Genomic DNA, 53293 nt, shown 5'->3' with positions numbered 1-53293 from the left:
CGCTTCCTGATGTTGACGAGCTCGTGTGCGGCCCGGTCCATGGGGGTTCGCAGGGTCTGGTTCGGGCCGAGCGAACGGTTGTCCCGCTGGACCATTTCCCGGCCTGCCGGCCCAGGATTTCTGGCCCGGATCTTTGCGCCCCGCCTGCGCATGACAGGTGTGAGAACCCTCTCGTAGAGGGGGCGTTTGATGATGTTGTTAACCTGGGCAGTGAGGTCGACGAGGGCCAGGTCGATCTTGAAAAACATGGCTCCGAGCACGGGCCAGAGAAGGAGCTCCCACTCCTTGTACCATCCATCCTTGATTCCGAATTTATCGGAAGTTACCTGGTCGACATATTTCTTGGTGGCAAGCTCGTCCTTGTTTTTGAAGCCCAACGCCTCCGGTCGGGCATCGGAGATATGTAGAACTGAAATGAGGGACGAGGTTTCGGCCTTTCCCTCCAGTGCTTGCCGGATTTCGTGGATCTGTTGGTCCACGGATTTTCTGTTGTCTGCCATGACTGCTCCCGTGGGTCAGCCGAAGAACCGCGCCAGCTCGGCGGGGCCGGGCGGCGTCGTGGAGGCGGTCGGTGGTGGGGGCGCCCCCGGAGCCGAGGAGCCCCCGGAGCCCTCGACCGGATCCGGGGGAGGCTGCGGCCTGGGCACCGGTTCCGGTTGCGCGGGCGGGTCCTCGGAGTTGACGCAGACGTACATCCAGTTGGCCGCCGCCAGATGATCGACCACTGCGGCCAGCAGATAGTCCGTCACGGACCACTCCGCCACCTCGCCGTTGATCTCCCGGCTCACCGCGCTGTCGGCAGGCAGATGTTTGACCAGTGCCGTCAGCCTGCGCGAGGAGAGTTCACCGCGGTGCCAGTCGAGCAGGTCGAGGTGGTAGTACCGCAGCAGATCGGCTTCGAGCGCCTCGGCGTGTTCGTCGACGAACTCGACGAGGCTCAGTCTTCCCCCAGGCCGAGCCCGGTCTCCTTGCCGTACGCGTTCAGGACCGCGGCGATGTCCTGCATCGTCACGTCGTGCCGCGCGAACCGCTCGAACTGCTCCTTGCCCATCAGCAGCGACAGCAGCCCGTCGACGTCGTTGTCGTCCAGCTTCTGCATCGCCTTGGCGGTGGTCCGGGTCAGCTCGGTCGGCAGGTCGAAGGTGTCGCCGTCGATGCCGAAGGACCAGATACGGCCTGCGGCCTCCTGGCGCTGGGCGCGGGCCGCGTTGACGTCGAAGTTGGCCATGGGGGTTCCTCCTGAAAGGGAAAGCGGATGGGGGTTGTGCCGGGCGGGGCCGGTCCCTCCGACGGGCCGGCCCCGCCCGGGGCAGAGGTGTTACGGAGTGACGGGCGTCGCCGCGTACGCCGGGTCCTTCATGTAGAAGGTGGCCAGCGGGGCGGTCGCGCCCTGGGACAGCGCGGTGAAGGTGACCCCGAGCGACGCCGCCGACTTGCGGGCGAGCTTCACGTCGTCGGCGGCCGTCACCTGGCCGCGGGGGATGACGAACCGGTAGGTGATGTCCTTGCCGTCGGTGAACTCCAGACCGAGGGCCCGCTCGTCGAAGGTCGGGCCGTCCGGGATGTCCAGGCTGAAGACCCCGGTGTTGGTGCCGACCGGCTTGACGTCGCCCTTCGAGCCGCCGATGAAGAACGGCAGGGTGTTCTCGTTGAACTGGAGCATTGCGAACTTCAGGGTGAGGTCGCGGTCCGAGTAGACGAAACGGGCCGGGCTGATCGCCTGCCAGGTCTCCACCGGGTCCAGCTTGTCCTTCTTGGCGAAGGTGACACCGTCGGTCGTGGTGTAGCCGAGGTCCGTCCAGGCGTTGCTCCAGTCGCCCGCGGGGTTGGCGGAGAAGGTGGTCGGCGCGGCCGCGCCGACCGCGCCGACGAGGACGCGGCCGGTGCCTGCGACGCGGATCTCGGACGAGTTGTTCGACATGAACACTCCTTGTGTGTGATGGGTGCCCGGGGCCGTGGACGGTCCGGGCGGGGTGCCGCGGATACGGCACAGGCCCCGCCCGGAGGGGGCGAGGCCTGGTCTGTGGGTGGGGGGAGAGGGGGTGGGTCAGCTGGTGCGTACGGTCATCCGCAGGACGCACTGGTAGCGGTTGGCCCCCGCGTACACGAAGTCCGGCTGCCACCGCGGCCCGTCGGCCTCGCTGACATCGGTGATGACCGAGGTGCCGAGGGCCAGTCCGCGGGAGCGGAGCAGTACGGCGCGTGCCGCGTTGGTCAGGACGTGCGCGGACGTCTTGTCCGGCCCGTAGACCTCCAGTTCGATCAGCGGCTGGTCGACATGGAGGTCCTCGACCCAGGCGCCGCCCCGGCGGGAGACGATGACGGCCCGCTGGGTGCCGTTGAATCCGGCGGGCGGGCTCTCGTCGACGACCGCGCCGCCCAGCTCGGGCCGGTTGCGCAGCAGGTCGACGACGATGGCCTCGATATCGGGGAAGGTGCTCGGGACGGGTGTGCTCATGGCGGTTTCACTCCTGTTCGTACGAGCGGGTGCGGTGCGCACGGTGCGCGGGCGGGGTGGGCACCACCGCGTGCCCTGCGAGCTGCGGGCGGGGTCTGCGCCACCGTGCGGGTACGGCGTACGGATGGGCGCCACCGCCTGCGTTCGGCGTGTGTACGGCCGTTCCGGCGGCCCGTCCCGGCGGGAACCGGCGGAGAACGGCGGCGGAGCCGGGCCCGGGAGGGAGATCCGGAGGGATACGGGCACAGCTCCGCCGCTGCACCTATCGTGATCGACTGCGCGCGAGAGCGCAACTAATTCGTGCGGGCGCGCACAGAAAAGAGGCGGCCACCCCGTGCTGGGGTGGCCGCCTCTTTCCCTTCGGGGTGGGCAGGGCCGGATGCGGGCGTACGGTTCGGCGCGGGCGCCGGATGCGGGGGCTGCGAGCGGCCGGGGCCGCGCGAGGCGGACGTACCCGGGGCGGGGCCGGGGGGCCGCCCCGGTCCGCCGGGGCCGCCCGCGGGCGCGGCCGTATGCCGCGGACGGGCACCTGGCCGTGGGTCTCCCGGGGGCTCCGGGGGCGCGCCCCGGGCGGCCGATGGTCACGGCGCCCATCGGCGGGGCCGGGCGCCGGGCGGGCCGGGGTCGCCCGGAGCCGTACCCCTCGGACGACGCGCGGGCGCGGACCGTCAGCGGCGTCTGGTGGCGCGTTCCGCCGCGAAGACGTCCTCCAGGCGGTAGAGCCCGGCGCGGCCCCGGCGGCCCGCCGGGGCCAGCTGCCCCAGCTGGACCCACTTGCGGATGGTCGCCGGAACGACCCCGGCCTCCGCCGCGGCCAGCGCGCCGGTGATCAGCGGCCCCGCGGCCGGAGCGGACCGCTCCGCCGGGCCCGGGGCCCGTACCGCCGCGGTCATCGGCGGACGCCTTCCGCCGCCGCGTCCATCGCCGCGGAGACCGTCCGCCAGTCCGTGCCGGGCGGGGTTCCGGGCGGCGGGCCGCCGGCCGACTCGTGCCAGGTGTGGCGGTACGCCGGATCCGTACCGCAGAGGCACTCCGCCGTCCCGCAGCGGCAGCCCGGGTTCACACAGAGCACCGCGCGGCGGTCCGGGAAGGCCCGCAGCGATACCGAATCGCACCAGGGGCAGCGTCCGCCGACCCGGACCACCGGCTCCGGATCCCCGAGCGCCCGGCCGCACCGGCCGGTCATCCGCCGGGCCTCGTCGCGTACGTGCTCCGCGAGATCGGGGTGGGCGTCGACCTCGTCCAGCAGGGCGGCGATCCGGGCCAGCCGCTGCGGCACCCGGGCATGCCGGGGGCGTCCGAGCCGGAGCCGGTCGTGCACCGCCTCGTCGAGTTCGACGACGCCGTCGGTGATATCGCGTACGGCGTCCGAGACGTGCAGCCGCAGCGGGGCGGACGGCCCGCCGGACGGGCGGCGTCCGGCCCCCGGCACGGACGGCGAGCGCCTGCCGGGCGCCAGCTCCGTCAGCAGTTCGGGGAACCGGCGGTGGAGCGTTTCGATGTAGACGGCTGCGTCCTGGGTGGCCGTGTTCAAGGGTGCCTCCTGCTGGTGGACCTCGTGTGCCTCGTGGACTCCGACGGGCGTCCGGGGCCGGGTGGGGTGCCTACCGCACGGCCCGTAGCGGACACCGGGGATGCGTTGGCTTCGGGTACGTCCGGGTAAGGGGAAGTGAATGCGCGGGTCACGCCGGTCGCGCCGGCCCGTCGGCGGGGCTGCCCTCCGAGGCAACGTGCGATGGCGCAACATAATGGCCGCGTAGCCGCACCAGTCGTCCGTTACGCCAGAGGCGCCCGGCGCTGACACCGTCGAAGTAGCTTTCGGCCGGGGCGACCGACTCCTCGCAGCGGCGGGCTACCGGACAGCGTCGGCACGCTTCCAGTGCAGGTCGGGCCTCTGCCTCTCGGCGGGCGAAGACGATCTGCGGCGGCAGTCCGGCACAGGCGGCCGCGGTGCGCCACCGCGGCGAGGCAGGCGATTCGGGCACGGGCATACGGCGCCTCCAGGCGTACGGCAAGACTGTTGCGACTCCGCACGGTGGCATGTTGCGAGTGCGCCCGCAACTAACTTGGATACCGGTCCGCCCGTGGGGCCCGAAGTGTCAGGGTGTGGGAGTGCGCAATCACGTAATTCCTTGCGCGCAAGCGCGATAGTCTGAGGGTCGCTTCGGAGGGAGGCGACCCGAATATGACAGCCAGTGGCCTGGAACCGTTCGCCACCTGGATCGAAGACCTCATCCGCCGCCGTGGATACGACATCGACAGCCCGCGCGGCGGAGGCAAATCGCGGCTGGCCGACGAAGCCGGAGTGCACCGCGCCGCGATCACCCGGCTGCTCCAGCGGCAGTCCATGCCGGACCTGGAGACGACCCGGCGCCTCGCCCAGGTGCTCGATGTGCCCGTACGGGACATGCTCATCCGCTCGGGCCGGCTCACCGAGGACGATCTCCCGCTCCCGCAGACCCCGGAGGCGGGGGCCGCGGCGGTGCCGGGGGAGCGCCGGCTGACGCTGGAGGAGGCCGCCGCGGGGTTGGGCGTGCCGGCCGACCAGCGGGAGATGTTCATCCGGGTGGCGGGCCAGTTCCTGCCCCCCGAACCGGCGAGACGGCGCGCGCCGATCGCCAAGGACTGAGGCGGGCCCGGGTCGCGGGGTGCCGGGGTGGCCGCCCGCCGGGACGGAGGGCCGGGGAGCCCACCCCTCGCCCGGCCCGGTGCCGAGTCCTGCCGTACGGCACCTGAGCGGGCCCGGCGCGTACGGTTGCCGGCTCCGGCGGCCTTCCGGCGCGGCCCTTCCGGAAGCCGACCGGCCCGGCGCGCCCCGGCCCCGGGGCGCCCCGGGGCCGCGGCCGCAAGCAGCGCCGTCCCGCCCGCAGAGCCGGGGCCCTCGGTCCCCGCTGCGGGCCATCGCCGGTCGACGCGGCTCCCCCCGGCGCCGGTCGGTCCGGCGCGCCCCGCGGCGCAAGGCCCGGCCCGGAGCGTCCGGAGCGCGCGGTACCGGCTTCTCCGGGCGCCCGGTCCGTGGCGCGGGGCCCCAGTGCCCCCGTAGGCCCCACTCGCCCGCGTAGGCCCGCCCACCCCGCCGGGCGAGTGCGTCCCCACCGCCCCCGCCCGCCCCCACCGCCCCCGCCCGCCCCCACCGGCCAGTGCGTCTCCGCCGGGCCGGTGCGTCGCGTCCCCGCCCGTCCAGTGCGCCCCGCCGGGCCCGCCCGCTGTCGTCCCGGCGGCCGGGTCGCCCACACCGCGCGGAGAGCCGGGCTCCGGGGCTTCCCCGTCCGGCCGAAACCGGCTGTCAGTAAGCTGTCACCACCTGTTCCCCCGCATTTACGCAGGCCGGACACCCGTACGACGCGGGACCGGGCACACGGGCGTCCCCCGGGGCGTTCTCGTCGTACGGCACACGGGCAGGCGGTCAGTGGACGACGGGGGTGAGGCGGGCATGTCCGAGCGCGAGCGTTCGGCGGGGCGGGCGGCGGCGGCCGCGGCGGCTGCGGCGTCCGCACCGTCCGCCTCCCGGCTCCCCGGCACCCCGCCCGACGAGGACATGGCCGGACTGCTCGCCCTGGTCGGGCGCCTGCTGGAAGCCCACTCCCCGGACCGGATAGCCGTGCTGCTGTGCGAGGAACTCGACCGCAGGGAGGTCGAGGCGTACGCCATGGGCTGGCGGGACGCCGCCGCCGAGTACGCCCCCGCTCTGGAGGAGGCGCTCGCCGCGGCCGCCGGCCGCCCGCTCCGGCTCGTCGACCGCACCCCGGGACAGGCCGCCGTCATCCCCTTTCCGCAGGGCTTCCAGGGCCCGTCGGGGCCCGGCGCCGGCCACGGGGACACGGGGGAGGGCCGGACCGCGGAACGGGAGCCCGCCAGGGGGCGGCCGAACCGGGGCCGCCGCCCCCGTACCGGAGTACCCGACCGGGGCGGCGAGCAGCCCGGGGACGCCGAGGAAGCCAAGGGTGCCAAGGGCGCGGAGGGCCCGGCGCCGGAACGGTCCGGCGGTTCCCTGCCCGAGGCGGACGGGACCGCGCAGCCCCGCCCCCAGCCCGCCTTCGCCGCGAAGCGCCGCACCTCGAAGGTGCCGACGATCCCCCCGCTCGGGACGGTCCGCCGCCCGCCGCGCGAACCGGAGCCACCCGCCGGAACGCCCCCCGGGGACACCCCGGCCGGGGATCCGGACCGCCCCGGGCCGTAAGGGCCGCCAGCCCGGTACGGCGACGGGCCCGGCCCCCTCCGGGAGCCCCCGGCCCGGCCCGGCCCCGTACCGCTCCGTGATCGGCCCCAAGGGGGAGTTCCGCGGCATCCCGCGAGGTCCGGACCGCGTGGGCATTTGTTTTGACCCAGGTCCGTGCGATAGGTACGCTCAGACCTTGTGCCTGGGGTGTGCCTGGGCTCCTGTGCGTGTCCTCAACCGCATATGAGCCCCTCGAACGGCCACCGCAATCTGCGCCCTCTCCGCTCTGCGGAGGAGCCCCGCAGCTTCGACACACCCGACCGCGTGGGTCGGTGACGTTTCAGGTTAGTTTCACGATCGGCACACAGAAACCGGAGAAGTAGTGCCTACGATCCAGCAGTTGGTCCGCAAGGGCCGGCAGGACAAGGTCGAGAAGAACAAGACGCCCGCACTGGAGGGTTCGCCCCAGCGCCGCGGCGTCTGCACGCGTGTGTTCACGACCACCCCGAAGAAGCCGAACTCGGCGCTCCGTAAGGTCGCGCGTGTGCGTCTGACCTCTGGCATCGAGGTCACGGCCTACATCCCGGGTGAGGGACACAACCTGCAGGAGCACTCCATCGTGCTCGTGCGTGGTGGCCGTGTGAAGGACCTGCCGGGTGTTCGTTACAAGATCATCCGCGGTTCGCTCGACACCCAGGGTGTCAAGAACCGCAAGCAGGCCCGCAGCCGCTACGGCGCCAAGAAGGAGAAGTAAGAATGCCTCGTAAGGGCCCCGCCCCGAAGCGCCCGGTCATCATCGACCCGGTCTACGGCTCTCCTCTGGTGACGTCGCTCATCAACAAGATCCTGCTGAACGGCAAGCGCTCCACCGCCGAGCGGATCGTCTACGGCGCCATGGAGGGTCTTCGCGAGAAGACCGGCGCCGACCCGGTCATCACGCTGAAGCGTGCGCTGGAGAACGTCAAGCCGTCCCTCGAGGTCAAGTCCCGCCGTGTCGGTGGTGCGACCTACCAGGTGCCGATTGAGGTCAAGCCCGGCCGCGCCTCCACCCTCGCGCTGCGCTGGGTCGTGGGTTACTCCCGCGCCCGCCGCGAGAAGACCATGACCGAGCGCCTCATGAACGAGCTGCTGGACGCCTCGAACGGCCTCGGCGCTTCGGTCAAGAAGCGTGAGGACACGCACAAGATGGCCGAGTCCAACAAGGCCTTCGCGCACTACCGCTGGTAGTCGCTACCCCCATCGAGACCGAGAGAAGACTGAGCCATATGGCCACCACTTCGCTTGACCTGGCCAAGGTCCGCAACATTGGGATCATGGCCCACATCGACGCGGGCAAGACGACGACCACCGAGCGCATCCTGTTTTACACCGGTGTGAGCTACAAGATCGGTGAGGTCCACGACGGCGCTGCCACGATGGACTGGATGGAGCAGGAGCAGGAGCGCGGCATCACCATCACGTCCGCCGCGACGACCTGCCACTGGCCGCTCGAGGACGTCGATCACACGATCAACATCATCGACACCCCGGGCCACGTCGACTTCACCGTCGAGGTGGAGCGTTCGCTCCGCGTCCTCGACGGCGCCGTGACCGTCTTCGACGGTGTCGCCGGTGTCGAGCCGCAGTCCGAGACCGTCTGGCGTCAGGCGGACCGCTACGGCGTGCCGCGTATCTGCTTCGTCAACAAGCTCGACCGCACCGGTGCCGAGTTCCACCGCTGCGTCGACATGATCAGCGACCGCCTGGGCGCGACGCCGATCGTGATGCAGCTCCCGATCGGTGCCGAGGCCGACTTCAAGGGCGTCGTCGACCTGGTCACCATGAAGGCGTTCGTCTGGTCCGCCGAGGCGACCAAGGGCGAGATGTACGACATCGTCGACATCCCGGCCACCCACACCGAGGCTGCCGAGGAGTACCGCGGCAAGCTTCTGGAGACCGTGGCCGAGAACGACGACGAGCTGATGGAGCTGTACCTGAACGGCGAAGAGCCGTCGGTGGAGCAGCTCTACGCGGCGATCCGTCGTATCACCATCGCCTCCGGCAAGTCCAAGGACACCACGGTCACCCCGGTGTTCTGCGGTACCGCGTTCAAGAACAAGGGCGTCCAGCCCCTGCTCGACGCGGTTGTGCGCTACCTCCCCTCCCCCCTGGACGTCGAGGCCATCGAGGGCCACGACGTGAAGGACGCGGAGCTGGTCGTCAAGCGCAAGCCGTCCGACGACGAGCCGCTGTCGGCGCTGGCGTTCAAGATCATGAGCGACCCGCACCTCGGCAAGCTCACGTTCGTGCGCGTCTACTCCGGCCGTCTGGAGTCCGGCACGGCGGTGCTGAACTCCGTGAAGGGCCGCAAGGAGCGCATCGGCAAGATCTACCGTATGCACGCCAACAAGCGTGAGGAGATCGAGTCGGTGGGCGCCGGCGACATCGTCGCCGTCATGGGCCTGAAGCAGACCACCACCGGTGAGACGCTCGCGGACGAGAAGAACCCGGTGATCCTGGAGTCCATGGACTTCCCGGCGCCGGTCATCGAGGTCGCGATCGAGCCCAAGTCCAAGGGCGACCAGGAGAAGCTGGGTGTCGCCATCCAGCGTCTCGCGGAGGAGGACCCCTCCTTCCAGGTTCACACCAACGAGGAGACCGGCCAGACCGTCATCGGCGGTATGGGCGAGCTTCACCTCGAGGTGCTGGTCGACCGCATGCGCCGCGAGTTCAAGGTCGAGGCCAACGTCGGCAAGCCGCAGGTCGCGTACCGCGAGACGATCCGCAAGGCCGTCGAGCGCGTGGACTACACCCACAAGAAGCAGACCGGTGGTACCGGTCAGTTCGCCAAGGTGCAGATCGCGATCGAGCCGATCGAGAGCGGCGACGCCTCGTACGAGTTCGTGAACAAGGTCACCGGTGGCCGCATCCCCAAGGAGTACATCCCCTCGGTGGACGCGGGTGCGCAGGAGGCCATGCAGTTCGGCATCCTGGCGGGCTACGAGATGACGGGTGTTCGCATCACGCTCATCGACGGTGCCTACCACGAGGTCGACTCCTCCGAGCTGGCCTTCAAGATCGCCGGTTCGCAGGCCTTCAAGGAGGCCGCGCGCAAGGCAAGCCCCGTGCTTCTTGAGCCGATGATGGCCGTCGAGGTCACCACGCCCGAGGACTACATGGGCGATGTCATCGGTGACATCAACTCCCGCCGTGGCCAGATCCAGGCCATGGAGGAGCGGGCCGGTGCCCGGGTCGTCAAGGGCCTGGTGCCGCTCTCGGAGATGTTCGGCTACGTCGGCGACCTCCGCAGCAAGACGTCGGGTCGCGCGAGCTACTCGATGCAGTTCGACTCCTACGCCGAGGTTCCCCGGAACGTCGCCGAGGAGATCATCGCGAAGGCCAAGGGCGAGTAACTCACCCGAGTTCACGCTTTAGGCTTGTTCCCGGAGCTCTTGGGGCATTTCCTGCCGGACCGGCGGGAAGTGCCCCGGGCCCCGGTATCCCAGCAAAGATCACCTGGCGCCGATGAGTAAGGCGTACAGAACCACTCCACAGGAGGACCCCAGTGGCGAAGGCGAAGTTCGAGCGGACTAAGCCGCACGTCAACATCGGCACCATCGGTCACATCGACCACGGTAAGACGACCCTTACGGCCGCCATTACCAAGGTGCTGCACGACAAGTACCCGGACCTGAACGAGGCCTCGGCCTTCGACCAGATCGACAAGGCGCCCGAAGAGCGTCAGCGCGGTATCACCATCTCCATCGCGCACGTCGAGTACCAGACGGAGTCGCGTCACTACGCGCACGTCGACTGCCCGGGTCACGCGGACTACATCAAGAACATGATCACCGGTGCCGCGCAGATGGACGGCGCCATCCTCGTGGTCGCCGCCACCGACGGCCCGATGCCGCAGACCAAGGAGCACGTGCTCCTGGCCCGCCAGGTCGGCGTTCCGTACATCGTCGTCGCCCTGAACAAGGCCGACATGGTGGACGACGAGGAGATCCTGGAGCTCGTCGAGCTCGAGGTCCGTGAGCTCCTCTCCGAGTACGAGTTCCCGGGCGACGACCTGCCGGTCGTCAAGGTCTCGGCGCTCAAGGCGCTCGAGGGCGACAAGGAGTGGGGCGAGTCCGTCCTCAACCTGATGAACGCCGTCGACGAGGCCATCCCGCAGCCCGAGCGTGACGTCGACAAGCCGTTCCTGATGCCGATCGAGGACGTCTTCACGATCACCGGTCGTGGCACCGTCGTCACCGGCCGTATCGAGCGTGGTGTCCTCAAGGTCAACGAGACCGTCGACATCGTCGGCATCAAGACCGAGAAGACCACCACCACGGTCACCGGCATCGAGATGTTCCGCAAGCTGCTCGACGAGGGCCAGGCCGGTGAGAACGTCGGTCTGCTCCTCCGTGGCATCAAGCGCGAGGACGTCGAGCGCGGCCAGGTCATCATCAAGCCCGGTTCGGTCACGCCGCACACCGAGTTCGAGGCCCAGGCCTACATCCTGTCGAAGGACGAGGGTGGCCGTCACACCCCGTTCTTCAACAACTACCGCCCGCAGTTCTACTTCCGTACCACGGACGTGACCGGCGTCGTGACCCTCCCCGAGGGCACCGAGATGGTCATGCCGGGCGACAACACCACCATGACCGTCGAGCTGATCCAGCCCGTCGCCATGGAGGAGGGCCTGAAGTTCGCCATCCGTGAGGGTGGCCGGACCGTCGGCGCCGGCCAGGTCATCAAGATCACGAAGTAAGTGGTCCGACCTGGTAGCTCCTGAACGAGCTGCACAGAAGAGGCCCCGCACCGAAAGGTGCGGGGCCTTTTCGCTGTGCGGCGGGCGGCGGGCGGCGGGGGTTCCGGGCCGGGGGCGCCCGGACGGGGCAGGCGGGACGCGCGTACGGTACGGGCGGGCCCGGCACCGGCGGGCCCGCCCTCCGCTCAGGATCCGCTCAGCGGGCCCGGACGGGGGCCGTCGCCGTACCCACCGGGTGCATCACCCAGGGCTGGGCCGCCGCATCCATTCCGACCGCCGCCACCGACGAGCCCGCCACGACCAGGCACGGGGAGTCGAGGGAGCCCGGCCGCCGGACCCCGCCGGTGCGGCCGACGAGCTGGACCCGTCCCGTACCGTCCCGTCCCACCAGGACCGGAGCCCCCGCGACCGAGACCGCGCCCACGGGACCGTACCCGTCCATGCCGGCCGTCGTCCGCACCGGGGCCGCCGGGGCTCCGGAGTCACCGTGCCCGGCTTCGGCTTCGGCTTCGCCCGGCCCGTCGAGGGTCACGGAGATCAGCCGGGCGGAGGCGGGCCTGCGGTAGTACAGCTCGATCCGGCCCATGGGCAGCGGTACGGCGGTCACCTCGTCGCCCGGCGTCGGCAGCGCACCGCCGCTGCCGGCCCGGAAGGTGACCGGAGCACCGGGCCCGTCCTGCGTCCAGTGGTGCACCCCGCGCCGGGCCGCGGCGAAGACGTGCACCCGGCCCTCGCTGTCCGCGATCGCCGACAGACCGTCCTGGACGTCCGATCCGCCGAGGTCGTGCCAGCCGCCCCAGGACCCGTCGGCCGCCCGGATCCGGCTGCTGATCCCCTTGTCCGCGTTCCGTACGAACAGATGCACCCGCCCGTCGCCCCCGGTCACCGCCACCGGAACGCCGATGCGGCGGCTGCGGTCGTCGGTGTGCTCCGGATTGCCGAGCCCCTTCCAGGCGCGGAAACCGCCGCCGCGTACGGTCTGCTCCAGCAGGACGATCTCCCGCCGGTTCTCCGCACCCCGGCCCCCGATCGCGGCGAACCGCAGCCCGAACAGCAGCAGCCGCCCATCGGGGAGCGCGGTCTGCCCGAGTACGGGCGCCAGCGGACCCCCGCCGAGATCGGTGGGCTCCGTCCACCGCCGGCTGCCGGGCGCGGTCTCCCGCCAGCGCACCGCGCGCAGCCCGAGGACGCCGTACGCGGTGAGCCGTCCGTCCTTCTCCGCGACCGCGACCGGGCGCCGGCCCGGATAGCGGTGGTGGGTGGAGCGGACCCAGCCCTTCTTGTTGCGCAGCGGCCGTACGCCGCCGACGGCGTAGTCGCCGCAGCCGGACGGGTTCCCGCACGCCCACCCGGGGTCGCCGCCGTACGGGACGAGGTGGGATGCCTTGGCCTTGAGCAGCTGCGGCGGCAGGTTCTTCGGCCAGTGCCGGTTGTAGTAGCCGCGGAAGGACGTCGCCACGAAGCCGGGCACCCGGCCGCCGTCGCCGGTCGCGTCCCGCACCCAGCGGATCATCGCGGCCCAGCTGAAGCAGGCGGTCGCGGTGTGGTCGCCGTGGTCGGAGTAGCCGGGCTGCTCCGAGTCCTTCTTCCGGGTCGGCTCGTCGCTGTGCTGGATGTCCGGATCCGGGTCCAGCGTCTGGACGACCGTCGGCCGGTACTGCTCCATCAGCCCGACGAGGACGTCGATCAGACCGTCGTAGGTGTACGGGGAGCTGCGGCGCAGCGGCGAGTCCGCGGGGACCACGCTCTGGACGCCGATACCGCCCCGGTCCTTCCACAGTCCGGGCAGCGCGTTGCGGCGCCGCCGGGTGTGCATCGGCAGATTGAGGAAGATCAGCTCGACGCGGCGGTCGCCGTGGGTGAGGGTGTTGATCTCCGCCTGCCGGTCGCCGCGCAGCGCGGCCACTCCCTTGGTCCACGGGGTGAACTTGTCGAGTCCGAGCAGGGTGGCGTAGGCCTGCCGCAGGCCCTGGTGGCGGGCGGAGGCGTAGGCGGGCCGGTCGGCGGCGGGCGGAGCGGCGGAGCCCGGTATCAGGTTCCGTCCGTTGTGCTCGCCCGCGGTGACGTACACGCAGACCAGCGGCACGCCCGCGGCCAGCATCTGCTCGGTGTCCGGGTTCATGAAGTACAGGTCGTCGTCCGGGTGGGCGAGGATCTGCATCAGCTGGGCCCGGCGGGTGCCCGCTATGGGCATCCCGGGCGCGGGGTCCGCGGTCGGTACGGAGCCCCGGCCGGGCGGCATCGAACAGCCCGTGGCGCCCGCGCCGATGCCGATGAGCACCGACAGCGCGGCGACCACCGTACGGCGCCGGGGGCGGCGCGCCCCACCGTTCCCGCCCCGGTCCGGGGCGTCACCGGGATGCACCGGGGCAGGGGTGATTGCTGCGTGCATATTGTTCTGCTCCGTCCGCTCCCCGGCAGCGGGCAGGCTGCCCCCGTGGGCGTGCTGAAGGCCGTTCCGGTGATGTGTTCGATCTGGCGAAAGGGCTGGTCGGACCGCTCCCGCGATCATCTAGACGGATAATCGTGAGTTGAGGTTGCCCCTGCGCGCGGCAATCCGCGACTTTTGCTGCGCCGGGGGTGTCATGGGGTGTACGGACCCGGCGGAAGGCCCTCGCGCGCTCCCTCGCACACGACAGCGCCGCACCGGCCCGGAGCCGGTGCGGCGCTGTGACGGTGATGCGGAGGGGGTCAGTCCCCGGGCTCGTACTCCTCGATGAACAGCTCTTCGGCGCTGGTGACCGTGAGCACCCGGTCCCACCAGACGTCGAGCACATCGAGGTCGGAGCAGTCCGCGATCCGCTCGCGGTGGTCGTCGGCGATCGGGAGGCCCCGCTTCTCCAGCACGCTGAGGATCAGCCGGGAGCGTTCGTTGGCGACGCCCTTCAGGAACGACTTCTCCAGCATGGTTCCCCGGCCGGGGAAGTACGTGCCTACGGCCATCAGATTCCTCCAGTGAGCTCCGGCCGGGGTGTCCCCCAGGCCGATTTCCAGCAGTTCGGTGAAGTAGTCACCGGATTCGCCGTCGGCTGCGGCGGATCCGAGCGCGGAGGCCAGCGCCTCCAGTATGGCGTTGGAGTCCGGGTGGGTGGTATGGGTCATCGCGGAGAGGGTGGCGAGCGCGAGGTGCTTTCGCGCCTCCTGCGCGCTGGTGATCACCGGCAGGTTCTCCGGGCCCAGGACCATGGGGCGGGTGCTGAGCGCGGTCCACCCCTCCACCCCGGTGGTGAAGGGCCCGGCGGCCCACCGTGCCGTGGCCCGGTCCCGGCAGACGACCAGGAGCAGGGCCGGCATCCGGTGCTTCGCCGCGAGGTAGGCGAGGTAGTACGTCCAGCTCGCGGCCTTCTCCGGATCGCGCCGGCTCTGGGCCTCGACGGCCAGCAGGAACCGCTCGCCGTCGGACGACTCGACCCGCAGCAGACTGTCGACCCGGCGTTCGAGCGGACGGATCTCGGTGACGTCGCCCGTGAGCACCTCGACGGAGGTCTTGTCGGGCAGGGGGACGCTCAGGGCCCGGAAGACCGGGGCGAGCAGTTCGGGTCGCTCCTGGAAGATCCGGTGCGCGGCCTCGTGGGAGGAAGTGACCATGGCGGGGACGCTAGGGCCGCTCGGGTCGTATATTCATGTCGGTGACTGCATCTTCATGCGAACGGGTGATCGCCGGTCGCACGGTTGACGGAGCCGTCGGCGGTGGGGTGCACCGGCTCCATCGACGCCGGGACGCCGAAGTGGTCCGAGGGGTACAGACCGTCGGAGTCCGGAACGGTGCCGGTCGGGACCGCACGGGCGGTCCGGTGGCGGCCCCGCAGGACGACGCGGCCGATCCGGCCCGGCAGCCCGGCCAGGGAGTGTGGAATCCGGGGGCCGTAGGGGCTCGCCCGGGTGCGCCGAGGTTTGACAAGGGAAGCCCTCGGGGTACTCTTTCCGGCTCGATTGGCCAGGTCGCCGACCCGTGTGGCAGACTGTCCGGGTTGCTCGGTTGAGTGCCGATGCTGCGCGCCTCCCGCCGGGAGGACCGGAAGCGAGTCCCACAGTACTCGTCGTCCCAACTGCCCCGAAGGCCGTCAGGCCCCAGGGCAGCGCTGGGACGGACGTACGGGAATCTTCCGGGAAGTGTCAGCGGGGTACCGGCCAGGCACCCGGTGGGTGGTTCTCCCCCGGCGCGCGGGCCAGGCCCGCACCCCCTTGGTTGGGATGTCCTGCGGACATCTGCGTAGAGGGAGTGCGACACGCCCGACCGCGTGGGTCGGAGAGAGCCGCATCAGCCCTCCGGGTTCCAGAGCGTTTACACACGAGACAGGACTACTGAGTAGCCATGGCGGGACAGAAGATCCGCATTCGGCTCAAGGCCTACGACCACGAGGTCATCGACTCCTCGGCGAAGAAGATCGTCGAGACGGTGACGCGTACTGGTGCGTCGGTCGCGGGCCCGGTGCCGCTGCCCACTGAGAAGAACGTGTACTGCGTCATCAAGTCGCCGCACAAGTACAAGGACTCGCGCGAGCACTTCGAGATGCGTACGCACAAGCGCCTGATCGACATCCTCGACCCGACGCCCAAGACCGTTGACTCGCTGATGCGCCTGGACCTTCCGGCCGGCGTTGACATCGAGATCAAGCTCTGAGAGGCGCGGAAGAGATGGCAAAGCAGATCAAGGGCGTCCTGGGCGAGAAGCTCGGCATGACCCAGGTCTGGGACGACAACAACCGTGTCGTCCCGGTGACCGTCGTCAAGGCCGGGCCGTGTGTCGTGACCCAGGTCCGTACCAACGACCGCGACGGCTACGAGTCGGTCCAGATCGCCTTCGGCGAGATCGACCCGCGCAAGGTGAACAAGCCCCTCAAGGGCCACTTCGCCAAGGCCGACGTGACCCCCCGCCGCCACCTGGTGGAGCTCCGTACCTCCGACGCCGCCGAGTACACGCTCGGCCAGGAGATCACGGCCGAGGTGTTCGAGTCCGGCGTCAAGGTCGACGTCACGGGCAAGAGCAAGGGCAAGGGCTTCGCCGGTGTCATGAAGCGTCACAACTTCAAGGGCCTCGGCGCCGGTCACGGCACCCAGCGCAAGCACCGCTCGCCCGGTTCCATCGGTGGCTGCGCCACCCCGGGCCGTGTGTTCAAGGGCCTCCGCATGGCGGGCCGCATGGGCAACGAGCGGGTCACCACCCAGAACCTGACCGTTCACGCCGTTGACGCGGAGAAGGGCCTGCTGCTCATCAAGGGCGCGGTTCCTGGTCCGAACGGCGGCCTCGTCCTGGTCCGCACCGCGGCCAAGGGGGCCTAAGGGACTATGAGCACCATTGACATTCTGTCGCCCGCGGGCGACAAGACCGGGACCGTCGAGCTCCCGGCCGAGATCTTCGACGCCAAGGTCAGCATCCCGCTGATCCACCAGGTCGTCGTCGCGCAGCTCGCCGCTGCCCGCCAGGGCACGCACAAGGTGAAGACGCGTGGCGAGGTCCGTGGTGGTGGCAAGAAGCCGTACCGCCAGAAGGGCACCGGCCGCGCCCGTCAGGGTTCGACCCGCGCCCCGCAGTTCGCCGGCGGTGGCGTCGTCCACGGCCCCGTGCCGCGTGACTACTCGCAGCGGACCCCCAAGAAGATGAAGGCCGCCGCCCTGCGCGGTGCCCTCTCCGACCGGGCCCGCCACTCCCGCATTCACGTCGTCTCCGGCGTGATCGAGGGTGAGATCTCCACCAAGGCCGCCAAGACGCTGTTCGGCAAGATCTCGGAGCGCAAGAACCTGCTCCTGGTCGCCGACCGCTCCGACGAGGCCGCGTGGCTGTCCGCCCGCAACCTGCCCCAGGTGCACATCCTGGAGCCGGGCCAGCTGAACACGTACGACGTGCTCGTCTCCGACGACGTGGTCTTCACTCAGGCCGCTTTCGAGTCCTTCGTGTCCGGGCCCGCCAAGGCCGTCGAGACCGAAGGGAGCGACGCCTGATGTCCGAGAACACCACGGCTGTCGTCACCAGCAAGACCTTCACGGACCCGCGCGACCTCCTGGTCAAGCCGGTGGTTTCCGAGAAGAGCTACGCGCTGCTGGACGAGAACAAGTACACGTTCGTCGTCGACCCGCGCGCCAACAAGACCCAGATCAAGCAGGCCGTCGAGGCGGTCTTCTCGGTCAAGGTCACCGGGGTCAACACGATCAACCGCCAGGGCAAGCGCAAGCGCACCCGCACCGGTTTCGGCAAGCGTGCCAACACCAAGCGCGCCATCGTGACCCTCGCCGAGGGCGACCGTATCGACATCTTCGGCGGTCCGACCTCCTGACGGAGGTTGGAGCGTCTGGATAGTCCGGATTCTTCCGAGGACTGAGAGACAATGGGTATCCGCAAGTACAAGCCGACGACCCCGGGCCGTCGTGGCTCCAGCGTCGCCGACTTCGTCGAGATCACGCGGTCCACGCCGGAGAAGTCGCTGGTCCGCCCCCTGCACAGCAAGGGCGGCCGTAACAACACCGGTCGTGTGACCGTCCGCCACCAGGGCGGTGGCCACAAGCGCGCCTACCGAGTGATCGACTTCCGTCGTCACGACAAGGACGGCGTGCCGGCGAAGGTCGCGCACATCGAGTACGACCCGAACCGCACCGCGCGCATCGCGCTGCTCCACTACGCGGACGGCGAGAAGCGCTACATCATCGCCCCCCGTGGCCTGAGCCAGGGCGACCGGATCGAGAACGGTCCGGGCGCCGACATCAAGCCCGGCAACAACCTGGCGCTGCGCAACATCCCGGTCGGTACGACCATCCACGCCATCGAGCTGCGGCCCGGCGGCGGCGCGAAGTTCGCCCGTTCCGCGGGTGCCTCCGTGCAGCTGCTGGCGAAGGAGGGCCCGATGGCCCACCTGCGCATGCCGTCCGGCGAGATCCGCCTGGTCGACGTCCGCTGCCGCGCCACGATCGGCGAGGTCGGCAACGCCGAGCAGTCGAACATCAACTGGGGCAAGGCCGGCCGGATGCGCTGGAAGGGCGTCCGCCCGACCGTCCGCGGTGTCGCGATGAACCCGGTTGACCACCCGCACGGTGGTGGTGAGGGCAAGACCTCCGGTGGACGCCACCCGGTCAGCCCGTGGGGTCAGAAGGAGGGTCGTACTCGTTCTCCCAAGAAGGCGAGCAACAAGTACATCGTCCGCCGCCGCAAGACGAACAAGAAGCGCTAGGAGCGGGTTTAGATGCCGCGCAGTCTCAAGAAGGGGCCCTTCGTCGACGACCACCTGATCAAGAAGGTGGACGTCCAGAACGAAGCAGGCACCAAGAACGTCATCAAGACCTGGTCCCGTCGCTCGATGATCGTCCCGGCCATGCTGGGCCACACGATCGCGGTGCACAACGGCAAGACCCACATCCCGGTGTTCGTCACCGAGTCGATGGTCGGCCACAAGCTCGGCGAGTTCTCGCCGACGCGCACCTTCCGCGGCCACGTCAAGGACGACCGGAAGTCGAAGCGCCGCTAATCGCGGGGTGTGAACGACTATGACGAACGTGTCAGACACTGAAGGGACAACCATGGAAGCCAGGGCCCAGGCGCGGTACATCCGCGTCACGCCCATGAAGGCCCGCCGCGTGGTGGACCTCATCCGTGGCATGGACGCCACGGAGGCTCAGGCGGTCCTGCGTTTCGCCCCGCAGGCCGCGAGCGAGCCCGTCGGCAAGGTGCTGGACAGCGCCATCGCCAACGCCGCGCACAACTACGACCACCCCGACGCCTCTTCGCTGTTCATCAGCGAGGCGTACGTGGACGAGGGCCCGACCCTGAAGCGGTTCCGGCCGCGCGCCCAGGGCCGCGCCTACCGGATCCGTAAGCGGACCAGCCACATCACCGTGGTCGTCAGCAGCAAGGAAGGAACCCGGTAATGGGCCAGAAGGTTAACCCGCATGGGTTCCGGCTCGGCATCACCACGGACTTCAAGTCCCGCTGGTACGCCGACAAGCTGTACAAGGACTACGTCAAGGAAGACGTCGCCATCCGCCGGATGATGACGTCCGGCATGGAGCGCGCCGGCATCTCCAAGGTCGAGATCGAGCGCACCCGTGACCGTGTGCGGGTGGACATCCACACCGCGCGTCCGGGCATCGTCATCGGCCGCCGCGGCGCCGAGGCCGACCGCATCCGCGGCGACCTGGAGAAGCTCACCGGCAAGCAGGTGCAGCTGAACATCCTCGAGGTCAAGAACCCCGAGGTGGACGCTCAGCTCGTGGCCCAGGCCGTGGCCGAGCAGCTCTCCTCCCGCGTGTCCTTCCGCCGCGCCATGCGGAAGAGCATGCAGTCCGCCATGAAGGCGGGCGCCAAGGGCATCAAGATCCAGTGCGGTGGCCGCCTCGGCGGCGCCGAGATGTCCCGCTCGGAGTTCTACCGCGAGGGCCGTGTGCCGCTGCACACGCTCCGTGCGAACGTCGAGTACGGCTTCTTCGAGGCCAAGACCACCTTCGGCCGTATCGGCGTGAAGGTCTGGATCTACAAGGGCGACGTCAAGAACATCGCCGAGGTCCGCGCCGAGAACGCCGCTGCCCGCGCCGGCAACCGCCCGGCCCGTGGCGGCGCCGACCGCCCGGCCGGCCGTGGTGGCCGTGGTGGCGAGCGTGGCGGCCGCGGCCGCAAGCCGCAGCAGAACGCCGCTGCCGAGGCCCCCAAGGCCGACGCCGCTGCCGCTGCTCCGGCTGAGAGCACCGGAACGGAGGCCTGACCGAAATGCTGATCCCCCGTAGGGTCAAGCACCGCAAGCAGCACCACCCCAAGCGCAGTGGTATGGCCAAGGGTGGTACGACGGTTGCGTTCGGCGAGTACGGCATCCAGGCCCTCACGCCGGCGTACGTGACCAACCGCCAGATCGAGGCGGCTCGTATCGCGATGACCCGCCACATCAAGCGTGGCGGCAAGGTCTGGATCAACATCTACCCGGACCGTCCGCTGACGAAGAAGCCCGCCGAGACCCGCATGGGTTCCGGTAAGGGTTCCCCCGAGTGGTGGATCGCGAACGTCAAGCCCGGACGGGTGATGTTCGAGCTGTCCTACCCGAACGAGAAGACTGCTCGTGAGGCGCTTACCCGCGCTGCTCACAAGCTTCCGATGAAGTGCCGCATCGTTCGGCGCGAGGCAGGTGAGGCGTGATGTCGGCCGGAACCAAGGCGTCCGAGCTGCGCGAGCTGGGCAACGAGGAGCTGGTGAACAAGCTCCGCGAGGCCAAGGAAGAGCTGTTCAACCTCCGCTTCCAGGCGGCGACGGGCCAGCTTGAGAACCACGGCCGGCTGAAGGCCGTCCGAAAGGACATCGCGCGGATCTACACCCTGATGCGCGAGCGTGAGCTGGGCATCGAAACGGTGGAGAGCGCCTGATGAGCGAGAACAACGTGACTGAGAACGAGCGCAACGCGCGGAAGACCCGTGAGGGTCTGGTCGTCAGCGACAAGATGGACAAGACCGTCGTCGTCGCCGTCGAGGACCGCGTCAAGCACGCTCTGTACGGCAAGGTCATCCGCCGTACGAACAAGCTCAAGGCCCACGACGAGCAGAACGCTGCCGGCGTCGGCGACCGCGTCCTCCTGATGGAGACCCGGAAGCTGTCCGCCACCAAGCACTGGCGCGTCGTCGAGATCCTCGAGAAGGCCAAGTAATCGCCCGAGGGCTTTCCCTCGGGTCAGTTCCGCCAGGCTCCGGGGGCCGCTTCTCGAAGCGGCCCCCGGGGAACCGGCAGACAAACAGGAGATAAGACGTGATCCAGCAGGAGTCGCGGCTGCGTGTCGCCGACAACACTGGTGCCAAGGAGATCCTTTGCATCCGTGTTCTCGGTGGTTCGGGCCGCCGCTACGCGGGCATCGGTGACGTCATCGTCGCCACCGTCAAGGACGCGATCCCCGGTGGCAACGTGAAGAAGGGTGACGTCGTCAAGGCGGTCATCGTTCGCACCGTCAAGGAGCGCCGCCGCCAGGACGGCTCGTACATCCGCTTCGACGAGAACGCCGCCGTCATTCTGAAGAACGACGGCGACCCTCGCGGCACCCGTATCTTCGGCCCGGTGGGCCGTGAGCTGCGCGAGAAGAAGTTCATGAAGATCATCTCGCTCGCGCCGGAGGTGCTGTAAGCATGAAGATCAAGAAGGGCGACCTGGTCCAGGTCATCACCGGTAAGGACAAGGGCAAGCAGGGCAAGGTCATCGCGGCCTTCCCCCGCGAGGACCGGGTTCTGGTCGAGGGTGTCAACCGGGTCAAGAAGCACACCAAGGCGAACCAGCCCGGCCGCGCTTCGCAGGCCGGCGGGATCGTGACGACCGAGGCCCCCGTCCACGTGAGCAACGTTCAGCTCGTCGTGGAGAAGGACGGCAAGAAGGTCGTGACCCGCGTCGGTTACCGCTTCGACGACGAGGGCAACAAGATCCGCGTTGCCAAGCGGACGGGTGAGGACATCTGATGGCTACCACCACCACTCCGCGTCTCAAGACGAAGTACCGCGAGGAAATCAAGGGCAAGCTGCTTGAGGAGTTCTCGTACGAGAACGTCATGCAGGTTCCCGGCCTCGTCAAGATCGTGGTCAACATGGGTGTGGGCGACGCCGCCCGCGACTCCAAGCTGATCGACGGTGCCGTCAAGGACCTCACCACGATCACGGGCCAGAAGCCGGCCGTGACCAAGGCCCGGAAGTCCATCGCGCAGTTCAAGCTGCGTGAGGGTCAGCCGATCGGCGCCCACGTCACGCTCCGCGGCGACCGCATGTGGGAGTTCCTGGACCGCACCCTGTCGCTGGCGCTGCCGCGTATCCGCGACTTCCGCGGCCTGTCGCCGAAGCAGTTCGACGGCCGTGGCAACTACACCTTCGGTCTCACGGAGCAGGTCATGTTCCACGAGATCGACCAGGACAAGATCGACCGCGTCCGGGGTATGGACATCACCGTGGTCACCACGGCGACCAACGACGACGAGGGCCGCGCCCTCCTTCGTCACCTCGGCTTCCCCTTCAAGGAGGCGTGAGCGAGATGGCGAAGAAGGCTCTTATTGCCAAGGCCGCCCGCAAGCCCAAGTTCGGTGTGCGCGCGTACACCCGCTGCCAGCGCTGTGGACGTCCGCACTCCGTGTACCGCAAGTTCGGCCTCTGCCGCGTGTGCCTTCGTGAGATGGCTCACCGTGGCGAGCTGCCGGGCGTGACCAAGAGCTCCTGGTAGTTCCCGCTTTTCGGGAATGACCGGAGTCTCTCGGTAAGCAAAGGGTGGGCGGGAGCCCATCCCTCCATGGCTTAGGCTGGGAGGGTTGGGCGCCTGCCGCCCGTACGACTTACTACGCCGTAGGTCCCCGCGCCGCACCCGTCCCGCCCCTGTGTGGGGAGAGGGATGGCGCATACAGGAAACCCCGGCGAGAGAGGCCGAAGGCCAATTCATGACCATGACTGATCCCATCGCAGACATGCTGACGCGTCTGCGGAATGCGAACTCGGCGTACCACGACTCCGTGACGATGCCGCACAGCAAGATCAAGTCGCACATCGCGGAGATCCTCCAGCAGGAGGGCTTCATCACGGGCTGGAAGGTCGAGGACGCCGAGGTCGGCAAGAACCTCGTCCTGGAGCTCAAGTTCGGCCCGAACCGTGAGCGCTCCATCGCGGGCATCAAGCGGATCTCGAAGCCGGGTCTCCGTGTGTACGCGAAGTCCACCAACCTGCCCAAGGTTCTGGGCGGTCTCGGCGTGGCGATCATCTCCACGTCGCACGGCCTCCTGACCGGCCAGCAGGCGCAGAAGAAGGGCGTGGGTGGGGAAGTCCTCGCCTACGTCTGGTAGTTCGGGAACGGAGGAAAAGCAATGTCGCGTATCGGCAAGCTCCCCATCCAGGTTCCCGCCGGTGTGGACGTCACCATCGAGGGCCGCAAGGTCGCGGTGAAGGGGCCCAAGGGCACCCTCACGCACACCCTTGCGGCGCCCATCGAGATCGCGAAGGGCGAGGACGGCGTTCTGTCCGTCACCCGCCCCAACGACGAGCGTCAGAACAAGGCCCTTCACGGCCTGTCCCGCACGCTGGTGGCGAACATGATCACCGGTGTGACCCAGGGATACACCAAGGCGCTTGAAATCAGCGGTGTCGGTTACCGCGTGGCCGCGAAGGGCTCCAACCTGGAGTTCCAGCTCGGCTACAGCCACCCGATCCTGGTGGAGGCCCCCGAGGGGATCTCCTTCAAGGTCGACTCGCCGACCAAGTTCTCGGTCGAGGGCATCGACAAGCAGAAGGTCGGCGAGGTCGCCGCTAACATCCGCAAGCTGCGCAAGCCCGACCCGTACAAGGCCAAGGGCGTCAAGTACGCGGGCGAGGTCATCCGCCGCAAGGTCGGAAAGGCGGGTAAGTAAGCCATGGCATACGGTGTGAAGATCGCCAAGGGCGACGCGTACAAGCGCGCCGCCATCAAGCGCCGCCACATCCGCGTCCGCAAGCGCATCTCCGGCACGCCGGAGCGGCCGCGCCTGGTCGTGACGCGTTCCAACCGCCACATCGTGGCGCAGGTCATCGACGACCTCGCGGGCCACACGCTCGCGTCGGCGTCGACCCTGGACACCTCGATCCGCGGCGGCGAGGGCGACAAGAGCGCCCTGGCCAAGCAGGTCGGCGCCCTGGTCGCCGAGCGCGCCAAGGCTGCCGGTGTCGAGGCCGTCGTGTTCGACCGCGGTGGCAACCAGTACGCCGGGCGGATTGCCGCTCTGGCCGACGCCGCCCGCGAGGCCGGGCTGAAGTTCTGAGCCCCGGTTCCGGAGCTAGCGGACGTAACAGAGAGAGGTAATTCCAATGGCTGGACCCCAGCGCCGCGGAAGCGGTGCCGGTGGCGGCGAGCGGCGGGACCGGAAGGGTCGCGACGGTGGCGCTGCTGCCGCCGAGAAGACCGCGTACGTCGAGCGTGTCGTCGCGATCAACCGCGTCGCCAAGGTTGTGAAGGGTGGTCGTCGCTTCAGCTTCACCGCGCTGGTCGTGGTGGGCGACGGTGACGGCACCGTGGGTGTCGGTTACGGCAAGGCCAAGGAGGTGCCGGCCGCCATCGCCAAGGGTGTTGAGGAGGCCAAGAAGCACTTCTTCAAGGTTCCCCGTATCCAGGGCACCATCCCCCACCCCATCCAGGGCGAGAAGGCTGCGGGCGTCGTCCTGCTGAAGCCTGCTTCCCCCGGTACGGGTGTTATCGCCGGTGGTCCGGTGCGCGCCGTCCTGGAGTGCGCCGGAGTTCACGACATCCTGTCGAAGTCGCTCGGCTCCGACAACGCGATCAACATCGTGCACGCGACCGTGGCGGCCCTCAAGGGCCTGCAGCGTCCCGAGGAGATCGCGGCCCGCCGCGGTCTGCCCCTCGAGGACGTCGCCCCCGCGGCTCTCCTGCGGGCGCGTGCGGGAGCGGGTGCGTAATGGCCCGCCTCAAGATCACGCAGACGAAGTCGTACATCGGCAGCAAGCAGAACCACCGCGACACCCTGCGTTCGCTCGGGCTGAAGAAGCTCAACGACGTGGTTGTCAAGGAGGACCGCCCCGAGTTCCGCGGCATGGTGCACACCGTCCGCCACCTCGTGACGGTCGAGGAGGTCGACTGATATGGCGGAGCAGAACCCGCTGAAGGTCCACAACCTCCGTCCCGCCCCCGGCGCCAAGACCGCGAAGACCCGTGTCGGTCGTGGTGAGGCGTCGAAGGGTAAGACGGCCGGTCGTGGTACCAAGGGCACCAAGGCCCGCTACCAGGTTCCGGAGCGCTTCGAGGGTGGGCAGATGCCCCTCCACATGCGCCTTCCGAAGCTGAAGGGCTTCAAGAACCCGTTCCGCACCGAGTACCAGGTCGTGAACCTCGACAAGCTGGCCGCGCTCTACCCGCAGGGTGGCGAGGTCACGGTTGCCGATCTGGTCGCCAAGGGCGCCGTTCGCAAGAACCAGCTCGTCAAGGTGCTCGGCCAGGGCGAGATCTCCGTGGCGCTGCAGGTGACGGTCGACGCCGTCTCCGGCTCCGCCAAGGAGAAGATCACCGCTGCCGGCGGTTCCGTCACCGAACTGGTCTGAGACCTGTTCCGTGGCTGAAGGCTGAATCATCGACCGGGGATGCCTCCCAAAAGGGGCATCCCCGGTTGGTCGTTCCTAGGGTGGCGCCCTCGCCGGTAAGGTGGCGGCGTCACACTGCTGTGAAGAAATCCGCACGGTCGGCGTCCCACCGGGAACCTGGCCGCGCGGATCGCTGTTAGTCAACTGACAAGTATCCGTCGATCCTCAAGACCGTCACCTCTGACGCAGTAGCGCGGGGGTCGCAGGAGGCACCGTGCTCACCGCGTTCGCCCGAGCGTTCAAGACGCCCGACCTGCGCAAGAAGCTGCTCTTCACGCTCGGCATCATCGTGCTGTTCCGGCTTGGGTCGCACGTCCCGGTTCCGGGAGTCGACTACAACAAGGTCCAGATCTGTGTGGACCAGGCGGCCGAGAGCAACAACAGCCTGTTCGGCCTGGTGAACATGCTCAGCGGTGGAGCGCTGCTGCAGATCACGATCTTCGCTCTCGGCATCATGCCGTACATCACGGCGAGCATCATTCTCCAGCTGCTCACCGTGGTGATCCCCCGGCTGGAAGCCCTCAAGAAGGAGGGCCAGTCCGGTACCGCGAAGATCACCCAGTACACCCGTTATCTGACCGTCGCGCTCGCCGTGCTCCAGGGCACCGGCCTGGTGGCGACCGCCCGCAGCGGCATGTTGTTCCAGGGCTGCTCCGTCGGCACCCAGATCGTCCCCGACCGGTCGATCTTCACCACCGTTGTGATGGTCGTGACCATGACCGCGGGCACCGCGGCCGTCATGTGGCTCGGTGAGCTGATCACCGACCGCGGTATCGGCAACGGCATGTCCATCCTGATGTTCATCTCCATCGCGGCCGGCTTCCTCGGCTCCCTCTGGGCCATCAAGGAGAGCGGCAAGCTCGCCGACGGCTGGATCGAGTTCGGCACGGTCATCCTCATCGGCTTTGTGATGGTGGCCCTCGTGGTCTTCGTCGAGCAGGCCCAGCGCCGGATCCCGGTGCAGTACGCCAAGCGGATGATCGGCCGTCGTTCGTACGGCGGCACCTCGACGTACATCCCCCTCAAGGTGAACCAGGCCGGTGTGATCCCGGTCATCTTCGCCTCGTCGCTGCTCTACATTCCGGCGCTGATCGCACAGTTCTCCAGCGGAACCTCGTCCTGGAAGACGTGGATCGAAGCGCACCTGGTCAAGGGCGACCATCCGTACTACATCGCTACCTACTTCCTTCTGATCGTCTTCTTCGCGTTCTTCTACGTCGCCATCTCGTTCAACCCCGAGGACGTAGCGGACAACATGAAGAAGTATGGTGGTTTCATCCCGGGTATCCGGGCTGGTCGACCGACTGCCGAGTATCTGAGCTACGTGCTCAACAGGATCACTTGGCCGGGCTCGCTGTACCTGGGTCTGATTGCTCTTGTCCCGACGATGGCGTTGGCGGGCTTCGGAGGCGCGAACCAGAACTTCCCGTTCGGCGGGACGAGCATCCTCATCATCGTGGGTGTGGGTCTGGAGACCGTGAAGCAGATCGAGAGCCAGCTCCAGCAGCGCAATTACGAAGGGTTCCTCCGCTGATGCGAATCGTCCTCGTCGGACCTCCCGGGGCCGGCAAGGGAACGCAGGCTGCGTACCTTGCCGAGAACCTGTCGATCCCGCACATCTCCACGGGCGACCTCTTCCGCGCCAACATCAGCCAGGGCACCGAACTCGGGCGCCGGGCGAAGTCCTATATGGACGCGGGAGACCTGGTCCCCGACGAGGTGACCATCGGCATGGCCAAGGAACGCATGGGCCGGCCGGACGCCGTGGGGGGCTTCCTCCTCGACGGCTTCCCGCGCAACCTCTCCCAGGCCGAGTCGCTGGACGCGATGCTGAAGTCCGAGGGCATGACCCTGGACGCGGTGCTGGATCTGGAGGTCCCCGAGGACGAGGTGGTCAAGCGGATCGCCGGCCGCCGGATCTGCCGGAACGACTCCAGTCACGTCTTCCATGTGACGTACCACCCGCCGAAGGCGGAGGGTGTCTGCGATACCTGCGGCGGCGACCTCTACCAGCGCGACGACGACTCCGAGGAGACGGTCCGCAAGCGCTTGGAGGTCTACCACGCCCAGACCGAGCCGATCATCGACTACTACCGGGGTCAGGGCCTCGTGGTGACGATCTCGGCGCTCGGACCGGTCACCGAGGTGACCGGGCGGGCGATGGAAGCCCTGGGCAAGCAGGGCTGACCGCCGTCTGAGCAGGCGGTACGGAGCAGTACGCTGAACGGCCGCGGTGTCCGATGGACGCCGCGGCCGTACTGTTGAGCGAGAGCCACGAGATCGGTGAGAGGCAAGGACACGGGCATGGTGCAGATCAAGACCCCGGAGCAGATCGCGAAGATGCGCGCGGCGGGGCTGGTCGTCGCCGCCATCCACGCGGCCACCCGGGAGGCCGCGGTTCCCGGGGCCACCACCCGGGATCTCGACGAGGTCGCCCGGAAGGTGATCGCCGACCACGGTGCGAAGTCGAACTTCCTGGGTTACGGCGGTTTCCCCGCCACCATCTGCACCTCGGTCAACGAGGTCGTCGTCCACGGCATCCCGGACGACAAGACCGTCCTCAAGGACGGCGACATCATCTCCATCGACGCGGGCGCGATCGTGGACGGCTGGCACGGTGACGCCGCGTACACGGCGTTTGTGGGCAGTGGTCACGATCCGCGGCTGGTCGAGCTGTCCCGGGTGACCGAGGAGTCCATGTGGGCCGGGATCGCCGCGATGAAGAACGGCAACCGGCTGGTGGACGTCTCCCGCGCGATCGAGACCTATATCCGCCGTCAGCCGAAGCCGGGCGGCGGCCGGTACGGGATCATCGAGGACTACGGCGGCCACGGCATCGGTACCGAGATGCATATGGACCCCCATCTGCTGAACTACGTCTCCCGCAAGCGGGGCAAGGGTCCCCGGCTGGTGCCGGGCTTCTGTCTGGCCATCGAGCCGATGGTCTCCCTCGGCACCCCCAAGACCGAGGTCCTCGCCGACGACTGGACCGTGATCACCACGGACGGCACCTGGTCCTCGCACTGGGAGCACTCGGTGGCGATCACCGAGGAGGGCCCGCTGGTCCTCACCGCACCGGACTGCGGGCGGGCGAAGCTGGCCGAACTGGGCATCACGGCGGCGCCCGACCCGCTCGACGGCTGACGGTCCCGGCCGACGGGGCGGCGGTCCGCGCGGTGGGACGGTGCGGGCCGGGTACTCCGGACGGGTGACCGCCTTCGATCGGCCGGTCGGCCGGTCGAAGGAAAAAGGGGCGTAAGGATCATGGCGACGGGGCAAACTCCCTGGATTCGTCTTTTCGGATGCCCTGACGTAGACTGATGCGTCGGCTCCCATGTACCCGTGTGTCTGCGTGCGCGCAGTGCAGGGGGAACGGAAGTCGATCAAGGTAGCCGATTCGAAGGGCGAAGCGTGGCCAAGAAGCAAGGTGCCATCGAAATCGAGGGCACCGTGATCGAGTCCCTCCCGAACGCCATGTTCAAGGTGGAGCTTCAGAACGGTCACAAGGTCCTCGCGCACATCTCCGGCAAGATGCGGATGCACTACATCCGTATCCTCCCGGACGACCGGGTCGTCGTGGAGCTGTCTCCGTACGACCTGACGCGTGGCCGGATCGTCTACCGCTACAAGTAGATCTTGTCCCGACCCCGCTCAGCCGCGGGGTGGTGGCACTGACCCGGAGAACCTCACACCCATGAAGGTCAAGCCGAGCGTCAAGAAGATCTGCGACAAGTGCAAGGTGATCCGCCGTCACGGCCGGGTCATGGTCATCTGCGACAACCTGCGCCACAAGCAGCGCCAGGGCTGACGCACGCCGACCCGCACTTCGCAGTACTTCGCGCGACGCGAGCAACACATCGTTCATACGCAGAGTCCGCCCAGCCCGTCAGGGTCGGCGACACCTCCGGCGGGGGCCGGGGACCCGGACGTACCACCATCCACCACGGATGGTCGGCGGTCGGGAACGGCACTGCGGAAGACCCCCGAGTACACAGGAGCCATTGAATGGCACGCGTTTCCGGTGTCGACATCCCGCGTGAAAAGCGTGTGGAGATCGCACTCACTTACGTCTTCGGTATCGGCCGCACCCTGGCGCAGGAGACCCTCGCCGCCACCGGTGTGAACCCGAACACCCGCGTTCGTGACCTGGCCGAGGAAGACCTGGTCAAGATCCGCGAGTACGTGGACAACAACCTCAAGACCGAGGGTGACCTCCGCCGCGAGATCCAGGCCGACATCCGCCGCAAGGTCGAGATCGGCTGCTACCAGGGTCTGCGCCACCGCCGCGGTCTGCCGGTCCACGGCCAGCGCACCAGCACGAACGCCCGTACCCGCAAGGGCCCGCGTCGCGCCATCGCCGGTAAGAAGAAGCCGGGCAAGAAGTAGTCCACAGCGGACGCTCACCAGCGGTCTTCGCTGTAGGACCGACCACCTCCCGTAGGAGTTAAGAGATGCCCCCCAAGGGACGTCAGGGCGCTGCCAAGAAGGTGCGCCGCAAGGAAAAGAAGAACGTCGCTCACGGCCACGCGCACATCAAGAGCACGTTCAACAACACGATCGTTTCGATCACGGACCCGTCCGGCAACGTGATCTCCTGGGCCTCCGCCGGCCACGTCGGCTTCAAGGGCTCGCGCAAGTCGACCCCGTTCGCCGCGCAGATGGCCGCCGAGTCGGCCGCCCGCCGCGCGCAGGAGCACGGCATGCGCAAGGTGGACGTCTTCGTCAAGGGTCCCGGCTCCGGCCGTGAGACCGCGATCCGTTCGCTCCAGGCCACCGGCCTGGAGGTCGGCTCCATCCAGGACGTCACCCCGACGCCCCACAACGGCTGCCGTCCGCCGAAGCGTCGCCGCGTTTGATCCACAGCTCGTTTGAGCTGGGCTTTTGGGCGGTGCGCCCCCTTTGGGGGCGTACCGCCCGTACCCTGTTTTACGCACCACACTGTCGGGCGTCATATAGCGGACGCCCCCGACTGAAGGAACGATCCGCATGCTGATCGCTCAGCGTCCTTCGCTGACCGAAGAGGTCGTCGACGAGTACCGCTCCCGGTTCGTCATCGAGCCGCTGGAGCCGGGCTTCGGCTACACCCTCGGCAACTCCCTCCGCCGTACCCTCCTCTCCTCGATTCCGGGTGCGGCCGTCACGTCCATCCGTGTCGACGGTGTCCTGCACGAGTTCACCACCGTGCCGGGCGTCAAGGAGGACGTGACCGACCTGATCCTCAACATCAAGCAGCTCGTCGTCTCCTCGGAGCACGACGAGCCGGTCGTGATGTACCTGCGCAAGCAGGGCCCGGGTCTGGTCACCGCCGCCGACATCGCGCCCCCGGCCGGTGTCGAGGTCCACAACCCCGACCTCGTCCTCGCCACCCTCAACGGCAAGGGCAAGCTGGAGATGGAGCTGACCGTCGAGCGCGGTCGCGGCTATGTCTCCGCCGTGCAGAACAAGCAGGTCGGCCAGGAGATCGGCCGGATCCCGGTCGACTCCATCTACTCGCCGGTCCTCAAGGTCACCTACAAGGTCGAGGCCACCCGAGTCGAGCAGCGCACCGACTTCGACAAGCTGATCGTCGACGTCGAGACCAAGCAGGCGATGCGTCCCCGCGACGCCATGGCCTCCGCGGGCAAGACCCTGGTCGAGCTGTTCGGTCTCGCCCGTGAGCTGAACATCGACGCCGAGGGCATCGACATGGGCCCGTCCCCGACGGACGCCGCGCTCGCCGCGGACCTGGCCCTGCCGATCGAGGAGCTGGAACTCACCGTCCGCTCCTACAACTGCCTCAAGCGCGAGGGCATCCACTCGGTGGGCGAGCTTGTCGCCCGCTCCGAGGCGGACCTCCTCGACATCCGCAACTTCGGCGCGAAGTCGATCGACGAGGTCAAGGCGAAGCTGGCCGGTATGGGCCTGGCGCTCAAGGACAGCCCGCCCGGATTCGACCCGACCGCCGCGGCTGACGCCTTCGGCGCGGACGACGACGCGGACGCGGGCTTCGTGGAGACCGAGCAGTACTAGTCGGCTCCGCCGGGGCCCGGGGTGTCCTGCGCCTTCCGAGGATCCCGCTGAACTTGTCGGGCGACTGCGCGTTCGCCGTGGCTGATCGCGCAGTTCCTCCCCCTACGCCCAGGGGCGTGGGGGGACCCCCGGCGCCCCGGAAGCACCCCCCCTCGCAGGGTTGCATCAAAACTGCCCGCAGGCGGCCGCCTGCGGGGTCCTGACATCGGTACCTGATACGGCCGGTGCAGATTGAAGGAGAAACACCATGCCGAAGCCCGCCAAGGGCGCCCGTCTGGGCGGCAGCGCTGCGCACGAGCGGCTGCTCCTCGCGAACCTCGCGAAGTCGCTGTTCGAGCACGGCCGGATCACCACGACCGAGGCCAAGGCCCGCCGCCTGCGCCCGGTCGCCGAGCGGCTGATCACCAAGGCGAAGAAGGGCGACATCCACAACCGTCGTCTCGTTCTTCAGACGATCACGGACAAGGGCATCGTGCACGCGCTCTTCACCGAGATCGCCCCGCGCTACGCCGAGCGCCCGGGTGGCTACACCCGGATCACCAAGATCGGCAACCGCCGTGGTGACAACGCGAAGATGGCCGTGATCGAGCTCGTCGAGGGCGAGATCGCGAAGAAGGCCACCGTCGCCGAGGCCGAGGCCGCCGCCAAGCGCGCGGTCAAGGAGGACGCCCTGAAGAAGGAGTCCGCCGAGGCCGAGGACGCCGCTCCGGTCGAGGACGCCAAGCCGGCCGCCGAGGCCGCCGAGGAGTCCAAGGACGCCTGATCGGTTCTGCCGATCGCGTTCCCATGGCTGGTGGACGGGCCCGTTCCCTCTCGGGGGAGCGGGCCCGTTCCGTCTGCCGGGAGCTGTTTCGAGCTGTTTGAGACGAGGATCTTCACGTGACTGATGACGGCTACGGGGTTCCGGCCGGGCGGGTGCGGGTGCGGTTCGACCTGTCGTACGACGGCACCGCCTTCTCCGGCTGGGCCAAGCAGGCCGGGGGCCGCCGCACCGTACAGGGCGAGATCGAGGACGCGCTGCGCACCGTGACCAGGTCGGCGGAGACGTACGAGCTGACCGTCGCCGGCCGTACGGACGCCGGGGTGCACGCCCGCGGCCAGGTCGCCCATGTCGACCTGCCCGCCGAGGTGTGGGCCGAGCACCGCGAGAAGCTGCTGAAGCGGCTCGCCGGACGCCTTTCGCGGGACGTCCGGATCCGGCGGGCCGAGGAGGCCCCCGCGGGCTTCGACGCCCGGTTCTCGGCGGTCTGGCGGCGGTACGCCTACCGGATCAGCGACCACCCGAGCGGCGTCGACCCGCTGCTGCGCGGACACGTCCTCTGGCACGATTGGCCGCTGGATGTGGACGCCATGAACGAGGCGTCCCGCGGGCTGCTCGGGGAGCACGACTTCGCCGCCTACTGCAAGCGGCGCGAGGGCGCGACCACGATCCGCACCCTCCAGCGGCTGGAGTGGGAGCGGGACGCGGCCGGGATCATCACCGCCACCGTCCGGGCCGACGCCTTCTGCCACAACATGGTCCGCTCCCTGGTGGGGGCGCTGGTCTTCGTCGGTGACGGGCACCGGCCGGTGGAGTGGCCCGCGCGGGTGCTGGCCGCGGGTGTCCGGGACTCCGCGGTCCATGTCGTACGCCCGCACGGACTGACTCTGGAAGAGGTCGGCTATCCGGCCGACGAGCTGCTGGCCGCCCGTAGCCGGGAGGCCCGCAACAAGCGTTCGCTGCCCGTACTGGGCTCAGCCGGGGGCGCCGGCTGCTGCTGAGGCCTGGGCCGTGCCGCGGGCGGCGATCTGCCGGAAGACGAAGTCGGCGACGTCGTTGTTGAGCCGGTAGGCCTTGGTGTCGCCTTCGGTGACGGACTTGCCGCTGGTGTAGCCGGTGGAGGTGTAGTACGCGTACCGGCCGACCTGGTTGGACGTGACCAGGCAGACCGGGCCGCCCTGGCAGAAGTTGCCGACGCCCTGTCCGGCCAGTGGCCGGATATTGCGGCTCGTCTGCTTGGCGCGCTGCGCCTCCGCCGTGGTGCCGAAGACGGCGATGCCGACGGTGACCGCCAGACCGTCCTGGTGGTACGTGGCCCGGAACATCCGGTCGCAGCCGCTGCCCCGGAGCGTGCCCGCGAGGGCCCGCTGGGCCGCGGACGCGCAGTCCGCCGTGGAGTGGGCGGCGGCCTCGGCGTAGGTCCGGCCGTTGACGGTGATCCGTGTCCCGGGGAAGAAGCCGTCCAGGGCGAGGGGCGCCCGGTCCTTCTTCTCGTCGGCGATGAAATCGTTCGGGTCGGGCGGCGGCAGCGGCGCGACGGAGGAGAACGAGGGCCCGGGCGCGGTGGAGGCAGGCGCCGAGGAGCCCGATGCCCCGCCCTTCGCCTCCCCGGAGCGCTTGGTGTCGTCGTTGGACATCACGATCCCCGTCGCCACGGCCCCGGCGATCACGACGGTCGCCAGCGCCCCGCCGCCGATCATCAGCAGCCGGCGGCGCCGGGCCCGGGCCGCGGAGGCGTCCGCGAGGGCCGCCCAGTCGGGGGTGGCCCCGGACGGAGCCGTACCGTCCCCGAAGCCCGCACGGCCACCGTACGGATCATGGCCGAAAGGCGACTGTCCCTGCGGATCCCCGCCCTGCCAAGGCTGCTGGTTCCGTCCCTCACCGGCCCCCCACGGAGGCCCCCCCTGCCCGAAGCTCATGCCGCGCATCCTAAACCGCTTGGGTTCCCCGGCCACCGGGCCGCATCATCGGAGAATGGGACATCTCGAAGCCGCGCACCTGGAGTACTACCTGCCCGACGGCCGCCCCCTGCTGGGGGATGTGTCGTTCCGGGTCGGCGAGGGGGCGGTAGTCGCCCTCGTCGGGGCCAACGGCGCGGGCAAGACGACCCTGCTGAGACTGCTGTCGGGGGAGCTGAAGCCCCACGGCGGCACCGTCTCGGCGAGCGGCGGCCTCGGGGTGATGCGCCAGTTCATCGGTTCCGTACGGGACGATCGCACCGTCCGTGACCTGCTGGTCTCCCTGGCGCCCGACCGGATCCGGGAGGCCGCGCTGGCGGTCGACGAGGCCGAGCATCTGATCATGACCGTCGACGACGAGTCCGCGCAGATGCGGTACGCGCAGGCCCTCAGCGACTGGGCGGAGGCACGCGGCTACGAGGCGGAGACGCTCTGGGACATGTGCACCACGGCCGCTCTGGGCGTGCCGTACGAGCGCGCGCAGTTCCGCGATCTGAAGACGCTCAGCGGCGGCGAGCAGAAGCGGCTGGCGCTGGAGGCGCTGCTGCGCGGCCCGGAAGAGGTGCTCCTGCTGGATGAACCGGACAACTATCTCGACGTACCGGGGAAGCGCTGGCTGGAGGAGCGGCTCAAGGAGACCCGTAAGACCGTCCTCTTCGTCTCCCACGACCGCGAGCTGCTCTCCCGCTCGGCGGAGAAGATCATCAGCGCGGAGCCGGGTCCCGCGGGTTCCGACGTCTGGGTGCACGGCGGCGGCTTCGCCACCTACCACGCGGCGCGGGCCCAGCGCTTCGAACGCTTCGAGGAGCTGCGGCGGCGCTGGGAAGAGCAGCGGGCGCGGCTGAAGAAGCTGGTGCTGGACCTCCAGCAGTACGCCTCGCGCAGCGACGATATGGCCTCCCGCTACCAGGCGGCGAGGACCCGGTTCCGGAAGTTCGAGGAGGCCGGACCGCCGCCGGAGCCGCCGCGGCCGCAGGACATCCGGATGCGGCTGGTCGGCGGCCGTACCGGGGTCCGCGCCCTGACCTGCGAGAAGCTTGAGCTGACCGGGCTGATGAAACCCTTCGACCTGGAGGTCTTCTACGGGGAGCGGGTGGCCGTCCTCGGGTCGAACGGCTCCGGGAAGTCGCATTTCCTGCGGCTGCTGGCCGGGGACGCCTCGGTGGCGCACACGGGCCGCTGGAAGCTGGGCGCGCGGGTGGTCCCCGGGCATTTCGCCCAGACCCACGCCCATCCCGAGCTGCTGGGCCGCACCCTGGTCGACATCCTGTGGACGGAGCACGCCAAGGACCGGGGCGGCGCGATGTCGGTGCTGCGGCGGTACGAGCTGGAGCGGCAGGGCGACCAGCCGTTCGACCGGCTCTCCGGCGGGCAGCAGGCGCGGTTCCAGATCCTGCTGCTGGAGCTGGCGGGGACGACGGCGCTGCTGCTCGACGAGCCGACGGACAACCTTGACCTGGAATCGGCACAGGCCCTCCAGGACGGTCTGGAGGCGTACGACGGCACGGTGCTCGCGGTGACGCACGACCGCTGGTTCGCCCGCTCCTTCGACCGCTATCTGGTCTTCGGGTCGGACGGGGTGGTCCGGGAGACCGGCGGGCCGGTGTGGGACGAGCGGCGGGTGCAGCGCGCACGGTAGCCGGTCCGCCCTCTCGCAGGCCGCGTACGGTAGCCGGTCCGGGACCCCCGGTGACCGGTGCGTCCGGGTTCGGGGGGCCGGGTGGCTCAGGGTCACGACCGGATGGCCGGGGGCGACTTTGACCCGTCCGGAGGAGGGCGGGTAAGCTTCTGCTTCGTTATGCGTATTGGCTTGCTCTATCTCACGTGAGAGGCCCTTACGCCGGTCCACCGGGCCGATGACCAGCGGCGAGCACACGGGTTGCGTCCCCGGCGTGCTGCCATGGCTGTCGTGATCGTTCGGGTGGCCTTGTCAGGACCTTCTCTCCACGTCCTCCGGGGCGAGGGGAGACCCACTCACTGAAGAAGCGAAGGCTACGACCGTGCGTACGTACAGCCCCAAGCCCGGCGATGTCACGCGCCAGTGGCACATCATCGACGCGCAGGACATCGTCCTGGGCCGTCTGGCGACTACGGCAGCGAACCTCCTCCGGGGCAAGCACAAGCCGATCTACGCCCCCCACATGGACATGGGCGATTTCGTCATCATCATCAACGCCGACAAGGTTCACCTGTCCGGCAACAAGAAGACCCAGAAGATGGCGTACCGCCACTCCGGGTACCCGGGTGGTCTGCGCTCCGTCCGCTACGACGAGCTGCTGGCCAAGAGCCCCGAGAAGGCCGTCGAGAAGGCCATCAAGGGCATGATCCCCAAGAACAGCCTGGGCCGTCAGATGCTCTCGAAGCTGAAGGTCTACGCGGGTGAGAACCACCCGCACGCTGCTCAGCAGCCGGTCCCGTTCGAGATCACCCAGGTCGCGCAGTAGTTCCGGCCATCCCCTAAGACGAAAAGAATCTGAGGAATATCGTGGCCGAGACCACCGCCGAAATCCCCGTCGAGGGCGAAGAGACCTACGCCGAGGTCACCACCTTCGAGTCCGAGGTCCCCGTCGAGGGCGAGTACACCTCCGAGTCCATGGCGTCCCGCTTCGGCGACCCGCAGCCGGCCGCCGGCCTGGGCCGTCGCAAGAACGCCATTGCCCGTGTCCGGATCGTTCCGGGCTCCGGCAAGTGGAAGATCAACGGTCGCACCCTTGAGGACTACTTCCCCAACAAGGTGCACCAGCAGGAAGTCAACGAGCCCTTCAAGGTGCTGGAGCTCGACAACCGCTACGACGTCATCGCCCGTATCTCGGGTGGCGGCGTCTCCGGTCAGGCCGGCGCCCTGCGCCTGGGTGTGGCCCGTGCGCTGAACGAGGCGGACGTGGACAACAACCGCGGCGCCCTGAAGAAGGCCGGCTTCCTGAGCCGCGACGACCGTGCGGTCGAGCGCAAGAAGGCCGGTCTGAAGAAGGCCCGTAAGGCCCCGCAGTACAGCAAGCGTTAATCACGCCTGCTCGTTCTGGATCGAACGTACGCCCCGGCGGCACAGTCTCGTGCCCCCGGGGCGTACGTTTTGCACAGGCGTTCCCCGGGGGACGTCTGTACGGACGTTCCGCAGGGATGATCAGCAGGAGCATTCAGCAGGACGTGCAGGACGTTCGAAAGGGTCTGCCCGTCCCGGGCGGGCCCGCGGGCTCACCCATCCCGCGTCTGGGATTGCGGAGCAAGGCTCACGAGGCACTATCGGAGGACGGTTGTGGGACGACTCTTCGGCACGGACGGCGTGCGCGGTGTCGCCAACGCGGATCTGACGGCCGAGCTGGCGCTCGGTCTCTCGGTGGCGGCGGCGCATGTGCTCGCCGAGGCGGGCACCTTCGAGGGGCACCGCCCCACCGCCGTGGTCGGGCGGGATCCCCGTGCGTCCGGCGAGTTCCTGGAGGCGGCCGTCGTCGCCGGGCTCGCCAGCGCCGGTGTGGACGTGCTGCGGGTCGGTGTGCTGCCCACCCCGGCGGTCGCCCATCTGACCGGTGCGCTCGGCGCCGACCTCGGTGTGATGCTCTCCGCCAGCCACAACGCCATGCCCGACAACGGCATCAAGTTCTTCGCGCGCGGCGGTCACAAGCTCGCCGACGAGCTGGAGGACCGGATCGAGACGGTGTACGAGCAGCACCGCACGGGGGCGCCGTGGGACCGGCCGACCGGGGCGGGTGTCGGCCGGGTCACCGACTACGACGAGGGTTTCGACCGGTACGTCGCCCATCTCGTCGCCGTACTGCCGAACCGTCTCGACGGGCTGAAGGTCGTCCTCGACGAGGCGCACGGCGCGGCCGCACGGGTCTCGCCGGAGGCGTTCGCCCGCGCCGGTGCCGAGGTCATCACGATCGGCGCGGCACCGGACGGCCTCAACATCAACGAAGGCTGCGGTTCGACGCATCTGGGTCAGTTGCGGGCGGCCGTCGTGGAGCACGGCGCGGACTTCGGCATCGCCCACGACGGTGACGCGGACCGCTGCCTGGCCGTGGACGCCTCGGGTGAGGAGATCGACGGCGACCAGATCCTGGCGGTGCTGGCGCTGGCCATGCGCGAGGCGGGCACGCTGCGCGGGAACACGGTCGTGGCGACCGTGATGTCGAATCTGGGCTTCACGCTGGCGATGGAGCGCGAGGGCCTGGAGCTGGTCCGGACCGCGGTCGGCGACCGGTATGTCCTGGAGTCCATGAAGGAGCACGGCTACGCCCTCGGCGGCGAGCAGTCCGGGCACGTCATCGTCCTGGACCACGCCACGACCGGCGACGGCACGCTGACCGGTCTGATGCTCGCGGCCCGGGTCGCGGCGACGGGCCGTTCGCTGGCGGAGCTGGCGGCCGTGATGGAGCGCCTCCCGCAGATCCTGATCAACGTCCCGGACGTCGACAAGTCCCGGGTCCACACCTCGGGCGAGCTGGCGGCGGCCGTCGCGGAGGCCGAGCGGGAGCTGGGCTCGACGGGCCGCGTCCTGCTGCGTCCCTCGGGCACGGAGCCGCTGGTACGGGTGATGGTCGAGGCGGCGGACATCGAGCAGGCGCGGTCGGTCGCGGAGCGGCTGGCGGACGCGGTGAAGTCGGCGCTCGGCTAGCCGGGCGGCGAGCTGCCGGGGCCCGTACGACCGATGCGGTCGTACGGGCCCCGCCGTCTGTCCGCGGTGCGGGTGAGCGGTCGTCAGGTCGTCGGCATCCGGTCCAGCTCCGCGTCCGGGTACGGGGTGTCCAGGGCGCCGTTCAGCAGCTTCCCGTAGAACTCCGTCACGACCGCCGCGGTCGGGGCATGACGCCGGATCACCTCCCGTACCGCCTCGGGCCCCTCCGGGGGTTCTTTCCCCTCCGCGCAGGCCCGGATGAGCGCCTCGCGCTCCTGCCGCCCCCGGCCGTGGACGGCGGTGACCAGCCAGTTCACCAGATAGCTCATGGTGTACGCCTGGTCGTGGCCGCGGTGGCGGGCGGCGAAGCCGCGTTCCGCGGGGGAGAGGTCGAAACGGGTGGAGAGCGCGAGCCCGTAGTCGGCGAAGTAGAGGCGCCGGCCGTCGGTGAGGACGTTCCGGAAGTGGCTGTCGAAGTGCAGCAGGCCCTGCCCGGCCATGAACCGGATGCCGTCGGTGAGCTGTTCCTCGGTGCGCCGTACGGCTCCGTCCGCTCCCTCCCCGCCGCGGCCGACGGCCTCTGCCAGCCAGTCGTGCAGGGTCCGGGGGACGTACTCCAGGAAGAGGACGAGGCTCGCGGAGGAGTCCCGCAGCTCTTCGATCCGCCGCCGGATGCCGGATCCGCCGCCGAAGTGGGCCACGGCCCGTTCGATGTCGGCCAGTTCATCGGGCAGGGCGGCCGGGGCGGCGGGGAGGATCCGCCAGTGGTACATCAGGGGGAAGCCGCTGTACGCGCCGGTGAGCACCCAGTTGGTGGTCATGGTGTGGACGGCCAGCTCCCGCCAGGCGCCGAAACCGGGGCTGCCGATGCCGGTCATGCCGTACTGGCAGACGAGGGGGAGACCGAAGAGGTCGGCGGTGGAGTGCCGGTTCCCCGGGGCCCGTTCGGTGTCCGTCAGCGGTACGCGTTTCACGAAGACCGGCACCCCGTCGACGTCCAGCACCGCCGAGGTGCCTCCGATGCCCGACCCCAGCGGTCTCGCCGTCTCCAGCAGGGCGGCGAGCCGCCGGTCGTCGTGGAGGGCGAGGGCGGTGGCGGCGGTGCCGTAGGCGTGGAGCCGCTCGCCGGTGGGGCTGTCGGAAGGCATCCGGGTCGGACCTCGTCTCTTGCCGGGGTACGGGGCCCGGGGGTACGGGGTTCCCGCACCCTACGCGGCGTCCGCCATCACCGCCTCCGGGCCGGGGTCAGCCCAGGAAGGCCCTGAGGGCGTCGAGCACGGCCCGGGGCTGCTCCTCGGCCAGGTAGTGGCCGGAGCCGGCGATCGGGGTGACCGTCACATCGGTGCCCTGGGCGGTGACGACCTTGCGGAGGTAGTCGAGGTGGCTCTCGTCGCGGGTGTTGGCGAGGGCGAGGATCGGCGCGGTCACCGGCTCGTAGGAGGCGGCGTCCTCGATATCGCGGTTGAAGGTCTGATACCAGCCGTTGCCTGCCCGGACGGCGTCCGGGGTGTTGTAGGCGCGGGCGTAGACCTGCCGGGAGAAATCGTCGATGGAGGCGGGGTCCACGGTCATGTAGTCGGCCAGCCAGTCGACGAGGAACCGGGCCCGGCCCGCGAGCAGTTGCTCGGGCAGCCCGCGTACCTGGTTGAGGGCGAACCACCAGAGGTAGATGCGGTCGCCGTCCTCGACGACCGAGTCCGCGTGCCGGCCGGGTCCGGGGAGCAGGGTGAGCGCGGAGAGCGTCGGCTCCGGGTGGGTGACGTCCAGCAGGGCGATCCGCCGGGTCGCCTCGGGGTGGTTGGCGGCGTGGGCGTAGGCCACCATCGCGCCGATGTCGTGGCCGACGATATGGGCGGATTCGATGCCGAGGTGCTGGAGCAGGGCGTGGATATCGCCGGCCAGGGTCTTCTTGTCGTAGCCGTCGGCGGGCTTGCCGGAGCTGCCCTGGCCGCGCAGTTCGACGGCGATCACCCGGTAGTGGCGGGCGAGTTCGGGCAGCACCTTGTTCCACTGCCACCAGGTCTGCGGCCAGCCGCCGAGCAGGACGACCGGTTCGCCCGTACCGCCTTCGACGTAGTGCAGCCCGACCCCGTTGGCTTCGGCGCGGTTGCTGGTGAAGCCGGGGCCGAGCCGGCGGACGAGGGCGTCGTCGCTCAGGTCGGGTGCGGTGGCGGGCGGGGGCGTGGACATGGCTTCCTCCGTGGGCGCGGGGCATCGAAACCGTACGAGATTCTCGTACAATCAACTGTACGAAATCCTCGTACGGTCTGGTCCCGGGTGTCAACGGCTCCGGCCGCCTTCATACGAAGTTCACGTACAGTTGCGGGCATGGACGAGCTGCACCACCCGGAAGCCGCGGACATCCGCCTGGTGGAGGTCCTCGCGGCGCTGGGCCACCCCGTACGGCTGAAGGTCGCGCGGGCGCTGGCGAGCGGCGAGGAGCGGTACTGCGGCGAGATCGTCACGGGAGTGCCGCGGTCGAGCATGACCCACCACTGGCGGACCCTGCGGGAGAGCGGCGTCATCCGCCAGCGCCCCGACGGCCGCAAGCTCTATCTGACCCTGCGCCGCGCGGACCTGGACGCGCGCTTCCCGGGGCTGCTGGACCTGGTGTTCGCGGAGGGCGAGGGCAAGGGCTGATCGCCGGGGCGGGTCAGTCGAAGAGCGCGACGACGCCGATCACCCAGACCGCGAGGAACGCCAGGACGCCCACCAGGCAGCCCGCCCCGAACAGAAGCCCGGCGATCTTGCTGCCCAGGCTCCCGGGAGCCATCTCCTCGCCCTGCTCGTTCTCGTACTCCGGTGGGAAGTCCCAGTGGACGGGCCGTCCCAGGGCTTCGGAGCAGGCCGTACGCACCGCAGCCAACTGCTCCTCGGCGAAGGCCGAACCGGCCTCCGACTCCGGGCCCCGCCAGGCGAGCGCCCGCATACGCCGCAGCGGGGTGCCGTACCGCTTCTCGAAGGCAGCGGTCTCGGCGGCGTCCCGGTCGGCCGCGAGGTACATCCAGCGGCCCGCCTCGGCGGGTTCCCCGTACAGCCGGTAGACCTCCGCCAGACGGCGGCGGAGCGCCGGGTCGGCCGGGAAGGACGACACCAGTCCGCGCAGGCGCTGGCGCGCGACGGGTATCCGGCCGGAGGCCAGATCGGCGTCGACGCGGGCGAGGGTCTTCTCCAGGGGCATGGACGAATGATCGGACAGCGGGGCGGGCGCCGTCGAACCGTTTCCGCGGCCGGGCCGTGCGGCCCGTACGCCGTCGGGCCCCGTACAGCAGAGGCTGTACGAGGCCCGACGGATGGTCGCCCGCTAGAGGTCGGCGCCCCGGGCGAGGGCCACCAGGCCGGACCAGGCGGCCGTGGAGATTATGAGGGCGGGGCCGCCGGGGTTCTTGCTGTCGCGGACGGGGACCACTCCGTGAACCGACGCGTACTCCGGGACCCACTGGACACATTCGCCACCGTTGCTCTGGCTGTAGCTCGAACTCGTCCAATTCTGGCTGGCTATGTCGCCAAGGTTCATGAGTAACAGTCCTTTGAAATGGAGTCGATCAGCTCTGCCGACTCGTCCAGCGGTGCAGCCATGGCCTTGAGCAGATCATAGGCATCCTGCGCGGCCGTGACGTCTTCCTGTTCGGCAAGCAGATAGCCGCGTGGAAAGCCGTCGACATGGACGACATCCGCTCCTTCCTGGAAGGACAGCAGGCCGAACGGGCTTGCCGCCAGATGGTTCCGACGGCGTGTGGGGACGATCTGGACCCGGTGGACCGGCGTCTCCGCGAGTCGGCGCAGATGCGCGAGTTGGGCCGCATCACGGCTGCCTCGCCCACCTGGTTCCTGAGCGCGGCCTCGTTGAGCACGATCCACAGCCGGGTCGGCCGCTCCCTGGTCAGAATGCGCTGACGTTCGATGCGGGCGGTCACCAAATCGTCCAGATGGTCGGGGCGGGCGGCCCGAAAGATCTCGCGCGCGTACTCCGGAGTCTGTACCAGCCCCGGCACCAGGAGTGGGTGGAACATGCTTACGGCCGTGGCCGTCCATTCCAGTTCGACGTACTTTCGGAACCAGGGAGGAAAGGCGTACCGGAGCGCGAGCGGCCAGAGCCGTACGAACCGGCCGCGTGCATGGGGAAACACCTGGTCGCACGTTTCTGCGAAAGCCAGTTGGGGAACCCGGTCGCCGGTCTCAATCTTGGCCACGAGTGAGGGGCTGCACGCTGCCTCTTTGCCCAGCCGGGCCCGCGTCATGCCCAACAGTTCCCGCTCGATTCTGACCTCGTTGCCGAAGTGTTCGAGTGGCGAGGAGCTGGAATCGGCCCGGTCTCCACTCTCGGACTCGACAGTCATATAAACCTCCCCTTCCCCTTGGACAGTTGCGGTTGTCCAACGTTCCGGCCTGTTGAGCGTACGCCGGTGGCATCACTCTGGGTTCTGTTCCTGTTGCATTCGCATCAGAAGGATGACCGGCATGACACAGGCGTCGGCCTCTCAACGGCACAACGAAGCAGACCCGTCCGCGGGCACGACCGGGGGCGGCAAGGGAGAGGTGCTCAGTGAGTGGGAGCCGCGGATCGGAGCGGCGGTACGCGATACCGCGACCCGGCGGATCGGGCGGGTGATGGACCGCGTCGGCGGGCTCTACCAGTTGCGCCCGCTCAAGGGCGGTCTCGAATGGGACGCCCATGGGGGCACGCTCCACCCCGTGACCGCATCCGACCTCTTGAGTGCTGAGGTAGCTGTGGTCAATGCCCGCAGCATCGGCGCGCTCCCGGGAGCACCCCAATGACCCGCGACGGCCTCACCCGCGCCACACCGCCCCCGTCCGGCGGGCCCTGCGTCGTCTGCGGGCGGGTCTCCGGCGCAGCCGTGGAGGTCGGCTATCTGGAGCGCGGCAGCGGGCCCGGACTGGTGCAGTACGCGTGCCCCGAGCATGCGGCCGCTTTCTCTCCCGGGCCGGTGCCGGGTGAACTCGGCTCCGACAGGTGAACGGCGGCGTGCGAAAGGACCGGGTTCGGCCTATGGAATCGACTGCCGCCGCGTTGAACGCGAGCCTGGTCGAGGAACTGGAGTACAGCGGCAGGATCGTCAGCCCGCAGGTAGCAGATGCATTCAGGGCCGCACGGCGAGATCTTTTCGTCCCGGGGATACCACTCGATGAGGCCTATCGCGACGATGCAGTGTTCACCAAGCTTGATGCGGACGGGAGTCCACTCAGCTCGGTGTCCGCTCCCTGGCTGGTGGCGACCATGCTGGAGCGGCTCGGCGTCCGTCAGGGGGACCGCGTCCTGGAGATCGGTTCGGGCGGGTACAACGCAGCCTTGTTGCATCACCTCGTCGGCCCGCACGGATCGGTGACCAGTCAGGACATCGACCCCGAGGTCATCGAACGGGCTGCCCGTTGTCTGGCCGGTGCGGGGGTCGACGGCGTACGGCTGGTCACGGGTGACGGCACCTTGGGGGTGCCTGCCGGCGGCCCGTACGACCGGCTCGTCGTGACCGTTCAGGCCACGTCGATCGCCCCGGCGTGGCTGGAGCAGCTCACGGACGACGGGCGTCTGGTGGTTCCCCTCAGGCTTCGGGGCCTCGGCCGGCTGCTGACCTTCGTCCGTGAGGACGACCACTGGGTCGGCGACGGTTGGGATCTGTGCGGCTTCGTCCGCATGCGGGGCCCGGCCGCATGGAATCCGCTGATGACGACGCTTTTGGGGGACGGCGTCAGGCTGCGGTGGGACGGTGGTTCCCAGCCGGATGCCGACGTTTTGACCGCGGCCCTGGCCGGGGAGCGCCGCGAGGTGTGGACCGGGGTGACCGTGGGCGTCGCAGAAGGGACCCGCCCGGTCGTCGACCTCTGGCTGGCCACCGTGCTCGATGTGTTCGGACGGCTGCACACCGGTGGAGCTGCTCCGGCCGGGGGGACGAGGGTCCAGGCGCTTCCGGGCGGCAGTCCGGCGACCTGGACCCGCGACGGGCTCGCCCATCTGGTGATGCGCCCTGCCGACACCGGGGGCACCCGGTTCGAGTACGGAGTCGCCTGGTACGGGCGCGACGGTGTCTTTGCCGAGGACTTCGCCGCGCAGTTGCGGCACTGGGACCGGGACCACCGTGGCGGCCCCGGGCCGGTGCTCCGGGTCCATCCGAAGGAGTCCCGTGATCAGCGGACCGGGGCCGGGCGACTGCTGGACCGTCCCGGGCCCCCCGCGGTGATCACGTGGCCGTGAGGGTCGACGTGCCGACCGGTCTCCCAGGGCGCGGATCCCCGGAACCCGCTACTCCCTCGCCGCCGCCTTCGCCTTCTGGCGGGCCCAGAACGTCTTCTGCGCCAGCAGCGTCAGCGTGCCCGCCACCACGATGCCGAGCAGGTTCAGCAGGAGCTGTTCCGCGGAGCCCCATGCCTGGCGGTACTCGTCGTACGAGAACGCGACCGCCGCGTTCGCCGCCGCCGGGATCGTGGTGACCGAGATCGCGACGCCGACCAGGGCGCCCGATTTGGCGGAGGTCAGGGAGAGGGTGCCGGCGATGCCCGCCAGGATGGCGACGACGAAGGAGAAGGCGTCGGGCCGGTAGATGAAGTTGGTGTTGGGGCGGGCGGCTTCGAGGTCGGCGGCGTGGAAGAGGTCCAGCGAGTCCATCAGATGGCTGAAGCCGACGGTGACGCTTATCGCCGTCGCGAAGCCGATCAGCAGGGCCAGCAGGGAGCGGGCCGCCAGTTTCGGGGCGCGCTGGACCAGGGCGGTGGAGACGCCCGCCAGGGGGCCGAACTCCGGGCCCACCGCCATCGCGCCCACGATCAGGATCGCGTTGTCCAGGACCACACCGCAGGCCGCGATCATCGTGGCGACCGACATGAAGGCGAGGTAGGTGGCGGAGAGGCTGGACTCCTCGTGGGTCGCGTCCGCCAGGTGCTCCCACAGCACCGCGTCCGCGCCCTCGCCGGGGGCCTCCGCCTCCGCCCGGTCGGCGCGGCGGGAGAGGGAGAGGTGGATGTCCTCGACCGCGATCGCCCCGGACTCGTCGATGCCGAGGGTCCGCAGCTCTGCGATCAGTTCGTCGCAGGACTCCCGGGCCACGTCGCACAGGACCAGATCGCCCTCGGGGTCGCGGGCGGCGCCGGGCAGGACGGCGAGATGGGCGGTGCCGACCGTGTTCTCGACCAGGCGGACCACCGCGGTCGTACGGTCGGCGGGGACGATCAGTCGCAGGTGCAGCACGCCGTGGTACTCCTCGGGCGGGGCGTCAGAGCTTGCGCAGGGAGAGCTTCTGGACCTTGTGGTCGGGGCCCTTGCGCAGGACCAGGGTGGCACGGCCGCGCGTCGGAGCCACGTTCTCCAGCAGGTTCGGCTTGTTGATGGTGCGCCAGGTGGTGCGGCCGTACTCCATCGCCTCCTCCTCCGACACCTGCGTGTACTTGCGGAAGTACGAGGACGGGTCCCGGAACGCGGTCTCCCGCAGCCGCCGGAAGCGGTGCAGGTACCACTTCTCGATGTCCTCGGGCCGGGCGTCCACATAGACCGAGAAGTCGAAGTAGTCGGCGAGGCCGACCCGGGTCCGGCCGTCCTTGCCGGGCAGCGCGGGCTGGAGGACGTTCAGGCCCTCGACGATCAGGATGTCGGGGCGGCGGACCACCAGCCGCTCGCCGGGCACGATGTCGTAGATCAGATGGGAGTAGACGGGGGCGGTGACCTCGTCCTTGCCCGCCTTGATGTCCGCCACGAACCGGGTCAGCGCCCGCCGGTCGTACGACTCCGGGAAGCCCTTCCGCGCCGCCAGCCCCCTGGCCTCCAGCTCCTTCATCGGCAGCAGGAAGCCGTCCGTGGTCACCAACTCCACCCGCGGATGCTCCGGCCAGCGCGCCAGCAGCGCCTGGAGCAGCCGGGAGACCGTCGACTTGCCGACCGCGACCGAGCCCGCGATCCCTATCACGAAGGGTGTGCCGCGCTGTGCGGCCTGTCCGCCGCCCGCGTCCCCGAGGAAGGTGTTCAGCGCCCCGCGCAGTTCGCCGGTGGCCTTCACATAGAGGTTCAGCAGCCGGGAGAGCGGCAGATAGACGTCCCGTACCTCGTCGAGGTCGATCACGTCCCCGAGACCGCGCAGCCGCTCGACCTCGTCGGCGGTCAGCGGCAGCGGGGTCTTGTCCCGCAGGGCGCTCCACTCGTCCCTGGTCAGTTCGAGGTACGGGGTGGAGGCGTCGGCGGCGGCCCTGCGGTGGGTGTTCCGTGGCGGCGTCGTGATCACGTGCTCCATTGTCGGTGCCGGGGCGCGGAAGCGGTCCGTGGGGTGGGTCACGCGGGTGGCGTTCCGCTGGAGACAGGGGGTGGGCGGGGCCGTTTTCCGTCCGGGCGGCGGGTGCTGCCGGACCTCGGGCCGGAATAGTCGTATGGTGCGGCTTATGTGTGGAATTGTGGGGTACGTCGGGGGGCAGTCGGCGCTGGACGTGATCGTCGCCGGGCTCAAGCGGCTGGAGTACCGGGGGTACGACTCCGCCGGGGTCGCCGTCCTCGCCGACGGCGGGCTCGCCTCGGCCCGGCGCGCCGGAAAGCTGGTCAATCTGGAGAAGGAGCTGGCCGACCGGCCGCTGCCGGCCGGCACCACCGGGATCGGGCACACCCGCTGGGCCACCCACGGCGGCCCCACCGACGCCAACGCCCATCCGCATCTGGACAACGGGGGCCGGGTCGCCGTCGTCCACAACGGCATCATCGAGAACTTCGCCGCGCTCCGGGCGGAGCTGGCCGCCCGCGGCCACCAGCTGGGCTCCGAGACGGACACCGAGGTCGTCGCCCATCTGCTCGCCGAGTCCTATTCCTCCTGCGGCGATCTCGCGGAGGCCATGCGGCTGGTCTGCCGCCGGCTGGAGGGTGCCTTCACCCTGGTCGCGGTGCACGCGGACGCCCCGGACACCGTCGTCGGCGCCCGCCGGAACTCGCCCCTGGTCGTCGGGGTCGGCGCGGGCGAGGCCTTTCTCGCCTCCGATGTCTCCGCCTTCATCGAGCACACCCGCTCCGCCGTCGAACTGGGCCAGGACCAGATCGTCGAGGTCCGCCGGAACGGGATCACGGTCACCGATTTCGACGGCGCCCCGGCCGAGGTCCGCCCGTACCACGTCGACTGGGACGCCTCGGCTGCCGAGAAGGGCGGCTACGACTCCTTCATGCTCAAGGAGATCGCGGAACAGCCGCGGGCCGTCGCGGACACCCTGCTGGGGCGGATCGACGCGGAGGGGGCGCTGACGCTGGACGAGGTCCGGATCCCGGTGCCCGAACTGCGGGCGGTGGAGAAGGTCGTCGTCGTCGCCTGCGGTACGGCCTTCCACGCCGGTCTGATCGCGAAGTACGCCATCGAACACTGGACCCGGGTGCCCTGCGAGGTCGAGCTGGCCAGCGAATTCCGCTACCGGGACCCGATCCTGGACCGGCGGTCGCTGGTCGTCGCCATCTCGCAGTCCGGGGAGACCATGGACACCCTGATGGCGGTCCGGCACGCCCGGGAGCAGGGCGCGAAGGTCCTGGCGATCTGCAATACCAACGGCTCCACCATTCCGCGCGAATCGGATGCCGTGCTCTACACCCACGCGGGCCCCGAGGTCGCCGTCGCTTCCACGAAGGCCTTTCTGACCCAGCTCGTCGCCTGCTATCTGGTGGCGCTCTATCTGGGGCAGTCGCGCGGGACCACCTGGGGCGACGAGGTCCGGTCGGTGATCCGCGACCTCGCCGGGATCCCGGCCGCCCTGGAGCGCGTACTGGCCGCCGTGGAGCCCGTCCGTGAACTGGCCCGTTCGCTGGCGGACCGGAACACGGTCCTCTTCCTCGGGCGGCACGTCGGCTATCCGGTGGCGCTGGAAGGCGCGCTGAAGCTGAAGGAACTGGCCTATATGCACGCCGAGGGGTTCGCGGCCGGAGAGCTGAAGCACGGGCCGATCGCGCTGGTGGAGCGAGGGCTGCCGGTGGTCGTGGTGGTGCCGTCGCCCCGGGGGAGGTCCGTCCTCCATGGGAAGATCGTCTCGAATATCCAGGAGATCAGGGCGCGGGGGGCGCGGACCGTGGTGATCGCCGAGGAGGGCGACGAAGCGGTGGTCCCGTACGCCGACCATCTCGTCCGGATCCCGGCCGTCCCGACCCTGCTCCAGCCGCTGGTCGCTACCGTTCCGCTCCAGGTCTTCGCCTGCGAGCTGGCCACGGCCCGGGGCAACGAGGTCGACCAGCCGCGCAATCTGGCGAAGTCCGTGACCGTGGAGTAGTGGAGCAGGTGGAGCAGAGGGTGATCCGATGATCATCGGGGTGGGGATCGACGTCGCCGAGATCGACCGTTTCTCGGCGTCGCTGCGGCGTACGCCGGGGATGGCGCGGCGGCTGTTCCTGGAGCGGGAGCTGCTGCTGCCCAGCGGTGAGCAGCGGGGGTACGCGTCCCTCGCGGCCCGGTTCGCCGCGAAGGAGGCCGTGGCGAAGGCGCTCGGCGCGCCGCCGGGGCTGCTGTGGACGGACGCGGAGGTCTGCGTGGAGGCTTCCGGCCGCCCCCGGCTGGCGGTCTACGGCACGGTGGCGGCGCGGGCCACGGCGCTGGGCGTGCGGTCGTGGCATATCTCGCTGAGCCATGACGCGGGGGTCGCGTCGGCGGTGGTGATCGCGGAGGGGTAGCCCCCCCTTTTTCCGGTGCAGGGGTACGCGCCGGGGCGGCACGCCTCCGTGAGGGGGAGGCGCGCCGCCCCGGCGCGGGCCCGGAGGGTCCGGGCTCAGAGGGTCCGGCGCCGTCTGAGGGCGTACAGAGTGGTGACCGTGCCGGTCGCGGCGAGGGCGGCCGCGATCGCGGTCAGACCGAGGGCGCTGGTACCGGTGGAGGCGAGGGAACCGCCACCGCCACCGCTGCTGCTGCCGCTGCCGGTGCTGCTTTCGGCCCCGTAGGAGGATCCGCCCACGGTGCCGCCGGTTGTCGTGCCGCCCGTGCCGCCGGTTGTCGTGCCGCCCGTACTGCCGGGCGTCGTACCGCCCGTGCCGCCGGTGCTCGTACCACCCGTACTGCCGCCGCCGGTGCCGCTGGTGCCCGTACCGCCGGCCGACTGCGGTGCCGGGCCGCCCGGCGGCGGCTTCGGCGCGTCGGTCACCTTCAGCACGGCCGGGGCCGACCGCAGTGAGCCGACGGAGTTGGAGAAGACCGCCCGGTAGCGGTTGCCGTGGTGCGCCTTGGCCGCCGTGAAGGCGAGCCGCGGGCCCGACGCGCCCGCGACCGGCAGCCAGGCCGAACCGTCCGAACTGACCTCCCAGCCGGTGGTGGGCGCCGGGGTGCCGGTGGCCGAGGCCGTGAACACCGCCTCTTTGCCCGCCACCGCCGTGACCGCCTTCGGCGCGGCGGCCTGCGCCGGCGACACCCGCCGCTGGAGCTGGGTCACCTTGCCCTCCGCCACCACGAACACGCTCTGCGTCCCCGGGTCGAGGGCGAGCCCCGACGGCCGGTCACCCGCGGCCAGCTCCTCCTTCTCGCGTCTGCCCGCCGGATCGACCGCCGTGACCACGGGCGCGGTGGTCGATGCCGCGTACAGGGTGCCCGAACCGCCGTCGTACGCCAGCGCCTTCGGATTGGACCCGGCCTGGAGCGTGCCGGCCACCCGGTTGGCGCGCAGGTCGACGGCGAAGACCGTGCCCGCCGCCAGATTGGCGACATAGCCGGTACGGCTGACGGGGTCGACGGTCACGCCCATGCTGCCGAGCGCGGTGGTGCCCAGGCTCAGCGGTGTGCCCACCGTGCGGCCCGTCCTGCCGTCGATCGCGGTGAGCACGTTGTGGAAGGACATGGGTGTGGTGGACGTATTGGGCCCGACATAGGTGGTGTAGGCGCGGCGGGCCGCCGTGTCGACGGCCAGCCCGGCGACGGGGAAGGGGTGGACGGCCGGTTTGCCGATCTGCCGCCAGACGGTCGACGGGCTCCTTCCGGTGGCGAACACGGTCACCGAACGGGCGGGCTGCACCGCCGCGTACACCGTTCCCCCGGCCGGGTGCGCGGCCAGCAGATGGATATGGCCGGACAGTTTCGCCTTGTGGTCGGCGAGGGTGCCGGTACGGGTGTCGTACGTGGCGATCCGGTCCCCGAGGGCGAGGTGCAGGGAGCGCGCCGGAGCGTCCAGGGCCAGCGCCGAGACCGGTGCGGGCAGTTCGACGGGGGTGCCGGTGATCCGGCCGGTTCCGGTGTCGTACGTGGTCAGCTGCCGCCGGCTGCCGTCGTCGCTCGCCACGTAGAGCCGCCCCGCCGCGGGGTCGGCGGCCAGATACTGCGCGGCGCCCACGGCCGGGGTGAGGGTGCGCACGGTCTGGTGGCGCACGGTTCCGGCGGGCACCTCGGGCGTCGGTTCGCCGCCGCTGCCGGAGGAGAAGGTGACGGGGACGATCACGTCCTGGTCGCGGTCGGAGATATGGGTGTGGTCGGCCCGGGTGACCACGGCGCACCGGACCTGGGTGCAGTCCGCGCCGCTGTCCTTGGCCTTGACGGTCAGCTCCAGGGTGAAGCTGCCTTTGCCGTCGGCGCCCACGGTGAACTTCTTCACCAGGCCCTGGCCGTAGGCGGGCGGGTTGTTGGAGATCCAGTGCGTGGATCCGGAGCCACCGGTGAAGTCGCTGCCGCCGAGGCAGGGGCTGGGCTGTTCGCCGGGGGCGGCGGGGACCCGGCAGACGGCCAGGTAGATGCCCTTGGTGACGTCGTATCCGGTGCCGGTGACCGTGACCTTCAGTCCGGCCGGGTTGATGTTCTTCGTCTCGGAGACGGTCAGTTTCTGGCCGGTGGGCCCGGTGGCCTCACCGGGCACGGCCGCCGCACGGGCCGTTCCCGGCGCCGCCGCGGCGAGGGCCGCGGCGGCGAGCAGGAGCGGAACGGCGGCGGCCACGGACCGCCTGACGCTCGGTGCGCTGTCGGGCATCGGATTAGGAGAACGTCACCGGGACGTAGACGTCGTACTTGCGGTCGTTGCTGTCGAAGTGGTCGGCGCGGGTGACGATCGCGCAGGTCACCCCGGACTGGCCGCAGGTCACGGAGGCGGAGATCTGGGCCTTGACGTGGATGGAGACCGAGAAGCCGCCGCGGCCGTTGGAGACGGTGTACGGGGAGGAGTTGTTCGGGGACATCCACCACCAGTCGCTGTTCACCCAGTGCGAGGCGCCGGTGGTGCCGGCCTGGTCCTGGCCGCCGAGACACGGCGTCGGCTTGGCGTTCCAGGTGGACTGGTCGTTGACGTTCACGCCTGCCGGGACGGCGCACAGGCCCACGTACACGCCCTGCGAGGGGTTGTAGCCGCTGCCCGTGACGGTGACGTTCTGTCCGGAGGCGGCGGCGGTGTTCGGGGCCGTGACGGAGAGGTTGTACTGGACCCCGCCGTCCTGGACGGTTCTCGCCACGGTGGCCGCGGAAGCGGAGGAGGCGAGGCCGAGGGTGAGTGCGGTGGCGCCGAGCAGGGCGACGGCGGCGCGGACGGCCGTGCGGGGGGCGGCAGAAGGCATGGGTGGGGACACCTTTCGCGGGAATGGGCGAGAAGCGGCTGCGCCCTTGAGCAACAGCTACTTAGGTAAGGCAAACCTAAGTTGAGCTGGAAGTGGCGTCAACCCTGTGACGTGCGGGGGAGGGGCGCGGCAAGTCGGCGGGGGAGGGCGGAACTTGACGGCGGACGGGCCGACAGTGCGGGTGGACGGGTGGGTGAGGGGTGCGATACGGCGTGGCTGGGACGGGGCCGACCGGGGGCGTGGGCGCGGTGCGGCCGGTCGGCCGTGAGGACCCCGGAAGAGGCCGGGGGTTGGGGTGCGGACCCCGGGGCCGCGCACGCACAGCGGCGGGCGGCCGTGGCAGGCGCGGGGAAGCGCGTGCCCCCTGCGCCCGCCGGGCCTCGGCCCGGCCCCGGCGCACCGGCCCCGCCCTGCTCGGCCTCGGTTCCGTGCCGCGTACGGCCTGCGCGACCCGGCGGCCCCGCGCCCCTTGCGGCAGAGGGCGCCCCCGCGCCCCTTGCGGCAGACTCGGAGCATGCGTACCGCCCACACCGTGGACACCGTCCGCCGCGCCGAGGCCGAGCTGATGGCCCGGCTGCCCGAAGGCACGCTGATGCAGCGCGCCGCCGCAGGACTCGCCACCGCCTGCGCCGAACTCCTCCGCGGCAACAGCGGTAACAGCGGCAACAGCGGTGGCAGCGGCGGCGGGCGGGTGTACGGATCCCGGGTCGTCGTCCTCGCGGGCAGCGGCGACAACGGCGGCGACGCGCTCTACGCCGGTGCCCGGCTCGCCCGCCGCGGCGCGGGTGTCACCGCCGTACTCCTCGCACCCGACCGGACGCACCCGGGCGGGCTGACCGCGCTGCGGGCCGCGGGCGGCCGGGTGGCGGACGACCCCTTCGAGGCGCTCGACACCGCCGATCTCGTCCTCGACGGCATCACCGGCATCGGCGGACACGGCGGACTGCGGCCCGCCGCCGTGCCGATCGCCCGCGCCGCCCGCGGCTCCCGCGCGGTCGTCGTCGCCGTCGACCTGCCCAGCGGCGTCGAGGCCGACAGCGGCGAGGTCCTCGGCGAGGCGCTCCGCGCCGACCTCACGGTCGTCT

67 protein-coding genes and 1 pseudogene (2 of these 68 cut by a window edge) are annotated in these 53293 nt (G+C 69.9%); 48 read left to right on the top strand and 20 right to left on the bottom strand.

Going from position 1 to position 53293, the window contains the following annotated elements:
• The 8 genes from ACIQ9E_RS17595 to ACIQ9E_RS17560 all read right to left on the bottom strand — a co-directional run.
• On the bottom strand, positions 1–500 hold the 5' portion of the coding sequence (locus ACIQ9E_RS17595; protein WP_403707745.1) for a hypothetical protein. It extends 190 nt beyond the left edge of the window; the window shows 500 of its 690 coding nt (coding positions 1–500); its start codon is at positions 498–500; its stop codon lies beyond the left edge, outside the window.
• A 15-nt stretch (positions 501–515) separates the two neighbouring features.
• Positions 516–890, bottom strand: a complete 375-nt coding sequence (locus ACIQ9E_RS17590; RefSeq protein WP_403708150.1) for a hypothetical protein — start codon at positions 888–890, stop codon at positions 516–518.
• A 47-nt stretch (positions 891–937) separates the two neighbouring features.
• Complete coding sequence (locus ACIQ9E_RS17585) at positions 938–1228, bottom strand: hypothetical protein (RefSeq protein WP_366256992.1); 291 nt, start codon at positions 1226–1228, stop codon at positions 938–940.
• 90 nt (positions 1229–1318) lie between these two features.
• Positions 1319–1921, bottom strand: coding sequence for a phage tail protein (locus ACIQ9E_RS17580; RefSeq protein ID WP_403707743.1), 603 nt, complete (start codon positions 1919–1921; stop codon positions 1319–1321).
• Between the two features lie 126 nt (positions 1922–2047).
• The gene (locus ACIQ9E_RS17575; protein WP_403707741.1) at positions 2048–2458 is read right to left on the bottom strand and encodes a hypothetical protein; all 411 of its coding nucleotides are present in this window, start codon (positions 2456–2458) and stop codon (positions 2048–2050) included.
• Positions 2459–3126: 668 nt separating this feature from the next.
• Positions 3127–3351 (bottom strand): hypothetical protein, encoded by a 225-nt coding sequence (locus ACIQ9E_RS17570; RefSeq protein WP_403707739.1) that lies wholly within the window; start codon positions 3349–3351, stop codon positions 3127–3129.
• On the bottom strand, positions 3348–3992 hold the full coding sequence (locus ACIQ9E_RS17565; RefSeq protein WP_403707737.1) for a hypothetical protein: 645 nt from the start codon (positions 3990–3992) through the stop codon (positions 3348–3350). The genes ACIQ9E_RS17570 and ACIQ9E_RS17565 overlap by 4 nt, the downstream gene beginning before the upstream one ends.
• Before the next feature lie 148 nt (positions 3993–4140).
• Positions 4141–4449 carry a WhiB family transcriptional regulator gene (locus tag ACIQ9E_RS17560; RefSeq protein WP_403707735.1) on the bottom strand — a complete coding sequence of 103 codons (309 nt, stop codon included), beginning with the start codon at positions 4447–4449 and terminating at the stop codon, positions 4141–4143.
• A gap of 194 nt (positions 4450–4643) precedes the next feature.
• Here ACIQ9E_RS17560 and ACIQ9E_RS17555 point away from each other — a divergent pair, with 194 nt between their 5' ends.
• The 6 genes from ACIQ9E_RS17555 (at position 4644) to tuf (ending at position 11355) form a co-directional block, all read left to right on the top strand.
• On the top strand, positions 4644–5087 hold the full coding sequence (locus ACIQ9E_RS17555; protein ID WP_403707733.1) for a helix-turn-helix domain-containing protein: 444 nt from the start codon (positions 4644–4646) through the stop codon (positions 5085–5087).
• Positions 5088–5891: 804 nt separating this feature from the next.
• On the top strand, positions 5892–6638 hold the full coding sequence (locus ACIQ9E_RS17550; protein ID WP_403707731.1) for a hypothetical protein: 747 nt from the start codon (positions 5892–5894) through the stop codon (positions 6636–6638).
• A 361-nt stretch (positions 6639–6999) separates the two neighbouring features.
• A complete protein-coding gene (gene rpsL, locus ACIQ9E_RS17545; RefSeq protein WP_003948652.1) occupies positions 7000–7371 on the top strand; it encodes a 30S ribosomal protein S12 in 372 nt (123 codons plus the stop codon).
• 2 nt (positions 7372–7373) lie between these two features.
• Positions 7374–7844, top strand: coding sequence for a 30S ribosomal protein S7 (gene rpsG / locus ACIQ9E_RS17540; protein ID WP_006347241.1), 471 nt, complete (start codon positions 7374–7376; stop codon positions 7842–7844).
• 38 nt (positions 7845–7882) lie between these two features.
• A complete protein-coding gene (gene fusA / locus ACIQ9E_RS17535; protein ID WP_403707729.1) occupies positions 7883–10009 on the top strand; it encodes an elongation factor G in 2127 nt (708 codons plus the stop codon).
• A gap of 152 nt (positions 10010–10161) precedes the next feature.
• Complete coding sequence (gene tuf, locus ACIQ9E_RS17530; protein ID WP_403707727.1) at positions 10162–11355, top strand: elongation factor Tu; 1194 nt, start codon at positions 10162–10164, stop codon at positions 11353–11355.
• 196 nt (positions 11356–11551) lie between these two features.
• Here the strand turns inward: tuf and ACIQ9E_RS17525 are convergent, their stop codons facing one another.
• Both ACIQ9E_RS17525 and ACIQ9E_RS17520 read right to left on the bottom strand, forming a co-directional pair.
• Positions 11552–13747, bottom strand: coding sequence for a PIG-L family deacetylase (locus ACIQ9E_RS17525; protein ID WP_403707725.1), 2196 nt, complete (start codon positions 13745–13747; stop codon positions 11552–11554).
• Between the two features lie 299 nt (positions 13748–14046).
• Complete coding sequence (locus ACIQ9E_RS17520) at positions 14047–14943, bottom strand: hypothetical protein (RefSeq protein ID WP_403707723.1); 897 nt, start codon at positions 14941–14943, stop codon at positions 14047–14049.
• A 727-nt stretch (positions 14944–15670) separates the two neighbouring features.
• Here ACIQ9E_RS17520 and rpsJ point away from each other — a divergent pair.
• The 31 genes from rpsJ (at position 15671) to truA (ending at position 33168) form a co-directional block, all read left to right on the top strand.
• Positions 15671–15979 (top strand): 30S ribosomal protein S10, encoded by a 309-nt coding sequence (rpsJ, locus tag ACIQ9E_RS17515; RefSeq protein ID WP_003948644.1) that lies wholly within the window; start codon positions 15671–15673, stop codon positions 15977–15979.
• A 14-nt stretch (positions 15980–15993) separates the two neighbouring features.
• Positions 15994–16638 (top strand): 50S ribosomal protein L3, encoded by a 645-nt coding sequence (gene rplC / locus ACIQ9E_RS17510; protein WP_006347233.1) that lies wholly within the window; start codon positions 15994–15996, stop codon positions 16636–16638.
• 6 nt (positions 16639–16644) lie between these two features.
• Positions 16645–17298 (top strand): 50S ribosomal protein L4, encoded by a 654-nt coding sequence (rplD, locus tag ACIQ9E_RS17505; protein ID WP_006347232.1) that lies wholly within the window; start codon positions 16645–16647, stop codon positions 17296–17298.
• Positions 17298–17630, top strand: coding sequence for a 50S ribosomal protein L23 (rplW, locus tag ACIQ9E_RS17500; RefSeq protein WP_006347231.1), 333 nt, complete (start codon positions 17298–17300; stop codon positions 17628–17630). Before rplD ends, rplW begins: the two co-directional genes overlap by 1 nt.
• 51 nt (positions 17631–17681) lie before the next feature.
• The gene (rplB, locus tag ACIQ9E_RS17495) at positions 17682–18518 is read left to right on the top strand and encodes a 50S ribosomal protein L2 (RefSeq protein ID WP_403707720.1); all 837 of its coding nucleotides are present in this window, start codon (positions 17682–17684) and stop codon (positions 18516–18518) included.
• 12 nt (positions 18519–18530) lie between these two features.
• Complete coding sequence (gene rpsS, locus ACIQ9E_RS17490; RefSeq protein WP_003948639.1) at positions 18531–18812, top strand: 30S ribosomal protein S19; 282 nt, start codon at positions 18531–18533, stop codon at positions 18810–18812.
• A gap of 52 nt (positions 18813–18864) precedes the next feature.
• Positions 18865–19212 carry a 50S ribosomal protein L22 gene (rplV, locus tag ACIQ9E_RS17485; RefSeq protein ID WP_006347229.1) on the top strand — a complete coding sequence of 116 codons (348 nt, stop codon included), beginning with the start codon at positions 18865–18867 and terminating at the stop codon, positions 19210–19212.
• Positions 19212–20042 carry a 30S ribosomal protein S3 gene (gene rpsC, locus ACIQ9E_RS17480; RefSeq protein ID WP_366256969.1) on the top strand — a complete coding sequence of 277 codons (831 nt, stop codon included), beginning with the start codon at positions 19212–19214 and terminating at the stop codon, positions 20040–20042. Before rplV ends, rpsC begins: the two co-directional genes overlap by 1 nt.
• 5 nt (positions 20043–20047) lie before the next feature.
• Positions 20048–20467, top strand: coding sequence for a 50S ribosomal protein L16 (gene rplP, locus ACIQ9E_RS17475; RefSeq protein WP_146481841.1), 420 nt, complete (start codon positions 20048–20050; stop codon positions 20465–20467).
• Entirely contained in the window at positions 20467–20691 is a 225-nt protein-coding gene (gene rpmC / locus ACIQ9E_RS17470) for a 50S ribosomal protein L29 (protein WP_006347226.1), read from the top strand. The genes rplP and rpmC overlap by 1 nt, the downstream gene beginning before the upstream one ends.
• The gene (gene rpsQ / locus ACIQ9E_RS17465) at positions 20691–20969 is read left to right on the top strand and encodes a 30S ribosomal protein S17 (RefSeq protein WP_006347225.1); all 279 of its coding nucleotides are present in this window, start codon (positions 20691–20693) and stop codon (positions 20967–20969) included. The genes rpmC and rpsQ overlap by 1 nt, the downstream gene beginning before the upstream one ends.
• 98 nt (positions 20970–21067) lie before the next feature.
• Positions 21068–21436, top strand: a complete 369-nt coding sequence (gene rplN, locus ACIQ9E_RS17460) for a 50S ribosomal protein L14 (RefSeq protein WP_003956455.1) — start codon at positions 21068–21070, stop codon at positions 21434–21436.
• 2 nt (positions 21437–21438) lie between these two features.
• A complete protein-coding gene (gene rplX, locus ACIQ9E_RS17455; protein ID WP_006347224.1) occupies positions 21439–21762 on the top strand; it encodes a 50S ribosomal protein L24 in 324 nt (107 codons plus the stop codon).
• On the top strand, positions 21762–22319 hold the full coding sequence (gene rplE / locus ACIQ9E_RS17450; protein ID WP_006347223.1) for a 50S ribosomal protein L5: 558 nt from the start codon (positions 21762–21764) through the stop codon (positions 22317–22319). Before rplX ends, rplE begins: the two co-directional genes overlap by 1 nt.
• 5 nt (positions 22320–22324) lie before the next feature.
• A complete protein-coding gene (locus tag ACIQ9E_RS17445; protein WP_003956452.1) occupies positions 22325–22510 on the top strand; it encodes a type Z 30S ribosomal protein S14 in 186 nt (61 codons plus the stop codon).
• A gap of 211 nt (positions 22511–22721) precedes the next feature.
• Complete coding sequence (gene rpsH, locus ACIQ9E_RS17440) at positions 22722–23120, top strand: 30S ribosomal protein S8 (protein ID WP_006347222.1); 399 nt, start codon at positions 22722–22724, stop codon at positions 23118–23120.
• Between the two features lie 21 nt (positions 23121–23141).
• Complete coding sequence (gene rplF, locus ACIQ9E_RS17435; protein WP_403707716.1) at positions 23142–23681, top strand: 50S ribosomal protein L6; 540 nt, start codon at positions 23142–23144, stop codon at positions 23679–23681.
• A 3-nt stretch (positions 23682–23684) separates the two neighbouring features.
• Entirely contained in the window at positions 23685–24068 is a 384-nt protein-coding gene (gene rplR / locus ACIQ9E_RS17430) for a 50S ribosomal protein L18 (protein WP_006347220.1), read from the top strand.
• A gap of 46 nt (positions 24069–24114) precedes the next feature.
• Positions 24115–24720 (top strand): 30S ribosomal protein S5, encoded by a 606-nt coding sequence (gene rpsE, locus ACIQ9E_RS17425; RefSeq protein WP_005313527.1) that lies wholly within the window; start codon positions 24115–24117, stop codon positions 24718–24720.
• Entirely contained in the window at positions 24720–24902 is a 183-nt protein-coding gene (rpmD, locus tag ACIQ9E_RS17420; RefSeq protein WP_006347219.1) for a 50S ribosomal protein L30, read from the top strand. Before rpsE ends, rpmD begins: the two co-directional genes overlap by 1 nt.
• Position 24903: 1 nt before the next feature.
• Positions 24904–25359, top strand: a complete 456-nt coding sequence (rplO, locus tag ACIQ9E_RS17415) for a 50S ribosomal protein L15 (RefSeq protein WP_006347218.1) — start codon at positions 24904–24906, stop codon at positions 25357–25359.
• A gap of 253 nt (positions 25360–25612) precedes the next feature.
• Positions 25613–26932 (top strand): preprotein translocase subunit SecY, encoded by a 1320-nt coding sequence (gene secY / locus ACIQ9E_RS17410; RefSeq protein WP_389886494.1) that lies wholly within the window; start codon positions 25613–25615, stop codon positions 26930–26932.
• The gene (locus tag ACIQ9E_RS17405) at positions 26932–27585 is read left to right on the top strand and encodes an adenylate kinase (RefSeq protein WP_403707712.1); all 654 of its coding nucleotides are present in this window, start codon (positions 26932–26934) and stop codon (positions 27583–27585) included. The genes secY and ACIQ9E_RS17405 overlap by 1 nt, the downstream gene beginning before the upstream one ends.
• Positions 27586–27702: 117 nt before the next feature.
• The gene (gene map, locus ACIQ9E_RS17400) at positions 27703–28542 is read left to right on the top strand and encodes a type I methionyl aminopeptidase (protein WP_403707710.1); all 840 of its coding nucleotides are present in this window, start codon (positions 27703–27705) and stop codon (positions 28540–28542) included.
• Positions 28543–28809: 267 nt separating this feature from the next.
• Positions 28810–29031 (top strand): translation initiation factor IF-1, encoded by a 222-nt coding sequence (infA, locus tag ACIQ9E_RS17395; protein ID WP_003956442.1) that lies wholly within the window; start codon positions 28810–28812, stop codon positions 29029–29031.
• A gap of 61 nt (positions 29032–29092) precedes the next feature.
• A complete protein-coding gene (gene rpmJ, locus ACIQ9E_RS17390; RefSeq protein ID WP_003956441.1) occupies positions 29093–29206 on the top strand; it encodes a 50S ribosomal protein L36 in 114 nt (37 codons plus the stop codon).
• Positions 29207–29403: 197 nt separating this feature from the next.
• A complete protein-coding gene (gene rpsM / locus ACIQ9E_RS17385; RefSeq protein ID WP_006347214.1) occupies positions 29404–29784 on the top strand; it encodes a 30S ribosomal protein S13 in 381 nt (126 codons plus the stop codon).
• Between the two features lie 65 nt (positions 29785–29849).
• The gene (gene rpsK / locus ACIQ9E_RS17380) at positions 29850–30254 is read left to right on the top strand and encodes a 30S ribosomal protein S11 (protein WP_003956432.1); all 405 of its coding nucleotides are present in this window, start codon (positions 29850–29852) and stop codon (positions 30252–30254) included.
• A 130-nt stretch (positions 30255–30384) separates the two neighbouring features.
• Positions 30385–31407 carry a DNA-directed RNA polymerase subunit alpha gene (locus ACIQ9E_RS17375; RefSeq protein WP_146481858.1) on the top strand — a complete coding sequence of 341 codons (1023 nt, stop codon included), beginning with the start codon at positions 30385–30387 and terminating at the stop codon, positions 31405–31407.
• A 247-nt stretch (positions 31408–31654) separates the two neighbouring features.
• Entirely contained in the window at positions 31655–32170 is a 516-nt protein-coding gene (gene rplQ, locus ACIQ9E_RS17370; RefSeq protein ID WP_389886486.1) for a 50S ribosomal protein L17, read from the top strand.
• Positions 32171–32286: 116 nt separating this feature from the next.
• Complete coding sequence (truA, locus tag ACIQ9E_RS17365; RefSeq protein ID WP_403707707.1) at positions 32287–33168, top strand: tRNA pseudouridine(38-40) synthase TruA; 882 nt, start codon at positions 32287–32289, stop codon at positions 33166–33168.
• Here the strand turns inward: truA and ACIQ9E_RS17360 are convergent.
• The gene (locus tag ACIQ9E_RS17360; protein ID WP_403707705.1) at positions 33142–34086 is read right to left on the bottom strand and encodes a hypothetical protein; all 945 of its coding nucleotides are present in this window, start codon (positions 34084–34086) and stop codon (positions 33142–33144) included. The genes truA and ACIQ9E_RS17360 overlap by 27 nt on opposite strands.
• 55 nt (positions 34087–34141) lie before the next feature.
• Here ACIQ9E_RS17360 and ACIQ9E_RS17355 point away from each other — a divergent pair, with 55 nt between their 5' ends.
• The 4 genes from ACIQ9E_RS17355 to glmM all read left to right on the top strand — a co-directional run bounded on the left by ACIQ9E_RS17355 (position 34142) and on the right by glmM (position 38740).
• Complete coding sequence (locus ACIQ9E_RS17355) at positions 34142–35764, top strand: ABC-F family ATP-binding cassette domain-containing protein (protein ID WP_403707703.1); 1623 nt, start codon at positions 34142–34144, stop codon at positions 35762–35764.
• A gap of 361 nt (positions 35765–36125) precedes the next feature.
• Positions 36126–36569 carry a 50S ribosomal protein L13 gene (rplM, locus tag ACIQ9E_RS17350; protein WP_366256953.1) on the top strand — a complete coding sequence of 148 codons (444 nt, stop codon included), beginning with the start codon at positions 36126–36128 and terminating at the stop codon, positions 36567–36569.
• 41 nt (positions 36570–36610) lie between these two features.
• Entirely contained in the window at positions 36611–37129 is a 519-nt protein-coding gene (rpsI, locus tag ACIQ9E_RS17345) for a 30S ribosomal protein S9 (RefSeq protein ID WP_006347208.1), read from the top strand.
• 252 nt (positions 37130–37381) lie between these two features.
• Positions 37382–38740, top strand: a complete 1359-nt coding sequence (gene glmM / locus ACIQ9E_RS17340; RefSeq protein ID WP_403707701.1) for a phosphoglucosamine mutase — start codon at positions 37382–37384, stop codon at positions 38738–38740.
• An 83-nt stretch (positions 38741–38823) separates the two neighbouring features.
• Here glmM and ACIQ9E_RS17335 read toward each other — a convergent pair whose 3' ends face one another.
• Positions 38824–39888 carry a protein kinase family protein gene (locus tag ACIQ9E_RS17335; protein ID WP_403707699.1) on the bottom strand — a complete coding sequence of 355 codons (1065 nt, stop codon included), beginning with the start codon at positions 39886–39888 and terminating at the stop codon, positions 38824–38826.
• A 97-nt stretch (positions 39889–39985) separates the two neighbouring features.
• Positions 39986–40930 (bottom strand): alpha/beta fold hydrolase, encoded by a 945-nt coding sequence (locus ACIQ9E_RS17330; protein ID WP_403707697.1) that lies wholly within the window; start codon positions 40928–40930, stop codon positions 39986–39988.
• Positions 40931–41068: 138 nt separating this feature from the next.
• Between ACIQ9E_RS17330 and ACIQ9E_RS17325 the strand changes: the two genes are divergently transcribed.
• On the top strand, positions 41069–41380 hold the full coding sequence (locus ACIQ9E_RS17325) for a helix-turn-helix domain-containing protein (RefSeq protein WP_366256947.1): 312 nt from the start codon (positions 41069–41071) through the stop codon (positions 41378–41380).
• 13 nt (positions 41381–41393) lie between these two features.
• Here the strand turns inward: ACIQ9E_RS17325 and ACIQ9E_RS17320 are convergent, their stop codons facing one another.
• The 3 genes and pseudogenes from ACIQ9E_RS17320 to ACIQ9E_RS17310 all read right to left on the bottom strand — a co-directional run bounded on the left by ACIQ9E_RS17320 (position 41394) and on the right by ACIQ9E_RS17310 (position 42981).
• Entirely contained in the window at positions 41394–41921 is a 528-nt protein-coding gene (locus tag ACIQ9E_RS17320; protein WP_403707695.1) for a DUF6584 family protein, read from the bottom strand.
• A 123-nt stretch (positions 41922–42044) separates the two neighbouring features.
• On the bottom strand, positions 42045–42257 hold the full coding sequence (locus tag ACIQ9E_RS17315) for a DUF397 domain-containing protein (protein WP_403707693.1): 213 nt from the start codon (positions 42255–42257) through the stop codon (positions 42045–42047).
• Positions 42254–42981: pseudogene (locus tag ACIQ9E_RS17310) on the bottom strand (Scr1 family TA system antitoxin-like transcriptional regulator). The gene ACIQ9E_RS17315 and the pseudogene ACIQ9E_RS17310 overlap by 4 nt, the downstream one beginning before the upstream one ends.
• 220 nt (positions 42982–43201) lie before the next feature.
• On the opposite strand from ACIQ9E_RS17310, the gene ACIQ9E_RS17305 reads away from it, so the two are divergent.
• Genes ACIQ9E_RS17305 through fxlM form a run of 3 tightly spaced genes read left to right on the top strand, consistent with a single transcriptional unit; the run spans position 43202 to position 44951 of the window.
• Positions 43202–43519 carry a hypothetical protein gene (locus ACIQ9E_RS17305; protein ID WP_403707691.1) on the top strand — a complete coding sequence of 106 codons (318 nt, stop codon included), beginning with the start codon at positions 43202–43204 and terminating at the stop codon, positions 43517–43519.
• On the top strand, positions 43516–43719 hold the full coding sequence (locus ACIQ9E_RS17300; protein WP_403707689.1) for a hypothetical protein: 204 nt from the start codon (positions 43516–43518) through the stop codon (positions 43717–43719). Before ACIQ9E_RS17305 ends, ACIQ9E_RS17300 begins: the two co-directional genes overlap by 4 nt.
• Before the next feature lie 32 nt (positions 43720–43751).
• The gene (gene fxlM / locus ACIQ9E_RS17295) at positions 43752–44951 is read left to right on the top strand and encodes a methyltransferase, FxLD system (protein ID WP_403707687.1); all 1200 of its coding nucleotides are present in this window, start codon (positions 43752–43754) and stop codon (positions 44949–44951) included.
• 48 nt (positions 44952–44999) lie between these two features.
• On the opposite strand, the gene ACIQ9E_RS17290 is transcribed toward fxlM, so the two are convergent.
• Both ACIQ9E_RS17290 and coaA read right to left on the bottom strand, forming a co-directional pair.
• A complete protein-coding gene (locus ACIQ9E_RS17290; protein WP_403707685.1) occupies positions 45000–45941 on the bottom strand; it encodes a DUF389 domain-containing protein in 942 nt (313 codons plus the stop codon).
• 25 nt (positions 45942–45966) lie between these two features.
• Complete coding sequence (gene coaA, locus ACIQ9E_RS17285) at positions 45967–46974, bottom strand: type I pantothenate kinase (protein ID WP_403708146.1); 1008 nt, start codon at positions 46972–46974, stop codon at positions 45967–45969.
• Between the two features lie 145 nt (positions 46975–47119).
• Here coaA and glmS point away from each other — a divergent pair, with 145 nt between their 5' ends.
• Both glmS and ACIQ9E_RS17275 read left to right on the top strand, forming a co-directional pair.
• Positions 47120–48967, top strand: coding sequence for a glutamine--fructose-6-phosphate transaminase (isomerizing) (gene glmS, locus ACIQ9E_RS17280; protein ID WP_403707683.1), 1848 nt, complete (start codon positions 47120–47122; stop codon positions 48965–48967).
• Positions 48968–48995: 28 nt separating this feature from the next.
• Positions 48996–49364 (top strand): holo-ACP synthase, encoded by a 369-nt coding sequence (locus tag ACIQ9E_RS17275; protein ID WP_403707681.1) that lies wholly within the window; start codon positions 48996–48998, stop codon positions 49362–49364.
• A 95-nt stretch (positions 49365–49459) separates the two neighbouring features.
• Here the strand turns inward: ACIQ9E_RS17275 and ACIQ9E_RS17270 are convergent, their stop codons facing one another.
• Both ACIQ9E_RS17270 and ACIQ9E_RS17265 read right to left on the bottom strand, forming a co-directional pair.
• Positions 49460–51631, bottom strand: a complete 2172-nt coding sequence (locus ACIQ9E_RS17270) for a YncE family protein (protein ID WP_403707679.1) — start codon at positions 51629–51631, stop codon at positions 49460–49462.
• 4 nt (positions 51632–51635) lie between these two features.
• Positions 51636–52208: a hypothetical protein gene (locus tag ACIQ9E_RS17265; RefSeq protein ID WP_403707677.1), complete on the bottom strand. Its 573-nt coding sequence runs from the start codon at positions 52206–52208 to the stop codon at positions 51636–51638.
• A 514-nt stretch (positions 52209–52722) separates the two neighbouring features.
• Here ACIQ9E_RS17265 and ACIQ9E_RS17260 point away from each other — a divergent pair.
• Positions 52723–53293, top strand: the start of a protein-coding gene (locus ACIQ9E_RS17260; RefSeq protein ID WP_403707675.1) for an NAD(P)H-hydrate dehydratase. It continues 929 nt past the right edge of the window; 571 of the gene's 1500 nt are visible here — the first part of the coding sequence; it begins with the start codon at positions 52723–52725; its stop codon lies beyond the right edge, outside the window.

The sequence above is a fragment of the Streptomyces sp. NPDC094448 genome (assembly GCF_044763775.1).
Taxonomy (GTDB): domain Bacteria; phylum Actinomycetota; class Actinomycetes; order Streptomycetales; family Streptomycetaceae; genus Streptomyces.
This window is presented reverse-complemented; position numbering and strand designations above follow the sequence as displayed.

Coding starts and splice junctions, on each gene's coding strand:
- ACIQ9E_RS17585 (WP_366256992.1), bottom strand. CDS start 1,228: ATGGCCAACTTCGACGTCAACGCGGCCCGCGCCCAGCGCCAGGAGGCC.
- ACIQ9E_RS17580 (WP_403707743.1), bottom strand. CDS start 1,921: ATGTCGAACAACTCGTCCGAGATCCGCGTCGCAGGCACCGGCCGCGTC.
- ACIQ9E_RS17575 (WP_403707741.1), bottom strand. CDS start 2,458: ATGAGCACACCCGTCCCGAGCACCTTCCCCGATATCGAGGCCATCGTC.
- ACIQ9E_RS17570 (WP_403707739.1), bottom strand. CDS start 3,351: ATGACCGCGGCGGTACGGGCCCCGGGCCCGGCGGAGCGGTCCGCTCCG.
- ACIQ9E_RS17560 (WP_403707735.1), bottom strand. CDS start 4,449: ATGCCCGTGCCCGAATCGCCTGCCTCGCCGCGGTGGCGCACCGCGGCC.
- ACIQ9E_RS17555 (WP_403707733.1), top strand. CDS start 4,644: ATGACAGCCAGTGGCCTGGAACCGTTCGCCACCTGGATCGAAGACCTC.
- ACIQ9E_RS17550 (WP_403707731.1), top strand. CDS start 5,892: ATGTCCGAGCGCGAGCGTTCGGCGGGGCGGGCGGCGGCGGCCGCGGCG.
- rpsG (WP_006347241.1), top strand. CDS start 7,374: ATGCCTCGTAAGGGCCCCGCCCCGAAGCGCCCGGTCATCATCGACCCG.
- fusA (WP_403707729.1), top strand. CDS start 7,883: ATGGCCACCACTTCGCTTGACCTGGCCAAGGTCCGCAACATTGGGATC.
- ACIQ9E_RS17525 (WP_403707725.1), bottom strand. CDS start 13,747: ATGCACGCAGCAATCACCCCTGCCCCGGTGCATCCCGGTGACGCCCCG.
- ACIQ9E_RS17520 (WP_403707723.1), bottom strand. CDS start 14,943: ATGGTCACTTCCTCCCACGAGGCCGCGCACCGGATCTTCCAGGAGCGA.
- rpsJ (WP_003948644.1), top strand. CDS start 15,671: ATGGCGGGACAGAAGATCCGCATTCGGCTCAAGGCCTACGACCACGAG.
- rplC (WP_006347233.1), top strand. CDS start 15,994: ATGGCAAAGCAGATCAAGGGCGTCCTGGGCGAGAAGCTCGGCATGACC.
- rplD (WP_006347232.1), top strand. CDS start 16,645: ATGAGCACCATTGACATTCTGTCGCCCGCGGGCGACAAGACCGGGACC.
- rplW (WP_006347231.1), top strand. CDS start 17,298: ATGTCCGAGAACACCACGGCTGTCGTCACCAGCAAGACCTTCACGGAC.
- rplB (WP_403707720.1), top strand. CDS start 17,682: ATGGGTATCCGCAAGTACAAGCCGACGACCCCGGGCCGTCGTGGCTCC.
- rpsS (WP_003948639.1), top strand. CDS start 18,531: ATGCCGCGCAGTCTCAAGAAGGGGCCCTTCGTCGACGACCACCTGATC.
- rplV (WP_006347229.1), top strand. CDS start 18,865: ATGGAAGCCAGGGCCCAGGCGCGGTACATCCGCGTCACGCCCATGAAG.
- rpsC (WP_366256969.1), top strand. CDS start 19,212: ATGGGCCAGAAGGTTAACCCGCATGGGTTCCGGCTCGGCATCACCACG.
- rplP (WP_146481841.1), top strand. CDS start 20,048: ATGCTGATCCCCCGTAGGGTCAAGCACCGCAAGCAGCACCACCCCAAG.
- rpmC (WP_006347226.1), top strand. CDS start 20,467: ATGTCGGCCGGAACCAAGGCGTCCGAGCTGCGCGAGCTGGGCAACGAG.
- rpsQ (WP_006347225.1), top strand. CDS start 20,691: ATGAGCGAGAACAACGTGACTGAGAACGAGCGCAACGCGCGGAAGACC.
- rplX (WP_006347224.1), top strand. CDS start 21,439: ATGAAGATCAAGAAGGGCGACCTGGTCCAGGTCATCACCGGTAAGGAC.
- rplE (WP_006347223.1), top strand. CDS start 21,762: ATGGCTACCACCACCACTCCGCGTCTCAAGACGAAGTACCGCGAGGAA.
- ACIQ9E_RS17445 (WP_003956452.1), top strand. CDS start 22,325: ATGGCGAAGAAGGCTCTTATTGCCAAGGCCGCCCGCAAGCCCAAGTTC.
- rpsH (WP_006347222.1), top strand. CDS start 22,722: ATGACCATGACTGATCCCATCGCAGACATGCTGACGCGTCTGCGGAAT.
- rplF (WP_403707716.1), top strand. CDS start 23,142: ATGTCGCGTATCGGCAAGCTCCCCATCCAGGTTCCCGCCGGTGTGGAC.
- rplR (WP_006347220.1), top strand. CDS start 23,685: ATGGCATACGGTGTGAAGATCGCCAAGGGCGACGCGTACAAGCGCGCC.
- rpsE (WP_005313527.1), top strand. CDS start 24,115: ATGGCTGGACCCCAGCGCCGCGGAAGCGGTGCCGGTGGCGGCGAGCGG.
- rpmD (WP_006347219.1), top strand. CDS start 24,720: ATGGCCCGCCTCAAGATCACGCAGACGAAGTCGTACATCGGCAGCAAG.
- rplO (WP_006347218.1), top strand. CDS start 24,904: ATGGCGGAGCAGAACCCGCTGAAGGTCCACAACCTCCGTCCCGCCCCC.
- ACIQ9E_RS17405 (WP_403707712.1), top strand. CDS start 26,932: ATGCGAATCGTCCTCGTCGGACCTCCCGGGGCCGGCAAGGGAACGCAG.
- map (WP_403707710.1), top strand. CDS start 27,703: ATGGTGCAGATCAAGACCCCGGAGCAGATCGCGAAGATGCGCGCGGCG.
- rpmJ (WP_003956441.1), top strand. CDS start 29,093: ATGAAGGTCAAGCCGAGCGTCAAGAAGATCTGCGACAAGTGCAAGGTG.
- rpsM (WP_006347214.1), top strand. CDS start 29,404: ATGGCACGCGTTTCCGGTGTCGACATCCCGCGTGAAAAGCGTGTGGAG.
- rpsK (WP_003956432.1), top strand. CDS start 29,850: ATGCCCCCCAAGGGACGTCAGGGCGCTGCCAAGAAGGTGCGCCGCAAG.
- ACIQ9E_RS17375 (WP_146481858.1), top strand. CDS start 30,385: ATGCTGATCGCTCAGCGTCCTTCGCTGACCGAAGAGGTCGTCGACGAG.
- rplQ (WP_389886486.1), top strand. CDS start 31,655: ATGCCGAAGCCCGCCAAGGGCGCCCGTCTGGGCGGCAGCGCTGCGCAC.
- ACIQ9E_RS17360 (WP_403707705.1), bottom strand. CDS start 34,086: ATGAGCTTCGGGCAGGGGGGGCCTCCGTGGGGGGCCGGTGAGGGACGG.
- ACIQ9E_RS17355 (WP_403707703.1), top strand. CDS start 34,142: ATGGGACATCTCGAAGCCGCGCACCTGGAGTACTACCTGCCCGACGGC.
- ACIQ9E_RS17335 (WP_403707699.1), bottom strand. CDS start 39,888: ATGCCTTCCGACAGCCCCACCGGCGAGCGGCTCCACGCCTACGGCACC.
- ACIQ9E_RS17330 (WP_403707697.1), bottom strand. CDS start 40,930: ATGTCCACGCCCCCGCCCGCCACCGCACCCGACCTGAGCGACGACGCC.
- ACIQ9E_RS17325 (WP_366256947.1), top strand. CDS start 41,069: ATGGACGAGCTGCACCACCCGGAAGCCGCGGACATCCGCCTGGTGGAG.
- ACIQ9E_RS17320 (WP_403707695.1), bottom strand. CDS start 41,921: ATGCCCCTGGAGAAGACCCTCGCCCGCGTCGACGCCGATCTGGCCTCC.
- ACIQ9E_RS17315 (WP_403707693.1), bottom strand. CDS start 42,257: ATGAACCTTGGCGACATAGCCAGCCAGAATTGGACGAGTTCGAGCTAC.
- ACIQ9E_RS17305 (WP_403707691.1), top strand. CDS start 43,202: ATGACACAGGCGTCGGCCTCTCAACGGCACAACGAAGCAGACCCGTCC.
- ACIQ9E_RS17300 (WP_403707689.1), top strand. CDS start 43,516: ATGACCCGCGACGGCCTCACCCGCGCCACACCGCCCCCGTCCGGCGGG.
- fxlM (WP_403707687.1), top strand. CDS start 43,752: ATGGAATCGACTGCCGCCGCGTTGAACGCGAGCCTGGTCGAGGAACTG.
- coaA (WP_403708146.1), bottom strand. CDS start 46,974: ATGGAGCACGTGATCACGACGCCGCCACGGAACACCCACCGCAGGGCC.
- glmS (WP_403707683.1), top strand. CDS start 47,120: ATGTGTGGAATTGTGGGGTACGTCGGGGGGCAGTCGGCGCTGGACGTG.
- ACIQ9E_RS17275 (WP_403707681.1), top strand. CDS start 48,996: ATGATCATCGGGGTGGGGATCGACGTCGCCGAGATCGACCGTTTCTCG.
- ACIQ9E_RS17270 (WP_403707679.1), bottom strand. CDS start 51,631: ATGCCCGACAGCGCACCGAGCGTCAGGCGGTCCGTGGCCGCCGCCGTT.
- ACIQ9E_RS17265 (WP_403707677.1), bottom strand. CDS start 52,208: ATGCCTTCTGCCGCCCCCCGCACGGCCGTCCGCGCCGCCGTCGCCCTG.